Origin of the sequence: Arthrobacter sp. ES3-54, from assembly GCF_029504395.1 — a bacterium.
Classification (GTDB): Bacteria; Actinomycetota; Actinomycetes; order Actinomycetales; family Micrococcaceae; genus Arthrobacter.
The window spans coordinates 1-56,832 of record NZ_JAQFIF010000017.1 but is presented as its reverse complement, the minus strand read 5'-3'; the positions used below and the strand labels follow the sequence as shown (position 1 = coordinate 56,832).

Annotated in this window: 54 protein-coding genes (1 of these 54 only partly in view); 18 read left to right on the top strand and 36 right to left on the bottom strand. The window is 67.3% G+C overall.

Features of this window, described 5'->3' with window-relative positions; translation table 11 throughout:
• Positions 1-1,509 carry the 5' portion of an amidophosphoribosyltransferase gene (purF, locus tag M2428_RS19750; protein WP_277527666.1) on the bottom strand. The gene continues 165 nt to the left of window position 1, outside the view, so the window shows 1,509 of its 1,674 coding nt (coding positions 1-1,509); its start codon is at positions 1,507-1,509; its stop codon lies beyond the left edge, outside the window.
• Positions 1,510-1,597: 88 nt separating this feature from the next.
• On the bottom strand, positions 1,598-1,981 hold the full coding sequence (locus M2428_RS19745) for a hypothetical protein (protein ID WP_277527665.1): 384 nt from the start codon (positions 1,979-1,981) through the stop codon (positions 1,598-1,600).
• 89 nt (positions 1,982-2,070) lie between these two features.
• Between M2428_RS19745 and M2428_RS19740 the strand changes: the two genes are divergently transcribed.
• Positions 2,071-2,919 (top strand): methyltransferase domain-containing protein, encoded by an 849-nt coding sequence (locus M2428_RS19740; RefSeq protein ID WP_277527664.1) that lies wholly within the window; start codon positions 2,071-2,073, stop codon positions 2,917-2,919.
• A 1-nt stretch (position 2,920) separates the two neighbouring features.
• Here the strand turns inward: M2428_RS19740 and M2428_RS19735 are convergent, their stop codons facing one another.
• Complete coding sequence (locus M2428_RS19735; protein WP_277527663.1) at positions 2,921-3,355, bottom strand: DUF6855 family protein; 435 nt, start codon at positions 3,353-3,355, stop codon at positions 2,921-2,923.
• Between the two features lie 106 nt (positions 3,356-3,461).
• On the bottom strand, positions 3,462-3,941 hold the full coding sequence (bcp, locus tag M2428_RS19730; RefSeq protein WP_277527662.1) for a thioredoxin-dependent thiol peroxidase: 480 nt from the start codon (positions 3,939-3,941) through the stop codon (positions 3,462-3,464).
• A 268-nt stretch (positions 3,942-4,209) separates the two neighbouring features.
• Between bcp and M2428_RS19725 the strand changes: the two genes are divergently transcribed.
• Complete coding sequence (locus tag M2428_RS19725; RefSeq protein ID WP_277527661.1) at positions 4,210-5,085, top strand: serine hydrolase; 876 nt, start codon at positions 4,210-4,212, stop codon at positions 5,083-5,085.
• Positions 5,086-5,125: 40 nt separating this feature from the next.
• Here the strand turns inward: M2428_RS19725 and allB are convergent, their stop codons facing one another.
• From allB to pucL, 6 genes are all read right to left on the bottom strand, one after another.
• On the bottom strand, positions 5,126-6,469 hold the full coding sequence (gene allB, locus M2428_RS19720; RefSeq protein WP_277527660.1) for an allantoinase AllB: 1,344 nt from the start codon (positions 6,467-6,469) through the stop codon (positions 5,126-5,128).
• Entirely contained in the window at positions 6,462-7,250 is a 789-nt protein-coding gene (locus M2428_RS19715) for a TIM barrel protein (protein ID WP_277527659.1), read from the bottom strand. Before M2428_RS19715 ends, allB begins: the two co-directional genes overlap by 8 nt.
• A 62-nt stretch (positions 7,251-7,312) precedes the next feature.
• Entirely contained in the window at positions 7,313-8,125 is an 813-nt protein-coding gene (locus tag M2428_RS19710; protein ID WP_277527658.1) for a bifunctional allantoicase/(S)-ureidoglycine aminohydrolase, read from the bottom strand.
• A complete protein-coding gene (locus M2428_RS19705) occupies positions 8,122-9,408 on the bottom strand; it encodes an aldolase (RefSeq protein WP_277527657.1) in 1,287 nt (428 codons plus the stop codon). The genes M2428_RS19710 and M2428_RS19705 overlap by 4 nt, the downstream gene beginning before the upstream one ends.
• A gap of 81 nt (positions 9,409-9,489) precedes the next feature.
• The gene (gene aceB, locus M2428_RS19700; RefSeq protein ID WP_277527656.1) at positions 9,490-11,088 is read right to left on the bottom strand and encodes a malate synthase A; all 1,599 of its coding nucleotides are present in this window, start codon (positions 11,086-11,088) and stop codon (positions 9,490-9,492) included.
• 134 nt (positions 11,089-11,222) lie between these two features.
• The gene (pucL, locus tag M2428_RS19695; protein WP_277527655.1) at positions 11,223-12,131 is read right to left on the bottom strand and encodes a factor-independent urate hydroxylase; all 909 of its coding nucleotides are present in this window, start codon (positions 12,129-12,131) and stop codon (positions 11,223-11,225) included.
• A gap of 494 nt (positions 12,132-12,625) precedes the next feature.
• On the opposite strand from pucL, the gene M2428_RS19690 reads away from it, so the two are divergent.
• The 5 genes from M2428_RS19690 to M2428_RS19670 are packed head-to-tail and all read left to right on the top strand — an operon-like array spanning position 12,626 to position 19,349.
• Positions 12,626-13,120, top strand: coding sequence for a nucleoside deaminase (locus tag M2428_RS19690; protein WP_277527654.1), 495 nt, complete (start codon positions 12,626-12,628; stop codon positions 13,118-13,120).
• Positions 13,121-13,137: 17 nt separating this feature from the next.
• Positions 13,138-14,433 carry an XdhC/CoxI family protein gene (locus tag M2428_RS19685; protein WP_277527653.1) on the top strand — a complete coding sequence of 432 codons (1,296 nt, stop codon included), beginning with the start codon at positions 13,138-13,140 and terminating at the stop codon, positions 14,431-14,433.
• Positions 14,424-15,422, top strand: a complete 999-nt coding sequence (locus tag M2428_RS19680; RefSeq protein WP_277527652.1) for an FAD binding domain-containing protein — start codon at positions 14,424-14,426, stop codon at positions 15,420-15,422. The genes M2428_RS19685 and M2428_RS19680 overlap by 10 nt, the downstream gene beginning before the upstream one ends.
• A gap of 2 nt (positions 15,423-15,424) precedes the next feature.
• Complete coding sequence (locus tag M2428_RS19675; protein ID WP_277527651.1) at positions 15,425-18,358, top strand: molybdopterin cofactor-binding domain-containing protein; 2,934 nt, start codon at positions 15,425-15,427, stop codon at positions 18,356-18,358.
• A 7-nt stretch (positions 18,359-18,365) separates the two neighbouring features.
• Positions 18,366-19,349 carry an aldo/keto reductase gene (locus M2428_RS19670; RefSeq protein ID WP_277527650.1) on the top strand — a complete coding sequence of 328 codons (984 nt, stop codon included), beginning with the start codon at positions 18,366-18,368 and terminating at the stop codon, positions 19,347-19,349.
• Positions 19,350-19,441: 92 nt separating this feature from the next.
• On the opposite strand, the gene M2428_RS19665 is transcribed toward M2428_RS19670, so the two are convergent.
• On the bottom strand, positions 19,442-19,966 hold the full coding sequence (locus tag M2428_RS19665; protein ID WP_277527649.1) for a DUF488 domain-containing protein: 525 nt from the start codon (positions 19,964-19,966) through the stop codon (positions 19,442-19,444).
• Between the two features lie 95 nt (positions 19,967-20,061).
• Between M2428_RS19665 and M2428_RS19660 the strand changes: the two genes are divergently transcribed.
• A complete protein-coding gene (locus M2428_RS19660; protein ID WP_277527648.1) occupies positions 20,062-20,697 on the top strand; it encodes a uracil-DNA glycosylase in 636 nt (211 codons plus the stop codon).
• 38 nt (positions 20,698-20,735) lie between these two features.
• Here M2428_RS19660 and nboR read toward each other — a convergent pair whose 3' ends face one another.
• From nboR to M2428_RS19590, 14 genes are all read right to left on the bottom strand, one after another.
• Complete coding sequence (gene nboR, locus M2428_RS19655) at positions 20,736-21,344, bottom strand: nicotine blue oxidoreductase (RefSeq protein ID WP_277527647.1); 609 nt, start codon at positions 21,342-21,344, stop codon at positions 20,736-20,738.
• Between the two features lie 6 nt (positions 21,345-21,350).
• Positions 21,351-21,692: a hydroxyisourate hydrolase gene (gene uraH, locus M2428_RS19650; protein WP_277527646.1), complete on the bottom strand. Its 342-nt coding sequence runs from the start codon at positions 21,690-21,692 to the stop codon at positions 21,351-21,353.
• A complete protein-coding gene (uraD, locus tag M2428_RS19645; RefSeq protein ID WP_277527645.1) occupies positions 21,689-22,186 on the bottom strand; it encodes a 2-oxo-4-hydroxy-4-carboxy-5-ureidoimidazoline decarboxylase in 498 nt (165 codons plus the stop codon). Before uraD ends, uraH begins: the two co-directional genes overlap by 4 nt.
• Positions 22,187-22,212: 26 nt before the next feature.
• A complete protein-coding gene (locus M2428_RS19640) occupies positions 22,213-23,049 on the bottom strand; it encodes an alpha/beta hydrolase (RefSeq protein ID WP_277527644.1) in 837 nt (278 codons plus the stop codon).
• A 91-nt stretch (positions 23,050-23,140) separates the two neighbouring features.
• Entirely contained in the window at positions 23,141-24,268 is a 1,128-nt protein-coding gene (locus tag M2428_RS19635; RefSeq protein WP_277527643.1) for a phosphotransferase, read from the bottom strand.
• 1 nt (position 24,269) lies between these two features.
• Positions 24,270-25,424, bottom strand: a complete 1,155-nt coding sequence (locus M2428_RS19630; protein ID WP_277527642.1) for a phosphotransferase — start codon at positions 25,422-25,424, stop codon at positions 24,270-24,272.
• The gene (locus tag M2428_RS19625) at positions 25,421-26,698 is read right to left on the bottom strand and encodes an aminoglycoside phosphotransferase family protein (protein WP_277527641.1); all 1,278 of its coding nucleotides are present in this window, start codon (positions 26,696-26,698) and stop codon (positions 25,421-25,423) included. The genes M2428_RS19630 and M2428_RS19625 overlap by 4 nt, the downstream gene beginning before the upstream one ends.
• A gap of 30 nt (positions 26,699-26,728) precedes the next feature.
• Positions 26,729-28,615 carry an ABC transporter ATP-binding protein gene (locus M2428_RS19620; protein WP_277527640.1) on the bottom strand — a complete coding sequence of 629 codons (1,887 nt, stop codon included), beginning with the start codon at positions 28,613-28,615 and terminating at the stop codon, positions 26,729-26,731.
• Positions 28,612-29,787 carry a glycosyltransferase family 4 protein gene (locus M2428_RS19615; RefSeq protein ID WP_277527639.1) on the bottom strand — a complete coding sequence of 392 codons (1,176 nt, stop codon included), beginning with the start codon at positions 29,785-29,787 and terminating at the stop codon, positions 28,612-28,614. The genes M2428_RS19620 and M2428_RS19615 overlap by 4 nt, the downstream gene beginning before the upstream one ends.
• Positions 29,784-31,004 carry a glycosyltransferase gene (locus M2428_RS19610; RefSeq protein WP_277527638.1) on the bottom strand — a complete coding sequence of 407 codons (1,221 nt, stop codon included), beginning with the start codon at positions 31,002-31,004 and terminating at the stop codon, positions 29,784-29,786. The genes M2428_RS19615 and M2428_RS19610 overlap by 4 nt, the downstream gene beginning before the upstream one ends.
• A complete protein-coding gene (locus M2428_RS19605; protein ID WP_277527637.1) occupies positions 30,991-32,241 on the bottom strand; it encodes a glycosyltransferase in 1,251 nt (416 codons plus the stop codon). The genes M2428_RS19610 and M2428_RS19605 overlap by 14 nt, the downstream gene beginning before the upstream one ends.
• 273 nt (positions 32,242-32,514) lie before the next feature.
• Positions 32,515-34,053, bottom strand: a complete 1,539-nt coding sequence (locus tag M2428_RS19600) for a HAMP domain-containing sensor histidine kinase (protein WP_277527636.1) — start codon at positions 34,051-34,053, stop codon at positions 32,515-32,517.
• Between the two features lie 66 nt (positions 34,054-34,119).
• Positions 34,120-34,785: a response regulator transcription factor gene (locus M2428_RS19595; protein ID WP_277527635.1), complete on the bottom strand. Its 666-nt coding sequence runs from the start codon at positions 34,783-34,785 to the stop codon at positions 34,120-34,122.
• A 475-nt stretch (positions 34,786-35,260) separates the two neighbouring features.
• Positions 35,261-36,169, bottom strand: a complete 909-nt coding sequence (locus M2428_RS19590) for a serine hydrolase (protein ID WP_277527634.1) — start codon at positions 36,167-36,169, stop codon at positions 35,261-35,263.
• Between the two features lie 135 nt (positions 36,170-36,304).
• Here M2428_RS19590 and M2428_RS19585 point away from each other — a divergent pair, with 135 nt between their 5' ends.
• Positions 36,305-37,225, top strand: coding sequence for a 2-hydroxyacid dehydrogenase (locus M2428_RS19585; protein ID WP_277527633.1), 921 nt, complete (start codon positions 36,305-36,307; stop codon positions 37,223-37,225).
• A gap of 39 nt (positions 37,226-37,264) precedes the next feature.
• Here M2428_RS19585 and M2428_RS19580 read toward each other — a convergent pair whose 3' ends face one another.
• On the bottom strand, positions 37,265-37,645 hold the full coding sequence (locus M2428_RS19580; RefSeq protein WP_277527632.1) for a VOC family protein: 381 nt from the start codon (positions 37,643-37,645) through the stop codon (positions 37,265-37,267).
• Between the two features lie 154 nt (positions 37,646-37,799).
• Here M2428_RS19580 and M2428_RS19575 point away from each other — a divergent pair, with 154 nt between their 5' ends.
• Positions 37,800-39,542 (top strand): ABC transporter ATP-binding protein, encoded by a 1,743-nt coding sequence (locus M2428_RS19575; protein ID WP_277527630.1) that lies wholly within the window; start codon positions 37,800-37,802, stop codon positions 39,540-39,542.
• 86 nt (positions 39,543-39,628) lie between these two features.
• Positions 39,629-41,575 (top strand): ABC transporter ATP-binding protein, encoded by a 1,947-nt coding sequence (locus M2428_RS19570; RefSeq protein ID WP_277527678.1) that lies wholly within the window; start codon positions 39,629-39,631, stop codon positions 41,573-41,575.
• 418 nt (positions 41,576-41,993) lie between these two features.
• Here M2428_RS19570 and M2428_RS19565 read toward each other — a convergent pair whose 3' ends face one another.
• Both M2428_RS19565 and M2428_RS19560 read right to left on the bottom strand, forming a co-directional pair.
• Positions 41,994-42,335 carry a hypothetical protein gene (locus M2428_RS19565; RefSeq protein ID WP_277527629.1) on the bottom strand — a complete coding sequence of 114 codons (342 nt, stop codon included), beginning with the start codon at positions 42,333-42,335 and terminating at the stop codon, positions 41,994-41,996.
• A gap of 315 nt (positions 42,336-42,650) precedes the next feature.
• Entirely contained in the window at positions 42,651-43,256 is a 606-nt protein-coding gene (locus M2428_RS19560; protein ID WP_277527628.1) for a TetR family transcriptional regulator, read from the bottom strand.
• An 82-nt stretch (positions 43,257-43,338) separates the two neighbouring features.
• On the opposite strand from M2428_RS19560, the gene M2428_RS19555 reads away from it, so the two are divergent.
• Positions 43,339-44,118 (top strand): SDR family NAD(P)-dependent oxidoreductase, encoded by a 780-nt coding sequence (locus M2428_RS19555; RefSeq protein WP_277527627.1) that lies wholly within the window; start codon positions 43,339-43,341, stop codon positions 44,116-44,118.
• A 307-nt stretch (positions 44,119-44,425) separates the two neighbouring features.
• Here the strand turns inward: M2428_RS19555 and M2428_RS19550 are convergent, their stop codons facing one another.
• The 6 genes from M2428_RS19550 to M2428_RS19525 all read right to left on the bottom strand — a co-directional run bounded on the left by M2428_RS19550 (position 44,426) and on the right by M2428_RS19525 (position 48,471).
• The gene (locus M2428_RS19550) at positions 44,426-45,847 is read right to left on the bottom strand and encodes an MFS transporter (protein WP_277527626.1); all 1,422 of its coding nucleotides are present in this window, start codon (positions 45,845-45,847) and stop codon (positions 44,426-44,428) included.
• A 182-nt stretch (positions 45,848-46,029) separates the two neighbouring features.
• Entirely contained in the window at positions 46,030-46,692 is a 663-nt protein-coding gene (locus M2428_RS19545) for a nucleoside/nucleotide kinase family protein (protein WP_277527625.1), read from the bottom strand.
• Positions 46,689-46,841 carry a hypothetical protein gene (locus M2428_RS19540; RefSeq protein ID WP_277527624.1) on the bottom strand — a complete coding sequence of 51 codons (153 nt, stop codon included), beginning with the start codon at positions 46,839-46,841 and terminating at the stop codon, positions 46,689-46,691. The genes M2428_RS19545 and M2428_RS19540 overlap by 4 nt, the downstream gene beginning before the upstream one ends.
• A 154-nt stretch (positions 46,842-46,995) precedes the next feature.
• A complete protein-coding gene (locus M2428_RS19535; RefSeq protein ID WP_277527623.1) occupies positions 46,996-47,601 on the bottom strand; it encodes a hypothetical protein in 606 nt (201 codons plus the stop codon).
• The gene (locus M2428_RS19530) at positions 47,598-47,996 is read right to left on the bottom strand and encodes a PEP-utilizing enzyme (RefSeq protein ID WP_277527622.1); all 399 of its coding nucleotides are present in this window, start codon (positions 47,994-47,996) and stop codon (positions 47,598-47,600) included. Before M2428_RS19530 ends, M2428_RS19535 begins: the two co-directional genes overlap by 4 nt.
• 1 nt (position 47,997) lies before the next feature.
• Positions 47,998-48,471: a hypothetical protein gene (locus M2428_RS19525; protein WP_346780762.1), complete on the bottom strand. Its 474-nt coding sequence runs from the start codon at positions 48,469-48,471 to the stop codon at positions 47,998-48,000.
• A 50-nt stretch (positions 48,472-48,521) separates the two neighbouring features.
• Here M2428_RS19525 and M2428_RS22275 point away from each other — a divergent pair, with 50 nt between their 5' ends.
• Entirely contained in the window at positions 48,522-48,695 is a 174-nt protein-coding gene (locus M2428_RS22275) for a DM13 domain-containing protein (RefSeq protein ID WP_346780763.1), read from the top strand.
• A gap of 49 nt (positions 48,696-48,744) precedes the next feature.
• Here M2428_RS22275 and M2428_RS19515 read toward each other — a convergent pair whose 3' ends face one another.
• Entirely contained in the window at positions 48,745-50,001 is a 1,257-nt protein-coding gene (locus M2428_RS19515) for a D-arabinono-1,4-lactone oxidase (RefSeq protein ID WP_277527621.1), read from the bottom strand.
• A 178-nt stretch (positions 50,002-50,179) separates the two neighbouring features.
• On the opposite strand from M2428_RS19515, the gene M2428_RS19510 reads away from it, so the two are divergent.
• The 5 genes from M2428_RS19510 (at position 50,180) to M2428_RS19490 (ending at position 56,191) form a co-directional block, all read left to right on the top strand.
• On the top strand, positions 50,180-51,181 hold the full coding sequence (locus tag M2428_RS19510; RefSeq protein WP_277527620.1) for a LacI family DNA-binding transcriptional regulator: 1,002 nt from the start codon (positions 50,180-50,182) through the stop codon (positions 51,179-51,181).
• Positions 51,182-51,376: 195 nt separating this feature from the next.
• Entirely contained in the window at positions 51,377-52,711 is a 1,335-nt protein-coding gene (locus tag M2428_RS19505) for an extracellular solute-binding protein (protein ID WP_277527619.1), read from the top strand.
• 27 nt (positions 52,712-52,738) lie between these two features.
• Positions 52,739-53,698 (top strand): sugar ABC transporter permease, encoded by a 960-nt coding sequence (locus tag M2428_RS19500; protein WP_277527618.1) that lies wholly within the window; start codon positions 52,739-52,741, stop codon positions 53,696-53,698.
• A 2-nt stretch (positions 53,699-53,700) separates the two neighbouring features.
• Positions 53,701-54,597, top strand: coding sequence for a carbohydrate ABC transporter permease (locus M2428_RS19495; protein WP_277527617.1), 897 nt, complete (start codon positions 53,701-53,703; stop codon positions 54,595-54,597).
• Positions 54,598-54,652: 55 nt separating this feature from the next.
• Positions 54,653-56,191, top strand: a complete 1,539-nt coding sequence (locus M2428_RS19490; RefSeq protein WP_277527616.1) for an alpha-N-arabinofuranosidase — start codon at positions 54,653-54,655, stop codon at positions 56,189-56,191.
• Between the two features lie 82 nt (positions 56,192-56,273).
• On the opposite strand, the gene M2428_RS19485 is transcribed toward M2428_RS19490, so the two are convergent.
• Positions 56,274-56,832, bottom strand: a 559-nt coding sequence (locus M2428_RS19485) for an IS30 family transposase (RefSeq protein WP_277527615.1), incomplete at its 5' end; no start/stop codon positions are given.

The window sequence follows — 56,832 nt, the reverse complement described above, 5'->3', positions numbered from 1 at the left end:
GGCCGCGCCTAGGGCGGCATCACCGGCGGCGGGCAGGCCACCGAGATCCGTGCGTTCCAGCAGGTTCTTGCCGAGCTTGTCCGCACCCGGGAGCTCGATGGGGTACTTGCCGGTGAAGCAGGCGGTGCAGAGGCGTTCGCGGGGCTGCTGGGTGGCGCCGATCATGCCGTCTTCGGAGATGTAGGCGAGCGAGTCGGCGCCGATGGCCTGGGTGATCTCTTCGACGGTGGCGCCGTTGGCGATCAGTTCCGCCCGGGAGGCGAAGTCGATGCCGTAGAAACAGGGCCACTTGACCGGCGGGGAGGAAATCTTGACGTGGACGCTGGCGGCGCCGGCTTCCCGGAGCATCCGCACAATGGCGCGCTGGGTGTTGCCGCGGACGATCGAGTCATCCACCACCACAACACGCTTGCCGCGAATCACGGATTCGAGGGCGTTGAGCTTGAGCCGGATGCCGAGCTGGCGCAGCGTCTGCGAGGGCTGGATGAACGTGCGGCCCACGTAGGAGTTCTTGACGAAGCCGTGCGCGAAGGGGATGCCGGATTCCTCGGCGTAGCCAACCGCCGCGGGGGTGCCCGATTCCGGCACCGGGATGACGATGTCCGCTTCCTGGGTGTTTTCGCGGGCCAACTGGCGGCCCATTTCCACGCGGGATTCGTACACCGAGCGGCCCGCAATAGACGCGTCCGGGCGGGCGAGGTAAACGTATTCGAAGACGCAGCCGGCCGGCGTCGCCTCGGCGAAGCGCTGCGAGCGGACGCCGTCCTCGTCGATCGCGATGAACTCGCCGGGTTCGATTTCGCGGATGAAGCTGGCGCCGACGGTGGCGAGGGCGGACTGCTCGGAGGCCACCACCCAGCCGCGTTCCAGCCGGCCCAGGCAGAGCGGGCGGATGCCGTAGGTGTCGCGGGCCGCGTAGAGGGTGCCCTCATCCATGAAGACGAAGCAGAAGCCGCCCTTGATCTTGGGCAGCAGCTCCATGGCGGTCTGCTCAAGGGACTTGCCCTCTTCGCCCTCCAGGAGGGCGGTGACCAGGGCCGTGTCCGAGGTGTTGCCCTGCTTCATCTCGCCGCTGAGGTTTCCGCCGTTGCGGTCCTCGATCATCGCCTTGAGCTCGGCCGTGTTGGTCAGGTTGCCGTTGTGGGCGAGGGCCACGGTGCCCGTGGCGGTCGCGCCAAGGGTGGGCTGGGCGTTGGCCCAGTGGCTCGCACCGGTAGTGGAATAGCGGCAGTGGCCGACGGCCAGGTGCCCGGTCAGGGTGTTCAGCGTCGTCTCGTCGAAGACCTGGGAAACGAGGCCCATGTCCTTGTAGACGTTAATCCGCTTGCCGTCGCTGGTTGCAATACCAGCCGACTCCTGGCCGCGGTGCTGCAGTGCATACAGCCCGTAGTAGGTGAGTTTTGCTACTTCTTCACCGGGTGCCCAGACCCCGAAGACGCCACATGCGTCCTGAGGGCCTTTTTCGCCTGGGAGAAGATCATGAGAAAGTTTTCCATCGCCGCGTGCCACTGGTCGATTATCTCACGATGTGCGCTAAGACTTTTCCGGCGGCCGTTTTATGACCTGCCGCCCTGTCGAGGCGGGGCTGAGGCGCGGTTCAGGCACGGTCCCCGTCGTCGTCGGCGTCCGGTGCGGACTCGACGACGGCGCGCTCGGCGCGGCGGACGCTCATCCGGTCCAGGATCAGGGCGGCCAAGGCACCCAGGATGACGCCGCCGGCCGCGCAAAGGACCATAAAGAAGCCGAACACCGAGCTGGCGTCATAGCCCACATCACCGGGAAGTGCGTAGGCGATGATGGCCGCGGCGGCCACGCCCACCAGCCCGCCCAGGATCAGGAAGGGTACATACTTCGGTGCCCGGCGGACGGTGACCTCGCGGCGCTCCGGAACGCTCTCCGGAACGTTGCCTGGAACGCTGCCCGGGGCAGGTTCCCGCTGGGGGTCGTTGCCTGCTGTGCCGGGGGTTTCGTGGGAAGACATGCCATTAACCCTACTGCCCTTGGACTCATTGCCGGGGCCCGGTTCCCGGAGCAGACTAGGGCTACGTACAGACGAGCTAAGGATCCGCCATGTTAGCCTCAGCCGCCCGCATTCGCGACCAGCAGCGCAAGATTTGGGATGAGTTCTCGGCGGGCTGGAACAAGTGGGACGCTGAACTGCTCGGCTGGCAGGGGCCGTTCGGGGACGCATTGCTCGAGGAGCTGCGGCTGCGCCCCGACTCCCGGGTGCTGGATGTTGCGGCGGGCGTGGGGGAACCCGGACTCACGGTGGCCGAGCGAGTGCCGGAGGGCAGGGTGGTCCTGGCCGACATCTCGGCGGGGATGCTCCGCGTGGCCGGGGAGAAGGCATCGGCCCGGGGCCTGACCAACCTGGACTTTGAGGTTTGCGACGCTGCCGCATTGCCCTTCGGGGACGGCACGTTCGACGCCGTGTACTGCAGCTTCGGCCTGATGTTCTTTCCCGTCATGTCCGCGGCCATGGCGGAGATGGCGCGCACCGCCAAGCCGGGGGCCCGCGTTGGCGCCGTCGTCTGGGGACGCGCGGCGGCAAACCCCTGGGCCAGCCTAATTCTGGGCACGATTGCCCGGCACCGGGAACTGCCCATTCCGCCCGCAGGCACTCCGGGCCTGTTCCGCTGCGCACCAACCGGCTTCATGACCCGCATGTTCAAGGATGCCGGGCTGGCAGAGGTGACCGAGCGCCAGGTCAGCACCGATCTGGTGCACGAATCCCCCCAGAGCTACTGGGAGTTCATGACCGACATCGCGACCACCGTGGCCATGGGGCTGGCCAAGGCGGACGAGGCGTCGCGGGACCTGATCCGTCAGGACGTGTTCGCGCTGCTGGGCCGCTACGAGCACGACGGCGCGATCCGGCTCCGGTCCACCGCCACGGTGGTGGCGGGGACCAAGGTGTAGCTTAGGCGGGCGACGCCGGGCCGGACGCGTCCGCGATGATCGCCCGCACGCTGTTGTTGCGCTTGTCGTGGGTCAGCTCCACGAGGCCCAGGGCCTCGAGCAGGGGCGGCAGGTACATCCCGAACCGTCCCCGGTAGCCCTTGCGCAGTCCATACCACCCGCCCACAGGATTCTCCGGGTCGCGGCCCCAGGCTTCCACCGTCCCCTCCGCCGCCGGCTTGTTTTCGTCGGTAGCGCCCAGCGGCACCCAGTCCACCTTCTCCATCAGCCAGAGGTGCAAGTCATCCAGTGCCCGGAGGTGGTACTTGAGGGTGGTGGAACCGACCTGGCACACCAGCGCCGGGGGATCGGACTCCTCGTCGCGGTACATCAAATACTCCGAAGTCCCCGGGGCCGTCTTGAGCTGCCAGGGATCCTGCTTGGTGCCGTTTGCCACGCTGTACCCGCCTTCTGATCGGCCGGATGCCCGGCGCCGATCGTCCGAGCCTACCGAGCCATCCGGCGCGGGGCGAGGCCTGCGGCGGGGAGGGAGCAGTGCCCTGTTAGACGCCCAGCGCTTCCTTCAGCGCCGCCACGTGGCCTTGGGCCTTGACCTGGTACTGCGCCAGCTTCACCTTGCCCTCGGGGTCCAGCACCACGGTGGAGCGGACGATGCCCTCCGTGACCTCGCCCTGGATCAGCTTCTCGCCCCAGGCGCCGTAGGCCAGGGCGACGGCGTGGTCCTCGTCGGCCAGGAGCGGGAAGGTCAGGGCGAAGTCGCCGGTGAAGTGGGCCAGGGCCTCGGGTGCGTCGGGGGAGATGCCCAGGACTTCGTAGCCTGAGCCCTGCAGGGACGCGAGGTTGTCGCGGAAATCGCAGGCCTCGGTGGTGCACCCCGGGGTCGCGGCTTGCGGGTAGAAGTACACAATGACGTTCTTGCCGCGGTAATCGGCAAGGGCAACCGGCTTACCTTCGGCGTCCGCCAGCGTGAAATCCGGGGCCGGTGTGCCGGGCTGAAGCTTGACGGTCATGTTTGCGCTCATGATGATCCTTCGGGGAGTGGACAACGGGTCTGTGATGGACAACATCGTGGCCCGGGACTGTATTCCGCCGCCTGAGAGTATCAAGGACCCGTCCGGGAAGGCTTGGCAGACTCGGGCCCTGACAGCTCTTTCATAGCTGCCGCATAGCTGCCGTGATTAACTTGGAGCCATTATGGAACAGCAAACTCCACGACAGCCACGTTTCGGATCCCGACGCACGGCCACGGGACGGCAGCCAACGCCTGCCCGGTTCCGGGCCAGGATTCAGGTGGCCTGTGCCGCGCTGCTGGCCCTCGTCCTGGCCGTGGGTATCCATACCTTCGCGGACCGCTCGACGGCGGCAAATCTCACGAAGACGTCTGCCGCGACGACTGCGGAGGCCAGTGCCTCGCCCTCAGCCAGCCCCAATGCCTCGACCCCCGCCTCGGCCCCGGCTGCCCGAGTGGTCGACGCGGCACTGGGCGCGCGCATCCAGGCCATTCTCGACGCCAACAGCCAATACCAGATCGGCGTGGCGGTGGTCGACCTCTCCCAGGGCGCCGGCTCCGCGGACGTCAGCGAATACGGGGTCCGGGAGAAGTTCGTGGCCGCGAGCACCGCCAAAGTCCTGGCCGCGGCGGCCTACTACCACCTGGTCGAAACCGGAGCGGCCACCCTCGATGACCCCTTGGGGAGCTACACCGCCGGATTCCAGCTCCGGGAGATGATCCAGCAGAGCGACAACGACTCGTGGTCGCTGATCATGGATGCCGTGGGCCACGAGGAACTGACGGCGTACGCGGCGACGCTGGGCGTGAGCTACGACCCGAAAACCAACACGCTGACCCCGGCGGAAATGGCGACGATCGTCTCCCGCCTCTACTCCGGGACGCTCCTGAATGCCGGGAACACCGCCCAGCTGCTGTCCTATATGCAGGACACCAACTACGAAACGCTCATTCCAGCCGCAGTGCCGGCAGGGATCACGGTCTTCCACAAGTACGGACTCCTGGGCGGTGAACTGCACGACGCCGCCATCCTCACGCAAGGCAACGCCGCCTACGCCCTGGTCATCTACACCAAGGGCCAGGACCTGAGCGACGTCCCCGAACGCACCGAGGTGATTCATCAGCTGACGCAGGCGGTGGCGGGCGTCCTCTTCTAGGCCGCTTTTTACGCCGCTTCCAGCCCGGGTGGGCCCGGGTTCATGCGCCGGCGCGGCGGATTAGCTTGCCGGTCGGAGTCCGGCCGTCGATCAACGTGCCGCGGAGGTAGGTCTGCCGGACGACGCCGGAAAGCGCCTTGCCGTCATACGGGGTGATGGGGTTCTTGTGCTTGAGCTTGGAGGCGTCCACGACGTACGTCTCATCCGGGGCAAACACGGTGAGGTCGGCGTCGTACCCCAGCGCCAGCCGGCCCTTGTTGGCCAGGCCGGCGAGCTGTGCGGGCTTGGCCGCCATCCACCAGAGAATCTGCTCCAGCGGGATGCCGCGGTGCCGGGCCTCGGTCCAGATCAGCGACAGGCCCAGCTGCAACGAGGAAACGCCGCCCCAGGCCACGGCGAAGTCCCCATTTTCCAGGTCCTTCAAATCCAGGGTGGACGGGGAATGGTCCGAAACGATGCAGTCGATGGTGCCGTCCTGCAGCCCGGCCCACAGCAGTTCGCGGTTGGAGGCTTCGCGGATCGGCGGGCAGCACTTGTAGGCCGTGGCACCGTCCGGGATTTCCTCGGCCGTCAGCGTCAGGTAGTGCGGGCAGGTTTCGACGGTGAGGCGGACGCCGTCGCGCTTGGCGGTGGCGATCATGGGGAGCGCGTCGGAGGAGGACAGGTGCACGATGTGGGCGCGGGCGCCGGTACGGCGGGCCCGTTCGATGACCTCGGCGATGGCCTTGTTCTCGGCCCCGCGCGGGCGCGAGGCCAGGAACGACGCGTAGCGGTCGCCGCCCGGGTGGGGCGCGTGCTCGATCGTGTGCGGGTCCTCGGCGTGGACGATCATGAGCGAGTCGAAGGACCTCAGCGCGGCCATGTCCGCTTCCATCTCGTCCGCTTCCAGCTGCGGGAACTCGTCCACGCCGGAGTGCAGCAGGAAGCATTTGAAGCCGAAGACTCCTTCGTCGTGCAGCGGCCGCAGTTCGTGCCTGTTGCCCGGGACGGCTCCGCCCCAGAAGCCGACGTCCACGAACACCTGGTCCTCGGCCACCTCGCGTTTGAGCATCAGGGCAGCGACGGTGGTGGTGGGCGGGATGCTGTTCAGCGGCATGTCGATGATCGTGGTGACGCCGCCGGCCGCCGCCGCCCGGGTGGCGGACGCGAAGCCCTCCCACTCCGTGCGGCCGGGCTCGTTGACGTGCACGTGGGTGTCCACAAGGCCTGGCAGGAGGACCTCGGCGTCGGCGAGTTCGATGAGTCTACGGCCGGAAAGGCCGTTGCCCAGCGGCGCGATCGCGGCAATCACGCCGTCGCGGATGCCGACTTCCCGCGCGGCGATGCCGGCCGTGGTCAGCACCTGCCGCCCGCGGAAGACGACGTCGTAGGTTTCGTCAGGCACGGATGGCCCAGCTGAACGCGGTCTCCGCCGGTTCCTTGTATTCGAGGCCGATGTAGCCCTCGTAGCCAAGTGCGCGGCTGCGGGCGATCCATTCGCCGAGGGGAAGCTGCCCGGTTCCGGGAGCCCCGCGGCCGGGGCTGTCGGCGATCTGGATGTGGCCGAAGTCCTGGGCGTGCTTTTCGATGACGGCGGCGATGTCCTCCCCGTTCACGGCCAGGTGGTAGAAGTCGGCGAGGAACCTGATGTTCTCCGCGCCGGATTCCGTCCTGACCCGGGCGATGACGTCCAGGGCGTCCCGGGCCTTGAGCAGCGGGTAGTTGGGGGCGCCGCTGACGGATTCCAGGAGGACCGTGCCGCCGATGCGGGCGACGCCGGCCGCAGCCTTCGCGAGGTTCTCGGCGCCAAGGGCGTCCTGCCGCTCAGCCGATTCACCGTCAATGCGGTTGCCGTAGAGGGCGTTGAAAGCTTTGCAGCCGAGGCGCTCACCGATGCCGGCGACGACGTCGATGTTGTCCTGGAATTCGGTGGAGTGTGCCGGCCAGGAGAGCAAGCCGCGGTCGCCGCCGGGCATGTCGCCCGCGTTGAAGTTCAGCCCCGTGAGCTGCACGCCGGCGTCGGCGATGGCGTTCTCAAACCGGGCAACCTCGACGTCGGTGGGGACGGAGGTCTCGAAGGGCCACCAAAATTCCACGGCGTCAAAACCGGCGGTCTTCGCCGCGGCCGGGCGTTCCAGCAGAGGGAGCTCCGTCAGGAGGATGGAGCAGTTCACGGTGTACGTCATTTGTGGTGGATTCCTCCGGTGGCGGGAACTGGATCGGGCGGCCTGATTCGCGTGGGCCGGTCTCAGGTCAGGCGGATCTGGCGGTTGACGTCCTTGTACAGCAGGTACCGGAACTTGCCCGGGCCGCCGGCATAGCAGGCCTGCGGGCAGAAGGCGCGCAGCCACATGAAGTCGCCGGCCTCCACCTCCACCCAGTCGTCGTTGAGCCGGTAGACGGCTTTGCCTTCCAGGACGAAGAGCCCGTGTTCCATGACGTGGGTTTCGGCGAAGGGGATGGAGGCCCCGGGCTTGAAGGTGACGATGTTGACGTGCATGTCGTGGGCGAGGTCCTCCGGGTCCACGAAGCGGGTGGTGGCCCAGGCGCCGTCGGTGCCGGGCATGGCCCGCGGTTCGACGTCCTGGTCCCGTGTCACAAAGGATTTTGCCGTGAACCCTTCCAGCGGCTCATACGCCTTCCGGATCCACTGGAAGCTGGCGATCTCCCCGGACTCGTTCGCCACCGACCACTGGGCTCCGGCGGCGAGATAGGCGTAGCCGCCTTCTCCCAGCTTGTAGGTTTCCCCCTCGAGGGTCAGTACCAGGGCGCCCTTGGTCAGGAAGATGACGCCTTCGACGCCGGTCTCCGGCTCGGGCTTTTCCGCTCCGCCGCCCGGTCCCACCTCGACAATCAGCTGCGAGAACGTCGTGGCAAAGCCGGCGATGGGCCGGGCAAGGATCCAGGACCGGGTGTTGGTCCAGCCCGGCAGCTTGCTCGTGACGATGTCTCGGAGCACGCCCTTCGGAATGACGGTGTAGGCCTCCTTGACCACAGCCCGGTCAGTGAGGAGCTGGGTCTGCGGCGGAAGCCCGCCCTCAGGGTAGAAATAGTTGCTCATGGGTGCGTCCCTTTTGCTAAGCGGGTGGGGGTGTTGGCCAGCCGGGGATGGGCCAGCACAGTGAGTTGCGGGAGCCCGACGCCGGCCAGCGCCAGGACTTCTTCGGCACCGACGGCGCCGCACTGGACGCCGCGCAGCACGAAGGCCGCCAGGGCGCGGGCCGTGGCGGGTTCATCCAGAACGCCGCCGGCGGTTTGCTCCACGTAATTGCGGAGCCGGGCAGCGGTGGCGGGAAGACCCTGCCGGTAGAAGGCATAGGTTGCGGCGAACCGGCTGGGCAGCTGGGCCGGGTGGAGGTCCCAGCCCTGGTAGAAGCCGCGTTCCAGTGAGCGGCGGACCAGCCGGCCGTGGAGCTGCCAGGCCTGCTCCACGTGCCCGCCCACCGGGATGATGTTGGTGGAGCCGTCGGAGAGCCGGATCCCGGTGCCGGCCACGGCAAGCTGCATGACTTCCTTGGCAAAGTCCGCCACGGGATGTTCCATGGACTGGTATTCGGCGGAGATCTGCAGCGAGGCCGAGTAGTCGTAGGTGCCGTAGTGCAGCGCGCTGATCCGGCCGGGCACCGCGTGCGGCAGGCGCGCCACCGGCGAGGTTCCGTCCGGCCCCAGGATCAGCTGCGGAGTTTCCACCTGCACCTCAAAGCGGAGCCGGCCCGCGGGGAGCGAATGGACTTCCTCGAGGCGGGACACGGCGAAGACCATGGCCTCAACCTGCGCCACCGTGGTGACCTTGGGCAGGGTAAGGATGAGCCCGTCCGGCAGTTCGCCTGTCGCGGCCAGCTGCGACACGAAGAGATCCAGGGTCCGCAGGCCCCGGGCGCGGGTAGCGGCCTCGAAACATTTGAAGCGGATCCCGATGAAGGGCGGCGCGGTGCCGGCGGCGACGGCGGTGGCCACGGCGGACGCCGCGGCGACAGCGACGGCGTCCTCGGCGTCGTCGCCCCGGTCCCCGAACCCATCCTCAAAATCCAGGCGAAGGTCCTCGATCGGCTCGCGGAAGAGCTTGTCCCGGACCCGCGGCGCGACGGCGGCGGCGAGCTCGGGGTCCTGGCCGAGCAGGGTGCCGAGCCGTTCCAGCCCGCCGTGGGCCTCGGCCGCGGCCAGGGCCTGGGCGCCCCAGTCCGCGGCTAACTCCGGACTGAAACGGTCGGCCTGAACGTAGACGGTGTGCACCGGCTGGCGGGAGCCGTCGTCGCCCGGGTAGCTGCGCTCCAGCAGCCGGTCGGTGTCGGCGAGCTGCGCATCGATCCGGGCGAGGTCGGCGCCGGAGAGGGCCGGCGTCACAGGGCCCTGGCTCCGCGGGTGGCCCGGTGGATGGCCCGGCGGATGGTTCCGTGGCTGCGGCCTGGCGCCGGCTGCCATGCCTCAGCCCACCAGCTCGTACGCCGGCGTGGTGAGGAAGTCGGTGTAGTCCTCGGACAGGCAGATATCGCCGATGAGCTTGCTGGCGGGCAGGTAGTGCTTCGCGAAGGCGTCCTCGCCCACCTCGCCGCGGAGCTTCTCGGTCTCCTCGGCCAGGATGGCGGCCACCAGCTCACGGGTGACAGTCCGGCCGGTGTCGGCCAGCGCCGAGCGGTTGCGGATCTGCTGCCAGACCTGGGACCGGGAAATTTCCGCGGTCGCGGCGTCCTCCATCAGGTTGTGGATGGCCACCGCGCCGTTGCCGGAGATCCACACCGCTGTGTAGGCCACGGCCACGTAGAGGTTCAGCCGCAGACCTGCCTCGGTCACCTGGCCCTGGGCGGAACTGATGTCCAGGAGCTGGTCCGCGGTGACCGAGACCTCCGGACGCTGCCTGTCCAGCTGGTTGGGCCGGTCGCCCAGAACGGCGTCGAACACCTCGCGGCAGACCGGCACCAGATCCGGGTGCGCCACCCAGGAGCCGTCAAAGCCGTCGTTCGCCTCGCGGGTCTTGTCCGCACGCACTTTCTCGAACGCCTGGGCCGTCACCTCGGGTTCGCGCCGGTTGGGAATGACGGCCGCCATGCCGCCCATGGCAAAGGCGCCGCGGCGGTGGCAGGTCTTGACCAGAAGTTCTGTGTAGGCCCGCATGAAGGGCGCCGTCATGGCGATTGTGGCGCGGTCGGGGAGCACAAAGCGCGGGCCGGCGTCGCGGAAGTACTTGATGATGCTGAACAGGTAGTCCCAGCGGCCGGCGTTCAGGCCGGAGGCGTGGTGGCGGAGTTCGTAGAGGATCTCGTCCATTTCGAAGGCTGCGGGGATGGTCTCGATCAGGACGGTGGCGCGGATGCTGCCTTGCGGAATGCCGAGGTAGTCCTGGGCGAAGACGAAGATCTCGTTCCACAGCCGGGCCTCGAGATGGCTCTCCATCTTGGGCAGGTAGTAGTACGGGCCATGGCCGTTCTCCAGCAGCAGCCTGGCGGTGTGGAAGAAGTGCAGGCCGAAGTCCACCAGGGCGCCCACGGTGTGTTCGCCGTCGATCAACAGATGGCGCTCGCCCATGTGCCAGCCGCGCGGGCGGGCGACAACGACGGCCAGCGGGGCATCGGTCCGGAGCGTATATTCCTTGCCCTCGGGCGAGGTGAATTTCAGGGTGCCCGCCGCGGCGTCGCGGAGGTTGAGAATCGATTCGACCACGTTGGACCAGGTGGGGGTGCTGGCGTCCTCGAGGTCCGCGAGCCAGACCTTGGCCCCGGAATTCAGGGCGTTGATCGCCATCTTGGCCGGTGCGGCCGGGCCCGTCATTTCCACCCGGCGGTCCTGCAGGGCGGCGGGGGCCGGGGCCACGCGCCAGCCGGCGTCGCGGATCTCCTGGGTCTCCGGCAGGAAGTCCAGGCGGCCGGTCAGGGCCACGTGCTCGCGCTTGAGGGCGCGGGCCTTGAGCAGCTCCGCGCGGGTTCCGGCAAAGCGGACGTGAAGTTCTTCGACGAAGGCGAGAGCCTCCGGGGTCAGGATTTCTCCGGCCCGGTCGACGGGTTGGGGATCGGTGACGCTGAGAGTCATTTCTGGTCCTTTCCGGGCCGCTCACACTTCTGAAGAGTGTTTTCGTATTATCACCCTCAGCGAGCCACCCAACTCCACTGATCTGCGCTTTTCCCACCATTCACCGGGGGCCGCGGCCCGGGCGATGCCTCGCGTTAGCAGAAGCCGGCGATCCCGTGCCAGGCGATTTCTGCGGGGCTGGTGTCTTCACGCTGCACCGTGGCCTCAATCAGGCCGTAGGGGCGGTCGGCGGCAAAGAAAACCTCGTTGGGGTTGTCGAGGCCAAAGGGTGAGAGGTCAACCAAGAAGTGGTGCTTGTTGGGCATGGAGAACTTGATCTCGTCGATCTCGGGGTGCGCTGCCAGCACCTTGGCGCCCATGTCGAAGAGGGTCTGTTGCAGGGCGTGGGAGTACTTTTCGCTGAAAGCCTCCAGCAGCAGGCCCTTGACGTCCTCGTAGCTCTTGTTGAAGTCGAAGGTGCCGAAGTCGGTGCCGGTCCTGAAACGCCAACGGGCCGATACGTCCGTGGCGAGGATACGGTCGGCCGTTTCCGGGAGGGTGGTGTACTCGTCCCGCGGGAAGCCGCTGAACCCGGACTGGGTCGACTTCAGCACGGTGAGGTCTTTCAACCCGGCGATGAGGTGCTCAGTAACGCCGTCGCGGACAAGGACAGCCGTGCGGACCTCCTGGCCGTTGCGGACGAAGGAGTGGTGGTGCCCGGATCCGTGGGCCTGGATCCGGTCCCATTTGTAGGATTCGGCCGCCCAGCGGCCGCCGGTGACCCAATCAAAGCTTGAGGTGAAGTGCCTGCCCAGCCGCAGCAGGAAGGCTTCCGGGGAGCCGATGCCGTCCCGGGCGAAGGCATAGATCGTGTTCTTTTGGGTGTCCGTGGCCACCACATGGCTGTTGTCGCCTGCGAGGTGCGCCGCGGCGAAGTCCCCGCGCAGCTGCGAGGTGACGTTCAGGTCTTCGATCTCATGGCGCTTGGTGTCCCTGGTGATCTTGACCACCCGGACTTCGGCTTTTCCGTACTGGTTGTCACCGAGGACGATTCTGTTGCTCATGGTCTGATTCCCAACTTCAGGTATGTGGCACCAAAGTCCCACATAGAAATTAAGCGCTTGTTTCCCGCGCGTTTCTCGTTCCGCCGGTCCACAAAAAAGAGCCGACATCAGTTGATGCCAGCTCATTACGACCCTGCCTGCTGCTCCCAGGTTGCGTGACCTGGGCCACGAATTGGGACTAAGCGTAGCCCGGTCCCGGCCAGGTGTACATCACTTTTCGGAAAATCGAGTGGGGCCCGGACGGCCCGGCATTGGGCGTGAAGACCCGGAAATAGAGATTTCACATAACGAATCTTGGCTTCCACCAAAATAGGGCGCGCCGTGCTGAGGTCCCGGTGCTACTCTCGATCTTGCCAACGGCGGGCATCCCGGGATCCGGGAAGCTATCTACCAGGCGCAACCTTCAAGGCACATGCTGAAGACTGGTCACCGTCGCATCCGGCCCTTGCGTTCCCGCCGGGGTGTACCGGCTTCCGCAGGTAGGGAGTGGCAGCATGACTACAACCGATACGGCCCAGAAGTTCCTGGCGAGATCCATCGAGTTGGCCACGGCCAACGTCCTGAACGGCGGCGGCCCGTTCGGTGCCGTGGTGGTCACAGCGGACGGGCACGCGTTCGACGGCGTCAACCGCGTCACCGCTACCAACGATCCCACGGCGCACGCCGAGGTCACTGCCATCCGGCGGGCCTGCAGCGAACTTGGCACCTTCGATCTCAGCGGAGCCACGCTCTACTGCAGCTGCGAACCGTGTCCCATGTGCCTGGCGTCCGCGCTGTGGGCGCGCGTCTCACGCGTGGTGTTTGCCGCGGACCGGCACGATGCCGCCTCCGCGGGGTTCGACGACGCCCTCTTCTACGAATACTTCGAAAACGAACAGCGCGACGCGCTCATGCCGGTGGGCAGGCTGGACCTGACAGACCCGGAAGCCCCCGCGGCCCTGGATCCCTTCAAGGCCTGGAACTCGCTCGAGTCCAGGACCGACTATTAGCGCCGGGGACTGCGGCCATGTTGGATCTGCTCCCGCACTTGGGCACATGGCGGCCTGCCGCGTCCGGGCAGCGCTGCGCGGTGGCCACCGTGGTGGGCACCGCCGGCTCGGTGCCGAGGCCCCTGGGCACGTCCATGCTGGTCTCGGAGGCCGGCGAGGTGCTGGGCAGCCTGTCCGGCGGCTGCGTTGAAGGGGCCGTGGTGGAGGCGGCCCTGGAGGCACTGCGCGACGGCGGGACGCGCCGGGAGTTCTTCGGCTACAGCGCCGACGACGCGTTTGCCGCCGGACTGACCTGTGGCGGCGGGCTGGAAATCCACATCGAACCCCTGGGCACCGGACCCGGCCGGCTGCGGCTGGAGACCCTGTACGCCCTGGCCGGGAGGCCCCCGGCCGGCGGGGCGGCGCTGATCCGCAGGGTGGATGCCGGCGGAGGCGGCGCCGTCGTGGTTCCTGACCCGGCTGCCTTCCAAGTGCTGCAGTCGGCCGGGCTCGCTGCGCTGCTGGGAGCGGGTTCCACCGGTGCCGGGCCGGTGATGCTGGCGGCGGCGGCCCAGCTGGAACCCCTGCTGAGGGGAGGGCGTACCGGGCTGGTCCGGATCGCCCCCGCGGGTGAGTGCCTGCCGGAACCGGTGAGCCTGCTGGTGGAGAGCCGGCTGCCCGCGGCGCGCCTGCTGATCTTCGGCGCCAATGACTTTGGTGCGGCCCTGGTGCCGGCGGCGAAACTCCTGGGCTTCCACGTGACGGTGTGCGATGCGCGCCCGGCGTTCGCGCAGCAGGACAGGTTCAGCGCCGCGGACGAGGTGGCCACGGCCTGGCCGCACCGGTATCTGGCGGACCAGGCGCGGGCCGGCCGCACCGACGCCCGGACGGCCATCTGCGTGCTCACGCATGATCCCAAATTCGATGTCCCTCTCCTGCAGGCCGCGCTCCGCCTGGACGTGGCGTACGTCGGCGCGATGGGGTCCAGGCGCAGCCACCGCGGGCGGATCGATGCCCTGCGGCAGGCCGGCGTGGCCGATGAGGACCTGGCCCGGCTGCACTCACCCATCGGCCTAGACCTCGGGGCCGTCACGCCCGGGGAGGTCGCGGTGTCCATCGCGGCAGAACTCGTGGCAAGCCGGAGCAAGGCCGCCGGGCTGGCCCAGGGCAGCGTGTCCCTGAAGGATGCCAGCGGCCCCATTCACCATTACGCCGCAACTCATCAGAACAGCAGTCTTCACGCCAGTGACCATCACGACAGCAATCTTCACGCCAGTGACCATCACGACAACAGCGCCGGCATGCCCGAACCTCAGGAGGCCCAGTGGACCTGAACACCATCGAGGCCGTGGTCCGCACCGCGGATCCGGCGCAGTGGCGCCAAGGCGATGCCTGGCTCGCTGGGGGAACGGTGCTTTTCTCCGCCGGGAGCCCCGAACACGGACAGGAACCGCTCCGGCGTCTCCTGGACCTCGGCTCCACGGACTGGACACCCCTGGCTGTCTCGGCGGCGGGCATCGAGCTGGCGGCAACCTGCACCATCGCGCAACTGTATGCGTTCCCTGATTCGAACGCCGGCCGGGGACTGGCCGGGGGCTGGCCCGGCGTGGAGCTCGTCCGCCCCTGCTGCGAGTCCTTTGTGGCCTCCTTCAAGGTCTGGACCATGTCCACGGTGGGCGGCAACCTGTGCACCTCCCTGCCGGCCGGGCCCATGATCTCGCTCTGCGCGGCGCTGGACGGCACGGCCACCATTCTGGGTCCCGGCGGCGCAAGCCGTACGGTTCCCGTGCTGGAGTTCGTCACGGGCGACGGGACCAACGCCCTCGCTCCCGGAGAGCTCCTGCGCAGCGTGAGCCTGCCGGCGGCAGCCCTGTCCTCCCGGGTGGCCTTCCGCCGGCTGTCGCTGAGCAACCTGGGCAGGTCCGCGGTGCTGCTGATCGGAAGGCTCGACGCCCGCGGCGCCCTGGTCCTGACCGTCACCGCAGCCACCGAACGCCCCGTGCAGCTGCGCTTGAAGCCCTCCGCGGCGGCGCTCGCCGACACCCTTTCCGAGTCACTTGATGCCGCCATCCCCGATGAGCTCTACCACGACGACGTCCACGGCCTGCCCGCCTGGCGCAGGGACATGACGTACCGGCTGGCCGAGGAAATCCGGGCCGAACTCACCGCCCCGGCGGGCCGCGATCCGCTGCGAGTATCCGGTGACTTCTGGCCGCCGAGGGCCCGGCCCCTGCGGACAGATTCCCTGCGCGCAGAGTCCCTGCACACAGACTCCCCGAGCGCCGGGACCCCGAGTGCCGGGTCCCGGACGGAAGGGGCCTGAGCATGTCAATCGAGGTCAACGGCCTAATTGAAATCAACGGTGTCCCGGCCCAGGCCGAACCCCGTCCCGGCCAGTGCCTGCGGACGTTCCTTCGCGAACAGGGGAACCTGGGCGTGAAGAAGGGCTGCGACGCCGGCGACTGCGGCGCGTGCACGGTGCATGTGGACGGCGTGCCGGTGCACAGCTGCATTTATCCCGCCGTCCGCGCCCAGGGCCGCGCCGTCACCACGGTGGAAGGACTGGCTGCCACGTGCGCCTCCGGCGGACCCGCTGACCCCGACGGTGTGACACTCCATCCGATGCAGCAGCACTTCCTGGACCGGCAGGGCTTCCAGTGCGGTTTTTGCACGGCCGGCATGGTGATGACGGCGGCCACCTTCAATGACGAGCAGAAGGCGGACCTGCCGCGGAACCTCAAGGGCAACTTGTGCCGGTGCACTGGGTACTCGGCCATCGAGGACGCCGTCTGCGGGAGGGGGAGCCACCCGGACACCCCTGGCCCGGACACCTCTGGTCCGGACACCACTCGCCCAGACACCCCTCGCCCGGGCATCCCCAGCCCGGACCCGGCAACCGCGGGGCACGGCCGGCCGGAGCCTGGCCCCGGACAACTGGGCGACGACGTTCCCGCACCCGCCGGCCTCGCCATCGTCACTGGGCAGGCCCGTTACACCCTGGACGTCCCGGCCGAAGAACTGCCCGGGCTGCTGCACGTGAAGCTGCTGCGCTCCCCGCATGCCCACGCCCGGATCCGCTCCATCGACGCGGCGGCCGCGCTGGCGATTCGCGGCGTCGCGGCGGTCTTCACCCACGAGGACTCCCCGGCGCAGCTGTTTTCGACCGCGCAGCACGAGCTCTACACCGACGATCCTGACGATACCCGCGTGTTCGACGACGTCGTCCGGTTTATCGGCCAGCGGGTGGCCGCCGTCGTCGCCGACACAGTGGCGGCGGCCGAGGCGGGCGTGCGGGCCCTGACGGTCGACTACGAGGCACTGGACGCCGTCTTCACCCCGGAGCGCGCCATGCTCCCCGGGGCCCCCGCCCTCCACGGGGACAAGGACGCGGCCATAGCCCGCATCAGCCGGCCGGAGCGGAACGTCGTGGCGGAACTGCATTCCGAGCTCGGCGATGTGGCGGCCGGTTTCGCCGCGGCGGACTTCATCCACGAACACACCTACCGGACTCAACGGGTGCAGCACGCGGCGCTCGAAACCCATGGCTCCATCGCCTCCTTCGGCAGTGACGGGCGGTTGCTGATCCGCACGTCCAGCCAGGTCCCGTTCCTGGTCCGGCGGACCCTGGGCCGGGTATTCGGCCTGCCGGAAGAGCAGATCCGGGTGGTGGCTGGACGGGTGGGCGGCGGCTTTGGCGGCAAACAGGAGGTGCTCACCGAGGACGTCGTGGCGTTGGCAGCCCTGAAGCTCAACCGCCCGGTGCAGCTTGAATTCACCCGGACCGAACAGTTCACCGCCGCCACCACCAAGCATCCCTTCACCATCCATCTCAAGGCCGGCGCCAGCCAAGACGGCAGGCTGACCGCACTCCAGCTGGAGGTGCTCACCAACACGGGCGCCTACGGCAACCACGCCACCGGGGTGATGTTCCACGGCTGCGGCGAGTCGCTGGCGGTGTACAAGTGCGCTAACAAGAAAGTGGACGCCCACGCCGTGTATACCAACACCGTGCCGTCCGGTGCCTTCCGCGGCTATGGGCTCAGCCAGATGATCTTCGCGATCGAATCCGGCATCGACGAGCTCGCGACAGGGATCGGAATGGACCCCCTGGAGTTCCGCCGCAGAAACATGGTCCGCGAAGGCGACGACATGCTGTCCATCCGCGACGAGCCCCAGGAGGACGTCCGCTACGGCAGCTACGGCCTGGACCAGTGCACAAAGCTGGTGGAGGACGCCCTGGCCCGTGGACGGGAACGCTTCCGGGCGGCCGGCACCGACAGCCTGGGCCCGGACTGGATGGTCGGGGAGGGGACGGCCCTGTCCATGATCGATACCGTCCCGCCTCGCGGCCACTTTGCCCACTCCAGGCTCCGGCTCCTGCAAGGCGGGACGTACGCCGTCGACGTCGGGACGGCAGAATTCGGCAACGGCACCACCACTGTGCACGCCCAGCTGGCGGCCACCGCGCTGTCCACCTCCGCTGCCCGCGTCAGCGTGCGGCAGTCCGACACGGACCTCGTGGACCACGATTCCGGTGCGTTCGGATCCGCCGGCACCGTGGTGGCGGGCAAAGCGACGCTGGCCGCCGCGGAGGAGCTCGCCCTCCGCATCCGCGCCTTCGCCGCCGGCATCCGCCGGGTTCCGTCCTCCGGCTGCGTGCTGGACGGGGACGCCGTGCTCTGCGAGGGAACCCCGGTGCCCCTGACCGAAATCTACGCCGCCGCGGAGCAGGCCGGCGTCCTGCTCGCCGCGGAGGGGCGGTGGGGCGGGACGCCGCGTTCGGTGGCGTTCAACGTCCAGGGCTTTCGGGTGGCCGTGAACACCGGGACAGGGGAGTTGCGGATCCTGCAAAGCGTGCAGGCGGCCGATGCCGGCGTGGTGGTCAATCCGCGCCAGTGCCGCGGCCAGATCGAAGGCGGGATCGCCCAGGCCCTCGGCTCTGCGCTCTACGAGGAGGTCAATGTGGACGACGCCGGCCGCGTCACCACCGACGTCCTGCGGCAGTACCACGTCCCCTCTTTCGCGGACGTGCCGCGCAGCGAGGTCTACTTCGCCGACACCAGCGACAAGCTGGGCCCGCTGGGCGCGAAGTCCATGAGCGAGAGCCCGTTCAACCCGGTGGCGCCGGCGCTCGCGAACGCCATCCGGAACGCCACCGGCGTGAGGTTCTCCCAGCTGCCCATCTCCCGGGACAAGATCTACCTGGGCCTGAAGGAAGCAGGGCTGGTCCCTCACGTTGAGTCCGCTAACGGCCTATAGTCGGACGATGGAAAAGCGAATCTTGGGCAAAACCGGACGGAACGTCTCCACCGTTGGCTTGGGGACCTGGCAGCTGGGCGCGGACTGGGGCGACGTGGACCCCGCGCAGGCGCAGGCCATCCTGGCGGCCTCCGTCGAAGCGGGTGTCACGTTCTTCGACACCGCGGACGTCTATGGCGATGGCCGCAGCGAGCATGCCATCGGAGCGTTCCTGGCAGACAACCCCGGCCTGGACATCACGGTGGCGACCAAGATGGGCCGCCGGATGGAGCAGCGCCCGGAGAACTACAACCTCACCAACTTCCGCGCATGGACGGACCGGTCGCGGCGCAACCTGGGCGTCGAGCAGCTGGATCTGGTCCAGCTGCACTGCCCGCCCACGGCCGTGTACAGCAACGCCGAGGTCTACGACGCGCTGGACACCCTCGTGGCCGAGGGCGCCATCCGCAACTACGGCGTCAGCGTGGAGCGGACCGAGGAAGCCCTCGAGGCCATCCGCCATGAGGGCACCGCCACGGTGCAGATCATCCTCAACGCCTTTCGGCTCAAGCCGCTGGACAAGGTGCTGCCCGCGGCTGAGGCCGCCGGGGTGGGCATCATCGCCCGTGTCCCGCTCGCCTCCGGGCTGCTCTCCGGCAAATACACCGCGGAGACCTCCTTCGCGGCGGACGACCACCGGAACTACAACCGCACCGGATCAGCGTTCGACGTCGGGGAAACCTTCTCCGGCGTGGACTTCGGGCAAGGCCTCAAAGCGGTGGCTGAGTTCGAGGAACTGGTGCCCGACGGCGTCAGCACCGCCCAGGCGGCCATCGCCTGGATCGCGGCGCAGGACGGCGTCAGCACGGTGATTCCGGGCGCGCGGAACGTGGACCAGGCGCGCGCCAACGCCGCCGCGGCGGATGTCAGCGGCATTGACGCCACGTTCGACGTCGGCGTCCGCGAAATCTATGACCGCTACTTCCGCGAATCGATCCATCCCCGCTGGTAGCCCTGTGAAACCAACGCGGGGTCAGATCCGGCCCAGGGAGGGCGGTTCCTCGGGCCGTCGCTGACCCGGCGTTGTGGTTGGTGTACCTGCCGTTAGGCCGCCGGATACCACACCCGCTTTCCCTCAACCCGTGCGAAGGAAGTCAGGGTGTGGGGTTTCACGGACTTTTCCGTCATGATGTCCAGCACCCCGACATTCCGGACCAGGAGCGCGTCACCGATCAGCGAGCGGTGACAGCGCCACGGGACGGCTTCCGCGCACATGATTGCGGAATCGTTGGTCCGCCCGCGTTCCAGCAGCTGGTCGATGGCCGTGGAGAATTCTTCGGTCTGCATGTAGTCCGCGTATCCCCGGAACGACGGGTTGCGCCAGGCGCCGTTGGGGCTGTCCTTTCGGGCGTGCCGCAGGCCGCCGAGGGATTCCATTCGCCGGTAGGTGATTCCGCTGGCCCGCACGCTCGCCGCCAGCGCGTCCCCGTTGAACTGTGGATTGTGGCGCGACTTCGGGACGGTGCGCACGTCGATCAGCTTCTTGACGCCGTGGGCCTGCAGAATGCCGATGAATTCGCCGATGGGATGAGTGGAGTGCCCCACCGTGAAGATGGTCATGTCCGTCATGCCCCCATGCTAAGGCGGCAAGGACGCCTGTGCCGGCGGTGGAGCGGCCCGGATATTCTGGGTGACCTACCGGCTGTCAACGAAACGGGCACGGAATGACTTCATCCTCCATCGACGGCTTTGTTGACCGTCTTGCGGCCGTGGCAACAGGGCCGGGGTGCAACAACTTCTTCGATCACACTGCGCCTGGCAATGCGCAGCGCCGCCGGAACCTGGCCATCTACCTGCGGGAGATGCAGGACCGCGCGCCAAAGGTCCTGCTGGTGGGGGAAGCGCCGGGATTCCGGGGAATGAGGATCACCGGAGTGCCCTTCACCAACCGCACCATGTTCGAGGGCCCCGCCAACGAGTTTGGGCTGTTCGGGCCGGGGAAGGGGTACGTGCTGCCGGCAGATGCTGCCGGAATCGCGGCGGAACCGACGGCCACGGTGATGTGGCAGGTCCTGGCGGAGCTGGAATTCCTTCCCCTGCTGTGGAGCGCCTGCCCGTGGCACACCCACGTGCCCGGGCAGCCGCTGTCCAACCGCACGCCAAAGGCTTCCGAGGCTGCGCTGGGAACTCCGTTTTGGCAGGCGCTGGCTGAGGCGTTCCGTATCGACACCGTAGTGGCTGTGGGCAATGTGGCCCACCGCAGCCTGCAGCGCAGCGGCCTGGACGTGCCGAAAATCAGGCATCCGGCCCACGGCGGACGGTCCGGTTTCAAGCGTGGCCTGGAGGAGCTGCTGGCCTAATCAAGGGGCGTTAATCGAGGGGCTTTACTCAAGGGGCATTAATCGAGCAGGCGCAGCTGCTCGGGGGCGTCGAGGTCCTCGCCGCCGGAGAGGTCGCTGCAGTCCACCAGATCAACCAGGTCCGGGTGGGCTTGCAGGAAGACGCGTGCTCCGGCGTCGCCCGTTGCTGTTTCCGCGGCCTCAGCGCGAAGTCTGGCGTCGAGCAGCAGCGGATGTCCCCGCTGCAGCTTCCCCTCCGCGTCGCGGTAGGCGGCGGCCGTGACCCGGCCGGGCCGGTGGGCGGCCAGCAGCCGGGACACAGTGTCCGGGGCCAGGCCGGGCTGGTCCACCAGGGCGATGAGCACGTGGTCCTCCGGGGCCGCCGCGGCAACTCCAGCCCGGAATGAACTGCCCATCCCGGTGGCCCAGCCAGGGTTGTCGATGACCCGGTGCCGGCTGAGGTCGGTGGCGGCGCGGACCGTTGCCGCGTCCGCGCCGAGCACCGTCACCACTTCCCGGCAGCCGCCCGCGAGCAGCACGTCAGCGAGCACTTCGACCAGCGTGCGGCCGCGGAAGGGGAGCAGCGCCTTGGGCCCGAGCCCCAGGCGCGTCCCGGCTCCGGCGGCCAGCAGCACCGCCGTCGTGCCCGGCACTCCGCTATCGCCCATCTGCCACTAGCTGCCCCGGTAGGTGGAGTAGGCGAAGGGGCTGAGCAGCAGGGGGACGTGGTAGTGGGACTGCGTTTGGGAGACGGCGAAGATCAACGTGACTTCGGGGAAGAAGGTCTCGGTCCCGGCGGCAGCGTAATAGGCTCCGGTGTCGAAGCCCAGCCGGTACGTGCCCGAGCCCAGGCTGTCGGGGCCCAGCGACGTGACGCGCCCGTCGTCGTCCGTCGCGCCGGCCGCGATCCTGACCCAGCGTTCGCCGTCGAGCATGTCCAAGGTGACGGCGACGCCCGCGGCGGGCGTGCCGGAGCCGGTGTCCAGGACGTGCGTGGTGATGTGGGATGTGCTCATGCGCGGATCAGTCCTTCGAGTCGGAGTACCGCGATTTCGCGCAGTTGCTGGCCGATGACTTCTATTTCCTCTGCGGGAGTATGGGCGAGCCTGGTGTTGAGTGCGGCCAGGATCTCCTCCCGGCTGCGGCCGGCCGCCCGGATCAGGAAGACCTGGCCGAATTTTTGTTCATAGCTCCGGTTCCCTTCGGCGATGGCTGCCGCGACGGCCGGATCCGGGGCGCCAAGAGCGGCCTGCTCCGACTGGGAGAGCCGGGCCTCCGTGCTGTTTCCGGCGACCCGTTCGCCGATGCGCGGATGGTGGGCCAGGGCGCCCTTCACCTCCGCGTCGGTGAAGGGTTCCGCCGCGCGGCGGGCGGCGTCGAGGAGGCTTCCGGTGCTGAGGAAGGGCCGGGAATCGACGATCTCCTCAATCCACCGCTCAATGTCCAGGCAGGGACGCAGGGCGGCGGCGGCCTCCGTGCGACCGGCAGCGTTAAAGTCCTCCAGCAGCATGTGCCAGTTCTCCGATGTAATTCCGGCTAGCTCGCCAGGAACCGCAGCAGAACCTCGTTGACCTCCGCCGCATGGGTCCACAACAGGCCGTGCGGGGCGCCGTCGATCTCCACGTACTCGGCACTGGGCAGCGCCTTGGCGAACTGGCGGCCCGCGACGTCGATCGGCAGGATGTTGTCCGCCGTGCCGTGCACGATCAGGGACGGGACATCGATCTTGGGGATGTCGGCACGGAAGTCCGTGAGCCAGGTGGGCGGCGCTGCCACCGACGCCGTGCGCCCGCCACTGGTGGCGAGGTTCCAGCCGGCGTTCATCACCTCCTGGCTGAGCCGGGGGGTGCCGAGATAGGTATCGCTGTTGTAGAAGTTCTTGAAGAATTCCGTGAAGAAGGCGTACCGGTCCGCCGTCACAGCTTCCAGCAACCCGTCGAACACCGCCTGCGGGACGCCGCCCGGGTTGTCCTCGGCCTGCAGCAGGTAGGGCTCAAGCGAGCTCAGGAACACGGCCTTGGCCACCCGGGCAGAGCCGTAGGTGCCGAGGTACCGGCCCACCTCGCCGGTGCCCATCGAGAAGCCCACCAGCACGGCGTCGTTCAGGTCGAGGTCGGTCAGGAGCGTGTTCAGGTCCGCCGCGAACGTGTCGTAGTCGTAGCCGTCGGTGGGCTTGCTGGACTTGCCGGAGCCGCGGCGATCGTAGGTGATAACGCGGTAGCCCGCGCCCAGCAGCGCCGTGGTCTGCTTTTCCCAGGACGAGCCATCCAGGGGGTAGCCGTGGATCAGGACCACGGCCTGACCGGATCCGTGGTCCTCGTAGTAGAGCTCGACGTCTGTGCTGTTTTCGGTTCCAACCTTGATGTAAGCCATGCCAGCGGTCCTCCCGGTTGAATGCGGTTCGGTTTGGTGGTGTGGTTCGGTGCAGGGTGGTTCGATATTGGGCGGTCGATATGGGGTGCAGTCAGTACGTGGGCTCCACTCTAGCGGCCGGGACCCCCGCCGCCAGGGCCTGTTCACCATCCGGAAGGAGGAACTCTTCCGCGAGGGCCGCCCACTGCGGCCGGAAGGAATAGAGGCAGCCGAGCCGCAGCCGGGTGGCACTGGCGTAGGCGTCGAAGCGCGCAGGCGCGACCCGCAGTTCTTCGGCCGTGGCGATGACGTGGCGGCGCGCGGTTTGGTACCTTTCGGCGCCCAGCCGGTGTTGGCGCAGGCGCAGCTGAAGGTGCACGGCAAGGTTTGCGAGGTCGGCGGCGGCCTCGGCCCGGCAGGCTTCGTCGAAGTCCAACAGCCCCAGTGGAGCGCCGGGATCCGCGGTGAAGATCTGCTTGTCGTGGAGGTCGCCGTGGGACCACACCAGAGGATCCGGATCGGTCCGGAGCAGCTTCCGGGCGGTCTGCCCTGCGGCCACCCGTACGGCGGTGCGCTCGGGCTGCGCTGCCGGAATGTCCTGGGCGTGCAACAGCCACAGGCTCACGGTGCGTTGCAGGCTCGCCAGTTCGACGGCGGCCGTCCGGGGCGGGAGCGCCTCGAGGCTCGAGCGGTGCGCCGGAGTCTGCACCAGGGAGTGCTGCCGAACCCAGGCCCGGGACCACTTTTGCCAGGCTTTTTCAAACTGCGCATCGCTGGCCGCGCGGTCGTTTCCCAGCTCGAACAGGGAACGGCCGGGCAGCGTCATGATCGTGAGGCAGCCCGGGGCGCTGGACACAATTTCCGGGGTGAGGAAATCCTCTGCGCCGAGGAGTTCGTTCATCCGGGCGTGCCTGCCCACTGCTTCGTCGGACTGGCGGGCCCGGAAGATCTTCAGGTAGTGCTCCCCGGCCCTGACCACGGCACGCTTGTGGGCCCGGTGCACCACCACCTCACCCAGCGGCGACGCGTGCTTCAGGGCCGGGAGGCGCCGGTCGCGGCCATCCCGCAGGAGCTCCAACTGCCCCGCCCGGAGATGGGCTGCCCGGACCCCTGCCCGGCCGGGAGCCCCCAGTTCCAGGACATAGTCCTCGGCGGAGTCGTCGGGCCAGGACCGTATGACCTGCCATTCGGTGTTGTCCGCATCCAGGATGACGGCCGGGACGGGCGGATGCCAGCCCATGTCAGCGGCCCCCGGTCTCCATCGTCGCGCTTGCGAAGCCGGACTGGGCGCCGGACTCGTAGCCGGATACATAGTCGGACCCAAGGGGAGTGTGCGCAGCACGTTCGTCGAGCACAGCCAGGGCCATGGACGATGGCTTGGGCAGTGGGGAACAGGCCAGCCGCAGCCAATCGCCGTCGGAATAGGCATGGAACCGGTCAGGGCTGACGTGCAGCTCCTCTGCGGCGGCCAGGATCCGGGTGTGGGCCGCCAGATACCGGTCCAACGAAATGCAGTATCGGCGGGCATGCAGTTCCAAATGAACGTCCAGGTTGGCCAGATCCAGGGCGGCCTCGGCCTGAGCGGTGTCGTCGAAATCCAGCAGTCCAAGCGGCGAGCGGCCGCCGGCGGCGAGGATTTGCTTGTCGTGGAGGTCTCCGTGCGCCCAGACCAGGGGATCCGGTGCGGCCCGGAGCAGGTTCCGGGTCACCTTGTCGGCCCGGGCACTCAGGGCGGCGGCTTGGGATGCGGCTTCCGGGATGTCGTGGTGGTGCCGCAGCCAGCGGTTCACCCACCGCTGCAGATCGGCGACCTCCACTTCCGGGGAATGGAGGGGCAGGGCAGCCAGGGCTGCGAGCGCGGCGGAGCTACGCACCTGGGCGGTCCAGGCGTGCTGCCATCTCTCCCACAGCCGGTCGAACCCTTCATCGCTGAGACCCGCAGTGTCGTCGCCCAAATCCCCCAGGGGCCGGCCGGGAACCGCGCTGAAGACGATAACGTCCGGAGAGCTCCGCAGCACCCTGGGTGCGGTGAAGGTCCCGGGGTCCAGGAGGATTTCGGTTTGCGTGCAGCGTTCGGCGGGCACAATTGCACCGCCCGGCATGAAGACCTTGATGTAGCCAGCATCGGTCCGGATGACGGCGCGCATGTGCGGCCGGTAGGACACGAGTTCCCCGTGCCGGGCTTCCGCCCGCAGTGAGGGAAGCGCCGGATCGTCCTCGGGCAACAGCTCGAACGCTCCGGCACGCAACACGCCTCCCCGGACGCCGGCCTGCCCCGCCGCAGTGACCTCCAGGACGTAGTCGCGGACTGTTTTGTCAGGCCAAGCCCGCCGGATCTGCCAGGTTTGACCGGAAGAGTCGACGGCGGACTCCGGGACCGGCGAGCGCCAGTTCATGCGATCAACTCCAAGGCTCGGCGGATATGCCAGTCCGTCTCGGCTGGCCAGTCGCTGGCCCGGTTCCGGAACGGGTCGACGCTGTTCAGGAACAACCGGAAGGCAGCCCAGGCCTCCACCCTGGCCTGCGACACGTGCCCGCCAGCCTCGCGGTAACCGTCGATCAGCTGGGCCGTCTGGCGGCCACCGGCCACGGGCACGGCACCGGCGGCGTCTGCGATGTCCTCCACCGCGGCAAAAGACCCAAGGTCCCTCGCCGGGTCGGAGGTCCGGGCGCGGTCGAAATCGATGATCCGGATGGCCGGGCCGTCAACCAGTACCTGGTCCGCCGAGAAGTCGCCATGGACCAGCACATGCCGCGGGCCGTGGGGGTCGCCGGCGCCGAGACTTGCCAGAAGCCGGCCGGTGAGCCGGGTCACCGGAGCCTCAAGCCCCGGCAGGAGGCAGGTGATCATGGACCGCGTGGCGGCGAGCTGGCGCACCAGGTCCTCCACGTCCGCCGTCGGATCCGTGGATGCTTCCGCGTCCATTCCATGGAGCGCCGCCAGGGCTTGGCCGGCCCGGTAGGCGGCCGGATCGTTGTCGCCGCAGCTCAGGTCTCCGTGGCCCCAGTCCGGGGAGGCGCTGATGCCGTGCGCGGCGCATTCCGGGTCGGCGAGTTCGGGCAGGACCGGGATGCCGTGGCTCGCCAGCCGCTGCCGCAGCCGGCGGCCCGCGGCAGCTTCGCCAGCGTGGGCGGCGGTCTTGACGACGACGGGCAGCGTCGCCGAGGGGACCCTGATAACGAGCCTGCGCTCCGGGTTGTATCGCAGCACGCTGACCGGGGGTTCCAGGAAGCGCCCTGCCGCGGGGAGTGCTCCGAGCCGTCCGAGTCCGTGGTCCCGGAGCCACCCCAGGTTGGGGCGCAGCGGCCAGTCTTCGTCGATGGGGCCGACCGCCACGAGGACGTCGGCGTGGAGATCATCGGGCTGGAGAAGCCGGATGCCGCCGCCGCGCTTGCGCGAACTGTCCGCACGCCGCTGCAGTTTCCCGGCGTGCTCCGGTGCTGTGGTCGATGCCCAGCCGTAGCTGCCGGCCCCGTCGCCGGCCCGGCGGAAGGCGACCAGGGCCGAGGTGTGCGGTTTGTAGCGGGTCCTGGTGATCCGGACGCTTTCGCCCAGGAGCTCGGAGAGCAGCCCGTCGTCGAGGACCCAGTTCAGGCCCGGGATCCGGGCGTCCCGGGCCGCCAGGGCACGGTCAGCTTCGCGCCGCTGCGCCTGCAGGGCGGTGCTCATGTCGGCACCCTACTCATGACGGCACCTTGCTCATGACTGCACCTTGAACAGTTCGCCCGCTTCTCCGCTCTGCTGCCGATGGACCCAGCCGGCGAAGCGGGAATCCGGATCGGCCAGCAACGACTGCGGCGGCCCGTCTTCGAGGATTTCGCCGTCTTCGAGCCAGATCACCCGGTCGCACGATTGGGCCGAGTTGACGTCGTGGGTAATCGTGATGGAGGTCCGGCCCTCGGTGAGTGTGTCCAGGGCGTCGAGGACCGAATCCCGCGATGCCGGATCAAGCCCGGCCGTCGCCTCGTCCAGGATCACGATGGGCGCTTTGCGGAGCATGGCGCGGGCGACGGCCAGCCGTTGACGCTGGCCCCCGGAAAGATCATTGGCCGCCTCGCCGAGGACAGTTTCGTAGCCCTCGGGCAGTGCGCGGATGAAACCGTCGGCCTGGGCAAGGGCGGCCACGGCTTCAATCTCCTCATCGGTGGCATCGAGGCGGCCGAACCTGATGTTCTCCCGGACCGAGGTTCCGAACAGCACGGAGTCCTGGAGCAGGATTGAGACATGGGCGCGCACGGAAGCGATCGTCAGGGCCCGCAGGTCCTCCCCTCCGAGGCTGACACTCCCCTCCCAGGGGTCCACCATCCGAAGGATCATGGAGGCCAGCGTGGACTTCCCGGCCCCGGAGGGCCCCAGCACGGCGCAGTGCTGACCCGCCGGTATGGTCAGGGTGACCCCCTTGAGCACCGCGGCTCCGTCGAAGTGCCCGGCCCAGACGTGGTCGAAGACGATGTCCGGGTGCGGGCTCTTGAGGGCGACGGCGTGCGGTGCCTCGGGCACGTCACTTTGGGCCTCGAGCAGGTCTGCCACCCGTTCCCCGGAGGCCGTCGCGCGGGCGATGCGGCTCGTGTACCTGGCCACATCCTTGAGCGGCCTCAGGCCGGTTTTCAGGTAAAACAGGAAAACGACCAGATCTCCGGGGGTCATCGCATGTTGCATCACCCTCCAGCCACCGGCAGCCAGGACCACCCCCGTCGCGATTCCCGTCAGGACGTCGGTTTTCCGTTGCAGGCTGGCGGACAGCCGCAGCGTGACCACCCCGGAGCCAAGTGCTGCCTGGTTGCTCTTGCCGAAACCCGAGCTGATGGTGTCCTCGAGTCCATACGCCTGCACTTCGCGCATTGCCCCCAGCGTCTGTGCGGCAGTGGTGGCCAGGGCGCTTTCGCCCTTGCGTGACTTGCGGGCCGCGGTGGTAATCGATCCCGAGCTCTTGCGGGACAACAAGATGAAGATCCCGATGGACAGGAACGTCACCAGCGCGATCAATGGATCGAGCCAGAGCATGATGATCATCATTGCGATCAGGGACACGAAATTGCCGATGAGCGGGAGCCCCGCGGTGATGGCCACGTCCTGCAGCCGGGACACGTCCCCGACGAGCCGCTGGACCGTGTCACCGGTGGAGGCGCGGCTGTGGTGGCGCATCGACAGGCCCTGGAGGTGGCGGAAGGTGCGGGCGCGCAATTCGGAGGAAACGCGGGTACCCACGAGGGCAAACGAGATCGCGGACACGTAGCTTGCCACGGCCCGGATCAGGCTGATGACAATCACCGCGCCGGCGCAGAGAAGCAGCACGTCGGCGCTTGCCTCGACGCTGAGCGGGGACCGGCGCAGATTGGCGCCGAGTGAGTGTGAGACGGAGTCGAGGACGATTTTCACTGGCCACGGTTCAAGGAGCCGGAAGAGGATTTCCGTGGCCATGGCAATGAATCCCCAGGTGATGAGCAGCCTGTGCCCGCGCAAATGCGGGCGGACGCACCGCAAGGTCCGCCGCAGCGCTGAGGGTTCAGCCGGAGCGTCGGCGCGGGTCTTGCGCCACAGGGTCCGCCAGCTACGGGGGTGCGTATGCCTGGAGCCGGCGGTCATTGCGTTGCCAGTCTGCGTGCAGGCGGCAGTGCCCCGGTGATCCGGGACAGCACACCGCTCCAGCTGAACCTTTGCACGGCGTCGCTCCGGGCCTCGCGCCCCAGCCTGTCCCGCAGATTCGGGTCTTCGCCGAGCCGGATGAGGGCGACCGCGAGAGCGGCGGTGTCCCCGGGCGGGACGAGGATTCCGGTGCGGCCGTCCTGGATGATGGACGGGATCTGGCCCACGGCGCTCGCGACCACGGGCAGCGCGGCCGCCATGTACTCAAAGACCTTCAGCGGCGAGAAGTAGTCGTCCTGGCCGGGTTCGTCCGGGGGATAAGGGGCGGCGGCGGCGTCGAACTCTGCCAGGAGGCCGGGCACGGCAGCCGGCGGAACGGCGCCGGTGAACACCGTTGGCACGCCGAGGGACTCAGCCAGGCGTTCAAGGTCCACCCTGCCGGGGCCGTTACCCACCACGTGGACCTGCCAGCGCAGGGCCGGGTCGACGGTCTGCTGGTTGGCCAGGGCCACACCGTGCAGCAGGGCGGGGACACCGTGCCACGGCTTCAAGGTTCCGACAAACCCGACCGTGAGGTGGTCCGGATTCCGGCGGCCGGGGCGGCGGCCCGGGATCCGCTCGACGTTCACGCCGTTTGGTGCCAGCACCGTCCTGGCGGTCGGCACCCGCGCCCGCACCCAGCGCACCACGGGATCCGAGACGCAAGCGACGACGTCGGCCGTTGCGGCGTTGCGGCGGAACACCGTCTCAGCCTTCTTCACATCCAGCAACTGACGGTACCGCTGCTGCTCCTCGATGAGCGGGGCATTGACCTCAAGCACCGACGGCACGTCCAGGATGCGGGCCACCACGGACAGTGCCGGGCTGAACAGCGAATAGCGCTCGTAGAACAGCCCGCAGCCGTTGCGCAGGACCTCGTCGGCCAGGCCCAGCGCCGCGTCCTGGACCGCCCGTTCCCGCGCGGGGCCGGGGACGGATTCCGGCTTGACTTCGACGACATCGAGATCGGCAAGATCCACGGGCCGCTCGGTGCCGAGCTGGGTGCAGTAAACCGTGACGGCGGCGCCGGTCCCGCGCCACGCACGGACGATTTCCTGGACATGCACCGAGGAACCCTTGGTGCCGAAAACAGGCACGCCGGGGTCGGCGCAGAGGTAAGCCACACGTGTCATGCAACTCTCCTTTCCGAACGGGAGAGGGACCTCAGGAGCCCGGCCTGGCGGTGGACGTCGTAGTCCTCCTCGATCAGGGCGCGGGCATTGCGGGACACAGCAACCCTGTCCGTGGCGGGGGAGCCGAGCGTGCGGATGCCGCGGGCCAGGACGTGCGGGTTGCCGGGCCGGACCAGGACCCCGGTGGAGCCGTTCCGGACCACTTCGGGGATGCCGGTGACGGACGTGCTGACGCAGGGGACGCCCGTGGCCATGGCCTCGAGCAGGACTGTGGGCATGCCGTCCGCGTTGCCGTCGGCGCCGATCACGCAGGGCGCCACGAAGATATCGGCGGAGTCGAGCAGCTCGTGGACCTGGTCCTGGGTCTGGGGGCCAAGGAGGCGGACGTGCTCGCGGAGCCGGAGCTGACCGATGCTGGCCTCCAACTCCTCGGCCATGATCCCGGTCCCGGCGATCCGGAGGTCCATTTTGACCCCCTGGTCCAGCAGCTCGGCGGCCGCCGGCAACAGATGCTGGAAGCCCTTCTTCTCCACTAGGCGACCGACGGCGGCGATCCGCACGGTGGTGCCGAGCGGGCGGGGCTCCCGGTAGGGAAAGCGCTCCAGCTCCAGGCCGTTGCGCACCAGATGGAGCCGGGACGTCGCGCCCGGGAAGCGGCGGCGCAGGTAGCGCATGTTGTACTGGCTGATGGTTACGGCGTGGTGGGCCTGCTCCAGCTTGAGCCGCAGATCCTCGTCCTGGACCGAATCATGGAAGATATCCACCGCGTGCGCGGTGAACGAGAACGGGATCCCGGTAATCAGGGACGCCAGCCGCGCCACAGTGGTGGCGCCCGAGGCGAAGTGGACGTGCATGTGCTGGATGTTCCGGTCCTGCATGGCAGTGGCCAGGCTGATGGCCTGGACGGCGTCGTCCGCCGTGGCTGCGGTGAGTTCGCCCAGATTCCGGCCGACGGCGGCCGTGAGCCCGGCCGCGTCGGCCATCCGGAGGCTCTGCCACAGGAGCGATGCCTTGATGGGGCGGTCAATGTACGTCACCGGTGCCTGGACCCGGGCGAGCTCCGGATGGAACCGGGGGTCGTCGGTGGGCCGGAGCGAGAAGATCTCGATCCGGTCCCCCGCCGCCTCGCGGGCCAGGATCTCAGAGACGATGAACGTTTCGGAGAAACGCGGATACACCTTCAGGACGTACGCCGTCCCGGGTTCAAACGGCGACACGGCTGGCACCGTCCTTCGTGCGGGCTGCGGCCACGCTTTCGTCCGCCCGGAACTGATCTGCACTGATCAGATCGGAATTGGCCAGATCGGAATTGGCCAGTTCGGAATTGGCCTGATCGGGACTGAACTGATCGGAATCGGCCAGCGGCCGCAGCAGCTCGGCGGCCAGCTGCGGAACCCGGATCAGGCCGTCCAGCACCGCTCGACGGCGGTCCACAGTGGTGCCGAGCCGGGCGGCCAGCCAGCCGGCCAGGATCTCGGGCGTCAGCGTGCCAATGTCGTGTTGTTCCAAATACCCTGCCGCGGCCAGGGACGCGGCCCGGATCCGCTGCTCGGCGCGCGACTGCGTGCGGGGCACGATCAGCGCGGGGACAGTGGTGCTCATGATCTCGCACACCGTGTTGTAGCCGCCCATGGCGACGACGGCGCCGGCGTGCCGGATGTGAAACACGATGTCTTCCACTGTGGACACCACTCTTACGCCCGGGCGGGCTTGCTGCCGGAGGTCGTTGAGCTGCTCGGCGGGCATCTGCGGTCCGGCGACCACCAGGTGTCCCAGCCCGTCCGGGACCGGCGCGGCGACGGCGACACGGGCCAGGGCAAAGCCGTCCGAGCCCCCGCCGACGGTCGTCATGCAGTACTGGCCGGGCATGCAGCTAGTTCCAGACACCGAAGGGCGCCCCTCGGCGAGGTAGCCCGTGTACCGGATGAGCTTCCGGAGGGCGAACGGTATTTCGCCGGAGGCCACGGGATCGTGGACGGCGGGATCGCCGTAGACCCAGATGGCATCGAACAGGGCCTTGACCACGCGGGGTCCGCCCACCTTGGCCCATTCGCTGAGGGCCGCGGCGGGCGAGTCAAGGACCTCGCGGAGGCCGAGGACCACGCGCACGGGCCCGGCGGTGCGTGCGCGCCGCAAGGCTATTTCTAGTTCGCCGTGGACGCCCGTGGCGTGCCGGTCCACCACCACCAGGTGGGGGGAGAATCCGGCCAGCGTTGCCTGCAGCAGCCTGGCCCGCAATGGGACGAGCTCATGCATGGGCAACGCCAGGTTCCGGGGCAGGTAGCCCGCGGACCCCTTCGCGACGCCGGGAAGAAGCACCCAGTCCCAGCCGTCGGGCAACTGGAACGCCGGGGCCAGGGCTGTGCCGGTGATGAGGATTCCGGTGACGGGGCGGCCGATCAAGCCGGGAAGCTGATTGTTCAGTGCGTGGGCCAGTGCCAGATTCCGACGCACATGTCCCAGGCCCACTGAATCATGTGAGTACAGCACTATCCGCAGTGGCTCCACAGCAAATCCTCCCCCGCCCCCTGGTGCCCCGGGCTTGGCCGCGATCGCAGCTGTGCCCGGTGCCGGCGCTGTCCGATGATAGACACCAGCCTGCACCCCAAGAGTGAGGGTGGGATGAGGAGAAGATGAAGGATTTCTCATCCAAGGCCCGGCGTCTGCGGCCCCGCGCTTAGGCGGGCGACCGGTTGGGTGCGGGCGTGAGTCAGCCGGCAGCCCAGTTCAGACGCGGACGCCGGTGGACTGCAGGGGGATCCGGATCAAGAACGTGGCCCCATGGCCGTATTCGGACTCCACTGTGGCGACGCCGCCGTGCGCCTGGGCGATTGCCGAAACGATTGCCAGGCCCAGTCCCGAGCCCTGCTCGCCGCGGCCCGTGTGCGCCCGGCCGAAGCGTTCGAAGATCCGTTGCTGGTCCTCGGCTGCGATGCCGATCCCGTCATCGCGCACCCACAGCAGGAGGGTGTCCTGCGGGGGCAGCGAGGTGCCGTCGTCCGCCGTCGGGCGCTCAATCCGGGAACCCAGCGCGATCGTGGAGGACGGCCCGGTGTATTTGACGGCGTTGGCAGCGAGTTGGACCAGGGCCTGGGTGAGACGCTGCGGATCCGCCTCCACCACGTAGTCGGCTCTTTCATCGATCTGCCAGTTGCGGTCGGCGAGGACGTGCACTTTCTCCATGACTTGGTCCAGGAGCTCCGTGATCCGGACGGGTTCACGCCGGATGAAGCCGGGGTCGCCGGAGTTGGCGAGCAGCAGGAGGTCGTCCACCAGGCGCTGCATCCGGTCCACCTCGTCCAGCAGCACGTCCCTGGTGGCAATGACATCTTCCGGATCATCGACTGTCACGAGCTCGAGGTGCCCGCGGAGAATGGTCAGCGGGGTCCGCAGCTCATGGCCGGCGTCGTCCAGGAACTGCTGTTGCTGCTGGGCGCCCTCATCCAGCCTTTCCAGCATGGTGTTGAAGGTCTTGGCAAGCAGAGTGACGTCGTCCTCACCCTTGCGCACCTCCACCCGCTGCGTAAGGTCCTCCGGGCCCACCGCCCTGGAAGTCTCGCGCATACGGCGGAGCGGATCGAGCAGCCGCCCGGCGACGATGCCGCCGATCACCGCGGCCGCTGAGAGCATGCCGAGGGCCACCAGAGAATACGTCTGGACGGAGCTGGCATTGTGCTCGCGCTGGTCGCCCGCGTCCCGACCGACCATGAGGAACGCCCCGGTGACGCCCCTCATGGGCAGCACCACAGTCCTGAGCGGGCGGCCGTCCGAGTTCAGCTCGCCGAAGGATGCGCCGGCCGGATTCCTGAGCTGGGCGGCGTCGGCGAACATGCCTTGGTTCAGGAGGTCGGTGTCCCCGCTGCCCTCAACGGTCCACGCCACGCGCCCATCCACAATCCCGGCCATGACTTCGTTGCTGCGCGGCTCGAGATCTTCCGCGGCCTCGTGAAGGGCACTGATGTACGTCTTGTCGGCGTAGTCCCCGGACGTTTTCTTGGTCTGGACCAGCTTGACCACGGCGTTGGCCTTGTCCAGAAGCGCCTGGTCGAGCCTGGCGTCGGACTCCTGGAACTGGACCACGAACGTGACCAACCCCGCAGTGATGAGCCCGGCGAGCATCATGCCCAGCATGGCCGCGACCACCCGGAAACGCACCGAGTGGATCTTGGCGCCCCAGCCGGACGGGTCCTGGGTTTCCGACTCAGGAGAGGCAGCCGCCGGCCCGGCCTGGGCGTCCCCGCTGGGACGTTCATCCAAGGTGGCCACTCTGTTCCCTTCCTGGGACGACCAGCTGGCATTGCAGCGGTTTACGTAGTTCTGACTAGCTTGGGCCTAGCTGAGGCGGTACCCGGCGCCCCGGGTGGTGAGGATGCGGTCGGCGCCGAGTTTCATCCGCAACTGGCGCACGTACACGTCCACCACGTTGGACGTGCCGTCGAAGTCGTAGCCCCAGACGTGGCTGAGCAGCTGCTGCCGGCTCAGGACCTGCCCAGGGTGCAGCAGGAACATTTCCACCAAGGCGAATTCGCGGGCGGAGAGCTCCACCATCCGGCCGTCCACGCTGACCGTGCGGGTGAGCAGGTTCAGCTCCAGGGGTCCGTAGCGCATGACGCTTCCCGCCAGCACATCACCGGTGTCCCCTTTGCGGATCCGGGCCCGGATGCGCGCCACGAGTTCTTCGAAGTGGAACGGCTTGACGATGTAGTCGTCGGCGCCGCCCTCCAGCGCTGCGACGGTGTCGGTGGATGACCCGCGGGCCGTGAGGAAGATGACCGGGATGCCCACCTGGCTGCGGCGCAGGGCCGCCAGGACGGCGTAACCGTCCAGGCGGGGGAGCCCGATGTCGAGGAGCAGGAGATCGAATTCGCCGCTGGAGGCGTAGTCCACGGCCGTGACGCCGTCGGCCACCACGGTGGGCGCGTAGCCAGCCGCGCGCAGGCCCTTTTCGATGAACCGGGAGATGCGTTCTTCGTCTTCTGCAATGAGGATGCGGATCAAGGTGACTCCCTGGAAAAAGCCCGGATCCGCGAGTACCCTCTGGGCCGCGCGTCGGCGCGGGCCTAATTCACGGGATCCTGGCTTGCCCCAATACTGCGGCGTCTCCTGCTCACGAGTCGGGAGGAATCCGAGGCCCCAGCAGCCTCGATCTGCCCGGAGTGCGGGCGGTTCCGGGCCCCAATGGTGCGGGGCTCGCGGTTTGGGCGGCGCGGGCCCGGTCAGGGTGGCGCGGCGGGCCGTGGGGGACCGGGGGTCCCGGCTTCGGCGGGACGGCAGGTTCGCGATTCAGAAGGAATGGACATCTGGTGCTCCTCCAGAGGGCGGCCCATGATCGTGGGATTCCATCGGGCAGTTGCGGCTGAGACTATTCCCGCTTCTTTCATCCTGCCCCCGTAATGGAGCGTGCGCCACCTCTGATCGGTTGATTTTCAGACTGTTAACAGGTCCCACGCAGGTGCACGTCAATACTGTCGTGCTACTGCCCGAACAGGGCACCCGTGACCTGGTGAGTCAGGTCGTGGATGAGGTCCAGACGGTCCGCGCTGTCGGCGTCGTTCGGGCCCCACGTGTAGATGACCACCGCATAGGAGCGGTCGCCGGCGCTGAGCAGCGCGGCGTCGTGGACGTAGCCCAGCACCACGCCGTACTTGTGGTGCACCGTGATGCCGGGGGCGAGCGCCGCCGGGATGAGGTCCTCGTCATTGGTGTGCTGCATGTAGCCCAGCAGTTCCGCGGTGTGATCGGCGTTGAGCAGCTTGCCCGTGGCGAGCTGCGTCAGGAGCCGCGCCATGTCCGGCGGGGCAATGAGGTTCTTCTCGGGATCGTAGGTGATGCCGAGCGTGGCGGCGTAGGCGGTGAGGTTGGGGTAGCCGATATCTTGCATCAGCAGCAGCCACGAGTCGTCGCTGCTGGTGTTGATCATGGCCTTGAGCTGGAACGCGGCATTGAACGCGCCCAGGGGAGTATCGAGGGACTTATCGCCGGTTTCCACGAGGTGGTAGTACGCGGCGGCGGTCAGGACTTTCGCGGTGCTCGCCGCCGTGTACGGTGCCACGTCGCCATAGCTCTGCAGCTGACCGTCGCGGGTGTCCATCACGGCGACGCCGATCCTGTGATCGGGGTGTTCGCCGATGATCCGCTGGATCTCCGCGGCGAGGTCGACGGCGGGTGACGCGGGCGCCGGGGCGGCCGCTGACGGGCTCGGCGCTTGCTGGTGGGCGGCGGTCCGGAAGTCACTAGACAGAAAGTCTCTGTGCGTTGGCGGGACGGAGCGGATGCCGCCGAGAATCACGACGGCGGCCAGCAGGAGCGCGGCGGCGGCCCAGACCAAGAGCGTTTTCCTGCGGTGGGTGGGAGCGGCCGGCCGGGGGCCCGGTTTCGTCATGTGCGTGGGCCTTCCGGACTCGACTGGATGCTGCCTTCGACGTTAGGCGCGGCCGGGGGCGAAGTCCACGCAGCGCGCGGGGCGGGGCCAAAGTCGGACAAAACTCCCGCATCCTGGTCCACTACGCTGGCACTCATGAGCCGGAAAATTACTGTCAGCCTGCCGGACGCCGCGTTGCGCGAATACCTTCAGCCGCACCCGGACGTCACCATCCTGGAGTGGGACCTGGCCGGTGAGCCGCCCCTGCCGCGGATCGACATCGTCGTTCCGCCCTACATGGGTGGCCCGCAGGTCCTGCAGGGCCTGGAATCCGTGGAGACGGCCTTGGTGCAGAGCCAGTCGATCGGATATGACGGCGTGGCGGAGTTCCTGCCGGCCGGACGGGTCTTCGCCAACGCGTCTGGCGTGCACGAGACCTCCACCGCGGAGCTGGCACTCGCCTTGATCCTCGCCAGCCAGCGCGAGTTGCCCCGTCTGATCCAGAACCAGCAGGAAGGCCGGTGGGAGGCCAGGCCCACAGCCAGCCTGGCAGACCGCCGCGTCCTGATTGTCGGCTACGGCGGGGTGGGCAGGTCCATCGAGGACCGGCTCATTCCGTTCGAGACCAGCGTGACCAGGGTGGCCAGCAGGGAACGCATGGATGAGCGCGGCCGGATCCACGGCATTGCGGAGCTCCCGGCACTGCTGCCCGTGCACGACATCGTGGTGGTGGGCGTTCCGCTCAGCGACTCCACCCGGCACCTGATTGATGATGCCTTCCTCTCGGCCATGCCGGACGGCGCCCTGGTGGTGAACGTGGCCCGCGGCCCGGTGGCGGACACTGATGCCCTGGTCCGGCACACCGCCTCCGGCCGGATCCGCGCCGCCTTGGACGTCACCGATCCAGAGCCCCTGCCCCAGGACCACCCGCTGTGGCGGACGCCGGGTGTCATCATCAGCCCGCACGTGGGCGGCGCGAGCTCGGCGATGCGCCCCCGGATGGGCCGGCTGTTGCAGATCCAGATCGATCTCATGCTGGCCGGCGAGGACCCGGCCAACGTGGTGCTGGGCGGCTGAGTTAAGGCCGGACGGCTGGCGGGGAGGGTAGCCAGGCGGCTAGGCGGGCGCGGGCGAATTGCCCGTCCCGGCGGTGTCCACCACGCAGAACCTGTTGCCTTCCGGATCGGCGAGAATCACGTAGTCGGCGTCCGCCGGCAGCTTGCTCCATTCCACCCGGGTGGCGCCCAGGGCCAGGAGCCGCTGCACTTCGGCGTCCTGTTGGTCCGTGTACAGGTCCAGATGCAGGCGCGGGGGAATCTGGACGGCCGCCGGGACGCGGTCCAGGGAGATGCACGTGCCTTTACCGCCCGGCGGCTGCAGGATCACGAAGTCGCCGTCGGGCGCGTACCGCGGTTCGTAGCCCAGGGCGGCCTGCCAGAAACTCATCTGGCGTTCGAGGTTGTCCACCCGGATCACGATCGAGCCAATGCTCAGCATCCGGTCAAGCTACACCGTTGGCGGAGTGCCGGGCAAGCAAAAACATCGCCGCAGGCCCGCCCCCGATTCGCCCTGAGAGGAACCCAGCTATCTCCCGGCGGCCGGACGTAGACTGACCCACACAAGTGCCTGTGACGCGTGAAGTGGAGACCGGATGCTCTGGAAACTGCTCGTCGAATACCTGCGGCCGCAGCGCCGGCTGCTGCTCGCCGTCGTCGTCTTCCAGCTGGCGGCGTCCATCGCCTCGCTGTACCTGCCCACCCTGAATGCGGACATCATCGATAACGGCGTGGCGACGGGGAACACGGAGTACATCCTGCGCATCGGCGGCCTGATGCTCCTGGTTACCCTGCTGCAGATCGTCTGCACCGTCGTGGCCGTGTACTTCGGCGCGAAGGCAGCGATGGCGCTGGGCCGGGACCTCCGGGGTGCCATCTTCGGCCAGGTGGCGGCGTTTTCCGAGCAGGAAGTCACCCGGTTCGGGCCGCCCAGCCTGATCACCCGCTCCACCAACGATGTCCAGCAGGTCCAGCAGCTGGTCCTGATGTCCGCCACGCTCATGGTCACGGCGCCCATGCTCTGCATCGGCGGGGTGATCATGGCCATCCGGCAGGACGTACAGCTGTCCTGGCTGATCGCGGTCAGTGTGCCCGTGCTCCTGGTTGGGGTGGGGTCGATCATTTTCCGGATGGTGCCGCTGTTCCGGCTCATGCAGACCCGGATCGACACCGTCAACCGGGTGCTGCGCGAACAGCTCACCGGCATCCGCGTGGTGCGGGCCTTCGTCCGGGAGGACGTGGAGACCGCGCGCTTTGCCCGCGCTAACGAGGACGTCACGGACACTGCGCTGCGCGCCGGCCGGCTGATGGCGCTCGCGTTCCCCACCGTGATGCTGGTGCTCAACGTCTCCAGCGCGGCCGTCATCTGGTTCGGCGCGTTCCGGATCGAGGACGGGTCCATGCAGGTTGGCACCCTCATCGCGTTCCTGAGCTACCTCATGCAGATCCTGATGTCCGTCATGATGGCCACGTTCATGGCGATCATGATCCCGCGCGCGGCCGTGTCCGGGGACCGGATTGGCGAGGTGCTCGGGACCGAGTCCAGCGTCCGGCCGCCGCTGCACCCGGTTTCGCGCGCGGCCGGGCGGGCGGCCCGCGGCGAGCTGGAGATGCGCGACGTCGGGTTCGCCTACCCGGGGGCCGAGCAGCCGGTGCTCCAGGACGTGAGCTTTACCGCCCGGGCGGGGCAGACGACGGCGATCATCGGCAGTACCGGCGCCGGCAAGACCACCCTGGTGAACCTGATGCCGCGGCTGTTCGACGCGACCTCCGGCTCGGTGCGGATCGACGGTGTGGACGTGCGCGAGCTCCACCCTGACCTGCTGTGGGGGCACATCGGCCTGGTCCCGCAGAAACCCTTCCTGTTCTCCGGCACGGTGCGCAGCAACCTGCTCTACGGCAAACCCGACGCCACCGAGGCCGAGCTCTGGCGGGCGCTGAGCATTGCGCAGGCGCAGGACTTCGTGGAGGAGCTCGAAGGCGGGCTGGACGCGCCGATCTCGCAGGGCGGCACCAACGTCTCCGGCGGCCAGCGGCAGCGGCTCGCGATCGCCCGGGCACTCGTGAAACGGCCCGAGCTCTACATCTTTGACGACTCCTTCTCCTCACTGGACACCGCCACGGACGCCCGGCTGCGGCAGGCGCTCAAGCAGCACACCGCCGGGGCCACCCTGGTGATCATCGCGCAGCGGGTCTCCAGCATTGTGGACGCGGACCAGATCCTGGTGCTGGACCGCGGCAGGATCGTCGCGCACGGCACGCACGAGGAGCTGCTCCAGACGTCCGAAACGTACCAGGAGATTGTCAACTCGCAGCTCGCGGCGGAGGAGGCGGCATGAGCCGGACCGACAAGGCGCCGACGCCGGCCCCCGCCGCCGCTCCCGGGACTTCCGGAGCACCTGCCGCGCCCGCCGCGCAGGCGCCCATGCGGATTCCCCGCCCGGCGGGCGGACCAGGCCGCGGCGGCCCGTTTGCCGGGATGAACATCCCGGTCGAGAAGGCCATGAACTTCGGCCCGTCCGCCCGGCGGCTGCTGGGCGAGCTGCGGCCCGAACGACTGTGGCTGACGCTGGTCCTGCTGCTCGCCGTCGTGAGCGTGACGTTCTCAGTGATCGGGCCGCGGCTGCTGGGCGAGGGCACCAACCTGATCTTCGCCGGCGTCGTGTCCAAGCAGCTGCCCGCAGGGGAGACCCAAGCGCAGGTGATCGCGCAGCTGCGCGCCGCGGGGGAGACCCAGCAGGCGGACATGCTCAGCGCCATGACGCTCACGCCCGGCACCGGGATCGACTTTGCCGCGCTGGCCACCGTGCTGCTGTGGGCGGTTGCCCTGTACGTGCTGGCCTCGGCGTTCGGCTGGATGCAGGCGTATATCCTCAACGGCGTCGTGCAGCGCACGGTGTTCCGGCTGCGCGAACGGATCGAGGCGAAGATCAACGGGCTGCCGCTGCGCTACTTCGATTCCGTTCAGCGCGGCGAGCTGCTCAGCCGGGTGACCAACGACGTCGACAACATCTCGCAGAGCCTGCAGCAGTCCATCAGCCAGGCCGTGACCTCGCTGCTGACCGTGGTGGGGGTGCTGGTGATGATGCTCCTGCTCTCGCCCACGCTGGCGCTGATTGCGCTGGTGACCATTCCGCTGACGCTGGTGACGACGGCGATGATCGCCAAGCGCTCCCAGAAGCTGTTCGTCGCGCAGTGGAAGCACACCGGTGAGCTCAACGGGCAGATCGAGGAGACCTACACCGGTCACGCCCTGGTGAAGGTCTTCGGCCGGCAGCACGAGGTGGAGGAGCGGTTCCGGCAGAAGAACGTGGAGCTGTACCAGGCGAGCTTCGGCGCGCAGTTCATTTCCGGGCTGATCATGCCGGCCATGACGTTCATCGGGAACCTGGTTTACGTGGGGATCGCCGTGGTGGGCGGCCTGCAGGTAGCCTCGGGGGCCATGCAGCTGGGCGACGTGCAGGCGTTCATCCAGTACTCCCGGCAGTTCACCCAGCCGCTGGCCCAGCTGGGGTCCATGGCCAACCTGCTGCAGTCCGGGGTGGCCTCGGCCGAGCGGGTGTTTGAGCTGCTGGACACAGAAGAGCAATCGGCGGATCCTTCTCCTTCCGTGGCGCCTAACGGCGGCCGCGGCCGGCTGGTGTTCGAGGACGCCTCCTTCTCCTACTCCCCGGACAAGCCGCTGATCACGGACCTGACCCTCGTGGCCGAGCCGGGCCAGACCGTCGCCATTGTGGGGCACACCGGGGCGGGCAAGACCACCCTGGTTAACCTGATGATGCGCTTCTACGAGCTCGACGCCGGGCGGATCACGCTCGACGGCGTGGACGTCACCGCGATGACCCGCAACGATCTGCGCTCGCGGATGGGCATGGTGCTGCAGGACACGTGGCTGTTCGGCGGGACCATCCGGGACAACATCGCCTACGGCCGGCCTGGCGCTTCGGAGGCCGAGATCCTGGAGGCGGCGCGGGCGACGTACGTGGACCGGTTTGTCCGGTCCCTGCCGGAGGGCTACGACACCGTGCTCGACGACGAGGGCTCCAACGTCTCCGCCGGTGAGAAGCAGCTGCTCACCATCGCCCGGGCGTTCCTGGCCCGGCCGTCCGTGCTGATCCTGGACGAGGCCACGAGCTCGGTGGACACCCGCACCGAGGTGCTGGTGCAGAAGGCCATGGGCGCACTGCGGTCCGACCGGACCAGCTTCGTGATCGCGCACCGCCTCTCCACCATCCGCGACGCCGACCTCATCCTGGTGATGGAGTCCGGGCAGATCGTGGAGCAGGGGACGCATGCGGAGTTGCTGGCCGCTGGTGGGGCCTATGCGGCGCTTTATGCGGCGCAGTTCGCGGCCCCGGTGGCGGAGGTCTAGGGGGAATACAACAATTCGTCTGTCGGCCTCGAGACGGAGAAGGATGGTTCGTCTCTCTGCGGATCAACTTGACGTAATATCCGCTATCAGCAGTCTCGGCCGGCGGTGGAGTGGCGCTCTCCAGATGCCGGGAAGCACCAGCAAACCTCAACAGCGTGACTTAATCCGCCAGGTCATCCCGTCTTCCAAGGCAGGGAAGTCAGGGAACCGTTCTGCGGTTTCCAGAGGATCTGAATCAAAGTGCGCGTCGGGTCAGCGCTGGCCAGCTTGTTGAGATCCCGCCCGAACTTGGGGCTGCTCCGCTAACCACGCCAGCCAAAGCCCCGGATGTTACGGCCGCCGCGCATGTGGCCGGTCTGGGTCGGAAGCTTATTTGTTCCTGGCCTCGATGAGCCCTCTCAGGCTGGGCGGACTTGGATCAGCCTTCCGCGGGCGCCGGTTCCCGGTCTTCGACTAATTCGGTCGGTGCCGACGCCAGTTCTCCTGCCGCCGCCACGAGCTTTTCAGCCGGCACTCCGGCGGCCAGGGCGGCAGCAACATGCACGTCGCACGCGGTTTTTGCCTGGTCAAGGGCCCATTCAGCGGCCTCGACCTCGCCGACACGGGTGATCACCGCGGCTAGCAGCGTCTCTTGCAGGACCAACAGGTCAGCGGCCGTCCTTTTGGACCCGGGTGGCACCGGCTCGCGTTCTCCGTAGAGGGTCCAATCGACCTGGGCGATGGACAGAGGGGGACTGTTTGAATAGGTGAACGGTTCCACGGGGGCGGCCTTCCACTACTGGCGAAGCAATGCTCCCGGTCGCTGAGCGGAATAAGGCCTCTGAGGACCACCAGACTGAACAAGTCTGTCTACTAAGGCAGAGACTACACAGCAAACTTCGGAAGAAGAAGTATCGCCGTCCGCATGGCAGTTAAAGACCCAACAATGGGTACTGAGTTCGCGGAAAAGGCGCCCCGGAAAACACGGCCACGTAGCCCTCTCTGAGCCCCAGCTTGACGTGAGATCCAATATCGGCGTTTGCAAGTTTTCGGGTTGCATGTGCAAGTCCTGAGAGGTTGACCTGTTTCGCCATCACTACGAGGCCGGCACCCGCAGCACCCCCACAGCCGCCACCAGATACGGCACCGGATCCGGATCCGTCCCGGCGGCCCACTGCATCCAGGCCTCGAACGTCGCGCCGATCAGCGCGGCGCACAGATACCCCGCCACGTCTTCGGAGACGCCGGCCGAGACCAGATATGCCCGGGTCCGCTCCCGCTGGGGCGCCAGGGACTCGTAGCTCCGGCTCGCCAGCTCGGGGTGTTCAGCGATCAGCCGCAGCCGGCCGCGCGTGACCCCGAGGTCAGGCAGAACGGCAACCCCGGCGACCGCCGCCTCCCGCAGCCCCGCGAGGATGTCGCCGTCGGACCCGCCGGCGACGCGGGCCGAATCCAGCACGAGACGGGACGCCTCGACCACCGGTTCCATGCCGCCCCAGACGAGCTCGGCCTTGCTGGAGAAGTAGCGGTACAGGCTCTTGCGCCCGATCCCGGCCTCGCGCGCGATGTCCTCCATGGAGGTCTGCTCGTAGCCGCGCTCGGCGAACAGCCGCAGCGCGATCGCGGCCACGGCGTCGGGATCAATCGTCACCGGCCGCCCGGCGGAGCGCGGAACGGCGGTCTCTAAAGCATCCGAAGGCATCCCACCAGTATTCACCCTTACATAATGACACAGAGTGTCATAAGCTGGCGGCATCACCGTCAGCAACGTCTGGAAGGACATCATGGGCAACGAAGCTACATGGCAGGAAGCCACCACCACCGGCCGGTTCGCCGGCAAGACCGTCATCGTCACCGGCGCAGCCTCCGGCATCGGCCAGGCCACCGCCCTGCGCATCGCCAAGGAAGGCGGCCGCGTCATCGCCGCCGACATCAGCAAGGAACGCCTGGACGACCTCGTGGCCGAGAACGCCGGGCTGGACCTCGTCCCCGTGGCCGGCGACATCTCCACCGAAGAGACCGTGGCCGCCGTCGTCACTGCCGCCGGCGGACGGGTCGACGCCCTGGCGAACGTCGCCGGCATCATGGACAACTTCGCCCCGATCCATGAGGTGGACGATGACCTCTGGGACCGCGTCTTCCGGATCAACGTCACCGCCCTGATGCGCCTGACCCGCGCCGTGGTGCCGCTGATGCTGGACGCCGGCACCGGCTCCGTGGTCAACGTCGCCTCCGAGGCCGGCCTGCGCGGGTCCGCCGCCGGCGCCGCCTACACCGCGTCCAAGCACGCCGTCGTCGGCCTGACCAAGAACTCGGCCGTAATGTACGGGCCCAAGGGCCTGCGCTTCAACGCCGTGGCCCCCGGCCCCACCATCACCAACATCGTGGCCACCTGGGGATCCCAGCTCGCGGCCGAACGCCTCGGCCCGCTGATGCAGGCCACCGTCCCCACACCCGCCACCGCGGCGCAGCTCGCCGCCTCCATCACCTTCCTGCTCAGCAACGACGGCACCAACATCAACGGCGCCATCCTCGCCTCCGACGGCGGCTGGTCGGCACTGTAGGGGAGCGGCACCAAACAGAAGCGGGGGGGGGGGGGGGGGGGCCCCCCCCCCCCCCCCCCGGGGGGGGGGGCCCCCCCCCCCCCCCCCCACCCCCCCCCCCCCCCCCCACCCCAAAAACCCCGCCACCCCGCCACAGCACCCCCCCCCCCGCCCCCCCCGCCCCCCCCCCCCCCCCGGGGGGGGGGGGGGGGGCGGGGGGGGGGCCCCCCCCCCCCCCCCCGGGGGGGGGGGGGGGGGCGCCCCCCCGCCCCCCGCTTCTGTGAAGGCGAGCACCGGCTCAGTCAGCCAGTCCCCGCTCCGCAGGCGATCAAGAGTCCGCGGTCTCCGGCTCCTCTGCAGCCGCCTGCGCATACGACGCCGAGACGCGGCGGTAGACCGGGGTCAGGAAGGCCAGCAGCGCGGCTGCGATCATGATGATGCCGGCCACCAGGAAGATCAGGGCAATGCCGCGGGAGGTGCCCTCGCCCAGCAGCGGTGCCAGCTGGGCGGCGCCCTCAGCGGACCGCGCATAGGGGATGAGCCAGAACTGGGCGATCGGGGCAATGAGGAAGGCGGTGATCGGCGCTGCCGCCGACTCGAAGGCCATGGCGAACCCGAACACCCGGCCCTGCCGGGGCAGCGACACCACCTGCTGGATGACCGTCTGCTCGGCGGCCTCCACAAAAGGAATCAGCACCAGGTACAGCCAGATACCCGCGATGTACAGCCATGCCCACTCCCGCAGCGTGAACACAGCGCCGAGGACCCCCATGATCATGACAGCGATGAGCATGGTGCGCAGCGGATTGGATCCGAGTCCGAACTTGCCGATCAACGCGCCGCCGACTATGAACCCGGTGGATCCCAGGGCGAACACGGCTCCCCACAGCTCCACGGGGAACATCTCCAGTCCATAGGGATCCATGAGCGCCATATAGACGCCGCCGATGAAGTTGTTAAACGTGGTGAAAAGGATCAGCGCGAACAGGCCTGAAATGGCCAGGACGGCGGCAACGGAGCCGCGCAGGTCGAATGCGCCGTGGGCGTCCGTGGTGGCCACCCGCACTTCCTCCGGCAGGCGCAGCGTGAGCAGGTGCGCGAAGGCAAGGGCAGTGAGCACCACTGCCACGACGACCGTCCAGCCCATGCCCAGCAGCCCGACCGACAGCCCGGAGAGCACCGAGGTGACGATAAACGCCAGACCCTGCACCATGCCCACCAGCCCGTTGGCGTTAGCCCGCCGGCCCGGCTCGATGAGGATGGTGACTATGGTGGAGAGGGCCACGTTGCGCATGTTCTCCACCACCGCGCCCACCAGGATGATCACGGCGAAGATCCAAAACCACGGCTGTGTCAGGTCCAGCAGGCTGGCAGTAGGTGTCAGCAGGAACATCACCCCGGCCAGCAGGAACATCACCAGCGTGAAACCAGCGGCGAAGCGCATCACGGCCAGCTTGCGGTAGCGGTCCACAAACGTGCCGAAGCTGATGCTGGAAAGGGCAATCAACAGCATGTATGCCCCGCCGATCACCCCGGTGGCGATCACGTTGCGCGTCTCCAGATAGACCCAAAACGTCAGGGCAAACCACAGATAGCTGGTGGTGATGTTGGCCAGGGCAGTGTTTACCAGGATCCCGGCGAACGTGCGGGACCGCTGTGCCGGACTGCGCAAGGACGTGTCGATGGCGTCAGGATCGGCCGGGCTTGGAGACTCAGCGACCCCGGCAGGTGCCGGTTCGTGCTCGGTCATGCGTCCCAGTTTACTGACAACCAATGAGCGCGCTACCGGCCACCGCGGGGTATTTCGGCTACCTGCTTAAGTGGTGGCCGCCGCGGCTGCCATACCCTGCCAGGGCTTCCCACGGGCGACGGCGAGAGGTCCCGCCGTCGTCCGCGCTGCAGTTCTCCTCACGGGTGGACGGGATGCTCGGATCAAACGGCATTCGAGGAAGCCTCCTCGAGCGTGACAACAAGATCGGCACTCGCCTTCGTTGCCTGGATCAGCCGGGCGTTTTTCTCGTCCACCGTGTGCACCCATGCCTCGGCCTCGGCTGGACTCTTGCCGAACTGGATGTGGCGCTGGATGAGGCGCTGTACGCGTAGATTGTTGTCCTGCTCGCAATACCAAATCTCCGTGCACTGGTTCCGCACAAGCTCCCAGCCCGGGCGGTCGAGCAGGAGGTAGTTTCCCTCGGTGATGATCGTCGTCGCCGTCGGGAAGACCGGGATGACCCCGGCGATGGGCTGTTCTATGGTGCGCTCGAACCCGGGCGCGTAAACCACAGCCTCCCGTGGGGATCGCAGGCGCTGCAACAAGGCCGCGTAGCCGTGCACGTCAAACGTCTCGGGGGCGCCCTTGCGATCCAGCACGCCCAGACGTGTCAGCTCGTGATCGGAGAGGTGAAAGCCGTCCATGGGCACATGGGCGTAGGCCTGCTGCTCCGGATCTGTGGTGTCCTTGTTCAGTTCGCCGACGAGGCTTTCGACGAGGGTCGTCTTTCCAGCTCCGGGCGCCCCGACGACGCCGATGACCACCGGCGTCGTACGGGAAGCATTCAGGTGCCTCACCCTTGTCAGGAGGCCCTCCAGTGTCATCGCGTTGCCCGTGTGGCGTGGAAGATGGCGGTGAAATTAAGGTGCCCTGATCCGAGGTAACCGCGGTGGTTCTCGCCGGTGTGGACATATCCGAGCCGGTCACCCACCTCGTAGGGGGGTGAAACGAGATCGTTTTTCTCGATGTTCATGCAGCAAGTGTCGAGGTGGATCAGGGCCTTGTCACGGCCGATGTCATCGGCGAGGTGGAGCGCATCGTGCTGACTGGTCGCAGCGGGACTATCGGCCAGATCGCAGCGTGGACGTGGCGGTTCTGCTGGGTCTCTTGGGGCTGGCATGGAGTGTTCATCTCCGGAGGCCGAGGGTGGCGATGAGGTCTTCGTGCAGCTCGAACCATATGCGGTGGAAGGAGTCGCGGTCTGTGGCGGTGAACCAAGCCGGCTCCGTGGCTGCATTTGTTACTGCTTGCTCGAGGCGTTGCGTGTATCCGTTGAACCGCGGTAACACCGCTGTCAGGCGGGCTTCCAGATCGCTGAGGGACGCCGTCGCCCGGGTGAAGGTTTGATGTGTATGCTCGTCGATCCTGTCGTTTGGCTGATTTCCGTCAGAGAGCCAGCGGAGTTGGAGTTTGCTGCAGGCGGCCACGACCTCTGCGTTCAGGGGTGCGAAGTTCGCGTGCACGGCGGTGACCTCTGCATGGCCGCCTGCGCTGGTGAGCTCCTCCGCCAGGAGCCGTTCGTTTTCAGTCCTGCCGGAGACTGTCAGGGACCAGCCCCGGATTCCCCCGAAGGAGGAGCGCACCGCCCATCCTTTTGCGCCGGCATCTATCAGGAGACGTTCGACGTGGTTCGGATCCTGGCCGAACCGTTCAGCAACTGACTTAGTGTCCGCGAAGCCGAGCAGCCTCATGGCGTGCAGGGGGAGCAGCATTGATGGCTGTTGCGGGCTCATCGTGGACCGGCTCCGGGGCCTGCGGGTTTCTCGTGGACGGTTCCATGAGTGCCGTCCACCGTGAGCGTCGTTCCGGTGGAGATACGGGTCAGGGCGTCGCGTATCCCCAGGACGGCGGGGATACCGTGTTCGCGGGCCACGATGGCGGCGTGCGAAAGCACTCCGCCCGTTTCCGTGATAACTGCAGCGACCATCCCGAACAGTGGTGTCCAGGCGGGGTCAGTGGTGCGGCAGACCAGGACGTCGCCAGGCATCACCGCGGAGAATTGGTCGAGGCTGTGAACGGTCCGCGCAGTCCCGCACGCGACACCCGGGCTTGCTCCGATTCCGTGGAGAACGGCGCCGGAGGGATCCATGCTTTCTGTTCCGGCCTTGGCCGCAGAGGTAAATTCCACGTCAGCCCACCGCACCCGTCTCGGGCCTGCCGAGCAGCCGGTCGAGTCGCTGTTGCGCGGCCTGCGCTGAGCGCAGACCAAGGCTCTGGGCAATCTGCGCCCAGGTCAGCCCCTCGGCCCGTGCCAGGAACAGGAGCGCGGTTTCCAGGCCATCCATCTCTGCCCGCGCGGCTGACATAAGGGTGAGGCCGGCCCGCACGTCCAGACCATCCACCGACTCTCCGCGACCGGTCCCGTTGGCCCGCCACAGGACGTGCTGGACGAGGTCGCTCGCGGAAGGGGGCTGTCGCTCACCCAGCCACGGCCGGGGCGGCAGTTCTGACGCGCCCCTGTCCAGCAAAATCCGCGCCGCCTGGCTTTGGCGGAGAGCCTCCGCAGCGTCGTCGGACCCGACGCCGGCTCCGTCGGTCTCGTTCATTCCAGCCTCCAGTTCCCGCCGGCCCTGCGCCCCGCCGACACCACAACCTTCTGGCATCAACATAGTGTTGTCAACAAACTGTTGACGAATCAGCGTCGGCGTGGGTTATAAGGCACCCTGAAATCCCTAGGCATGGGAGTTCTCGGTCTGCATGGACTCCAGGAGCCCGCCGCCCGATCTCGGATGAGGTTGATCTGTCCAAGTACAAGTCCGTCGATCTATGGTGCGTTCAATTCGCGGTGTCATTCGGGGCTGCTCAACTCACATCCCGAGGCCAATGAGGCAATGAATCCGGCCGGGCAGTGGAGTTTTCGTCCGTCCGCCAACCGCCTAGCGTGAGTTCACCGCCGGGACACCGAGGACGCTGTCCAGCAGTCCGTTGCGGAATTTGCCCTGCGGGTCGTGCATCGATGCCAGCGAGCGGAAGTCCGCAAAGCGGGGGTAGAGGGACTCCCAGTCGTGACCGCCGGGAGTGAAAAGCTTGCCCCAGTGCGGTCTGGCCCCGAACGGCTGAAGCAGGTCTTCGAGCTGTGGAAGAACGGCTTCCACCTGCGGCTGCAGCGGCTTCCATGTGAAGTGCAGGGCAACGCTCTGCTGCCGGTAGAAGGGACTGAGCCAGAATTCGTCGGCGGCGCCGGTCCGGATTTCCGAGACAAAAAGCAGAGGTGCAAGTTTGTCCGCCAGACTCCGCACTGCCTGGAGTGCAGCAGGGGCCTGCTCCAGCGGCAGGATGAATTCGCTCTGCAGTTCCTCACCCTTGCTGGGCGTGAACTCGTGGCGGAAGTGCGGCAGCCGGTCCAGCCATTGCCCGGGCTCATCCATCTGGACTGTGCAGTTCTCGGCGGACATCCCCGGCAGCGGGTGCCGCGGGCGGATGGCAGCCGTGGCGCCGAACAGGTCGCCGATGGGAGGCTCCGAGTCCAGCGCTTTGAGCCAGACCTGGCTGATGCAATCGCCTGCGTAATCGGTGAAAAGACTCACGCTGTAGGCGCTGGACACGAGCTGTGTGAAGTCCGGCAGCGCCCGTTCCCACGGCAGGTTTTCCAAAACACGCTGGCGCATGCTGAAACTTGGCCGGACGGCAAGCTGGAGGCCGGTGACGATGCCAAGGGCGCCCAGGCCCACCACGCTGCCCAGGAACTCCTCTCCGTCCGCGCGGGACAGCGATACCTGCTCGCCCGAGGGCCGGACCAGATCAAGGCCCTCCACCGCCCCGGCCAGGGAGGGGTTGTTCACCCCAGAGCCATGGGTGCCCGTCTGGACTGCCCCTGCCACGGAAATGTGGGGCAGTGACGCCAGATTGTGGATGGCCACGCCGGACTGTTCCAACGCGCGGCACAGCGCACCGTAGCTCACTCCGCCGCTGACGCGGACCGTCTGCCGTTCTGAGTCCAGTTCGATGTGCTGCGGCAGGGCGTCCAGCAGCACGTGCACGCCGTCGGTGTCCCCCACGCGGTTGAAGGAGTGCCGCGATCCGAGGGCCTTGACCCGGCCGGCGCGCGCCACTACCTGTGCGAGCTCAGCCACCGACTCCGGGCGCAAGACGTCCGCTGATGAGTAATTGAGATTTCCTGCCCAGTTCTTCATTTGGTCGGCTTTCCGGTGAAGGTACGTTTCGTTCTAACAACTGTGAGCGCTAACAATTTTCCTGTCAAGGCGCTTCCTCCGCCGCCCGCCGAGACGGGAGGTAACATCGTCAGCAGGTCATCCACAGCAGCAGCCATTGGCTGCGGGCTTTGGCCCAGGATGCTTTGAAAGGGGAGCAGTGCGCGCAACCGTCAAGGACGTCGCGCGTCGTGCCGGCGTTTCACCCAAGACCGTCTCGAACGTGATGAACGGAATCGTTCCGGTTAGTGGAGCCACCAAGTTCAAGGTGGAGCAGGCCATTCTCGAGCTGGATTATGTGCCCAACCTCTCCGCCCGCGGACTGCGCAACGGCAGGTCGGGTGTTATCGCCTTGGCGCTGCCGGACCTGGCGACTCCCTACTCGGCCGAGATTGCGCACAACGTGGTGGAAGTTGCCCACGAGCAGGGCTGGAGCGTTCAGATCGAGGAAACCGGGTCCGATCCCCGGCGCGAATACGAACTGATGTCCCGCGCGCGGTCCAACCTTATCGATGGCCTGATCCTCAACCCGGTGGTGCTGGACGAGAGTGCCGTCAAGGTGGGCGTCTCACTGCCCCCGGTCGTTCTGCTGGGTGAGGTGTCCCAAAAACTGGCCGACCGGGTGTGGGTGGACAGCGTTGCTGCCGCCCGTGACATGACCCTGGCGCTTGCCAGGACCGGCCGGCGTCGTATCGCCGTGCTCGGAACCGCGGAAGGCCGAGGCTCCGCCGCAGCAATCCTGCGGACCCGCGGCTACCACGCCGCGCTCGAAGAGCTCGGCATCGACCGCGACGACTCACTGCTCATCCCGTGCGAAAAGTGGACACCGCAGACGGCCGCCGCCGCGCTCGCCTCCTATCTGGACTCCCACCCGCTCCCAGAGGCGCTGTTCTGCTTCACCGACTCCATGGCCATCGGCGCTATGAGCGTGTTGTGGAACAGGGGAATCAGCGTCCCTGGCGACGTTGCCGTGGCGGGCTTTGACGACATCGCCGACGGGCAATACGCCGTGCCATCCCTCACCACAGTTTCCTTCGACAAGCGCCAGGTGGCCAGCGAAGCCCTCCGCCTGCTCACCGAGCGGATGGCAGACCGTACCGGCGAGCAGAGGGTGGTCACCCTCGACTACAGAATCGTCGAGCGGGACAGCACCCGCGGCTAAAGAGAGCGCACCAAAACGAGACTGCTGCATCACTTGTTCACGCTAACAATTTTCCCTTGTGGTGAGTTTTACATCGATGTAATGTGAGTTCCGCGTCACATCGCCCCTGCCGCTCCCGGGACTCAGTGCACCGGAACGGCAGTGTTTTGTGCCATCAGGATTATTTTTCAGCGGACCCATCCAAAGGAGTGACGGGTGAAGCAGATTGACTTTTTTGCCGGGAAACAAGTGACCCGGCGGCAATTACTGGCAGGTTCGGCGGCCTTCGGAAGCGTGTTCGCGGCGGCCGGCCTCACAGGCTGCGGAGGTCCCGCCTCGGCAGCGGGCGTGCGGGACATTGCGTTCTGGCACCTCCTGTCCGGCGGTGACGGCATCAAGATGCAGGCAATGATCAGTAAGGCGAACGAGGGCAATCCCGGATTCACCGTTCATCCGACCGTCCTGGCGTGGGGGCCGCCGTACTACACAAAGCTGGCGATGGCGTCAGCCGGAGGCCGTCCGCCGGAACTTGCCATCATGCACGCAAGCCGGGTTCCCGGCTACGCCCCCGGAGGACTCATCGACCCGTGGGACATGTCCTTGCTGGCAGAACACGGCGTGACGCCCCAGAGCTTCGCACCGAGGATCTGGGACAAGAGCCAGCAGAATGGCCAGGTTTTTTCCATTGCCCTGGACTCGCACCCTTTCGTCATGTTCTACAACACCGAGGTTGCCGGCAAGGCCGGGGTGCTGGCCCCCGACGGGCACCTGCAGGCTGCAAGTTCCCCGCAGGAGTTCCTCTCGATGGCCCGCGAAATGCAGAAGGTGACGCAGGCGCACGGCCTGTCCTTCGGCTACCTTGGCAGCGGATCCCAGATGTGGCGCCTTTTCTACACCCTCTACAAGCAGCACGGTGTGGACATGGAACTCACCCAGGGGCAACCGATGAAGGCTGACAGGGATGCGGCGATCGAGTCCCTGGAATTCATGGCGTCACTGTTCGACGACACAGTAGCTGCCAAGAGCGGGGACATCAGTACGGGCATCGCCGAATTTGCCCGTGGCGGTTCCGGCATGCTCTTCAGCGGTGTCTGGGAACTTCCCACTCTCAAGAAGGCCGGTCTGCCGGTCGACGCGGCAACCATCCCCACGCTCTACGGGACGCCGGCTGCCTATGCTGACTCTCATTCCTTTGTCCTGCCGCGGCAACTCAACGCCGACGACGAGAAGCGGCGCGACGTGTACAAGTTCGTGAGCGATGTCCTCAAGGGATCGCTGTCCTGGGCGGAAGCCGGACACATTCCGGCCTATCAGCCGATCGTGCAGTCACAGGCGTACCGGGAACTCACCCCCCAGATTCACTACGCCAACGCGGCGGACATTATCAACTACGACCCGGAATCCTGGTTCAGTGGCTCCGGCTCGGACTGGCAAACCTACTTTGCGGAAAACGTGCAGAACGTACTCCTCGGCCGCGACAAGGCCGCCGACGGTTGGGACGCCTTCGTGCACCGCACCAACACCCTTCTCTCCCGGCCCAATCCGGTCTGAGCCACCCGAGTGACAAAGGAGTCCCTGATGAGTTCGTTAGCAACGTCCGGCCGGACCGCTGAGCGTACGGCATCTTCCCGTCCAACCCGGAGCCGTCCCCAGCCGGGCCCGGCCCCGTCCCGTCAAGCCAGGGACAATCTGACCGGCTGGGGCTTCGCCGCCCCTTTCCTGGCGTTCTTCCTGGTCTTCCTGGTCTGGCCCATTCTTTACGGCCTCTTCATGAGCCTGACAGGCAAGTCCCTTACCGGCGCCAACGACAACCTGATTGGCCTGGCCAACTACGCCGAGGCCTTGGCCGATGCGGACATGTGGCGTTCCCTGGGCAACACGCTCTACTTCACGGTGATCAGCACGGTTCCCCTGGTGATCGTCGCCTTGGTCATGGCCGCCCTGCTTAACGTCGGGTTGCCTGCCCAATGGCTGTGGCGGCTCTCCTACTTTGCTCCGTACCTGCTCGCCTCGACCGTGGTCTCACTCTTCTTTACTTGGATGTACAACCCGCAGCTGGGGCTGATCAACGACTCCCTGGCGAAAATCGGGCTTCCAAAGGTGGCCTGGCTGAACGACCCGAATGTGGCGATGTGGGCCATCGTCATCGCCACGCTGTGGTGGACCGTGGGCTTCAACTTTCTGTTGTACCTGGCGGCCATGCAGAACATCCCCCACCAGCACTACGAGGCGGCATCCCTGGACGGGGCCGGAGCCTGGCGGCAGTTCTTCTCCATCACTCTGCCGCAGCTGGCGCCGACCACCGTGATGATCGTCCTCCTCCAGATCCTGGCATCACTGAAAATCTTTGATCAGGTGTACCAGATGACGGCCGGTGGCCCCAGCGGTTCCACCAGGCCGGTAGTTCAGTACATCTTCGAAACCGGCTTTACCGGCTACCGGCTGGGCTACTCCGCAGCCGTCTCCTACATTTTCTTCGGGCTGATCGTGATCGTCTCGGTCATGCAGTTCCTCATCACGCGCCGCAGGAGTGCATAACTATGGCAACCCAGACACTCACCCGCCCCGCCCCGCACATCGCCGGCGCTGCAGCGGCCCGAAAACCCCGCCGGAAGATCACGGCCGGCAAGGCCGCCGTCACCGCGGTCGCGGCGCTCCTGGCAGTCCTGTGGCTCATTCCCTTCGCCTGGGCTACGGTTACGGCCTTCAAGAGCGAAACCGACGCCGCAGCGCCGACGGTCAGCTGGATCCCGCCGTCGGGCTTTACGGCCGATGCTTTCGTCAAGGTGTTCCAAGACGGCAATATCCCGCTGTGGACGTGGAATTCCCTCTATACCTCGGCCGCCATCACGGTGATCACGCTGGTCATCTCCGCGCTGGTCGCCTACGCCTTGTCGCGCATCGATTTCCGGGGCAAAAAAGTCCTGATGACGGTGATCATCGCCTCCATCATCATCCCGCCACCGGTGCTGATGATTCCGCTGTTCTATCAAATGGTGGCGCTCCACATGATTGACACGGCCTGGGCCGTCATCCTGCCGCAGGTCATCCACCCCGCCATGGTGTTTGTGCTCAAAAAGTTCTTTGATCAGATCCCGCGTGAACTCGAGGAAGCTGCGGTGATGGATGGGGCCAGCCGGATGCGGATCTTCGTCCGGATCATCCTGCCGCTCTCACGCCCCATCCTCGCCGCCGTCGCGATCTTCGTTTTCATCAGCGCGTGGAACAACTTCCTCTGGCCCTTCATCTCCACGAACGACGGGTCCATCCTGACCCTTCCGGTGGGACTGCAGACCATCAAGAGTGCCTATGGCATTCAGTACGCACAAAACATGGCATCCGCGCTGCTCGCGGCCCTGCCGCTCATCCTGGTCTTCCTGTTCTTCCAGCGCCAGATCATCAAGGGCGTTGCGACCACCGGCCTCGCCGGCACCTGAACCCGAGCCCTGATTACTTCCAACGAACCTGTTCAACCAAAAGGAGATACCCCACATGTCCCGCGCACGAATCACCCTGGACCGAGACTTCACCATCGGGGAGGTGCCCCGCCGCCTTTTTGGCTCCTTCGTTGAGCACATGGGCCGCTGCGTCTACACCGGAATCTACGAACCGGGCCATCCGGAGGCCGACGAAAACGGCTTCCGCCAGGACGTGCTTAAGCTCGTCAAGGAACTCGGGGCCACTGTCATCCGCTACCCCGGCGGAAACTTCGTGTCCGGTTATAACTGGGAAGACGGAGTAGGCCCGCGGGAAAACCGCCCACGGCGGCTCGACGGCGCCTGGCACACCCTGGAGACGAACGCCTTCGGACTGCACGAGTTCGTGGACTGGTCCCGTCAGGCGGGGACCGAAATCATGGAAGCCATCAACCTGGGCACCAGAGGAGTGGATGCGGCGCGCGAGATCGTGGAGTACGCCAACCATCCCGGAGGCACCTATCTTTCGGACCTGCGCGCCAAGAACGGGCACAAGGACCCGTTCGACATCAAGCTTTGGTGCCTCGGCAATGAAATGGACGGGCCCTGGCAGATCGGCCACAAAACCGCGGAAGAGTACGGCCGGCTGGCCCAGGAAGCCGCCAAGGCGATGCGGTTCGTGGACCCGGACATCGAACTGGTGGCCTGCGGAAGCTCCAGCTCCGCCATGCCCACGTTCGGAGCCTGGGAACAGACAGTGCTCACCCACGCCTACGAGGAAGTGGATTACGTCTCGCTGCATGCCTACTACCAGGAGCATGAGGGCGACGTCGGCAGCTTCCTCGCCAGCGCAGTGGACACTGATTATTTCATCGAATCAGTGATCGCCACTGCCGATGCCGTCCGGGCGAAGGGAAAGCACAAGAAACACGTCAACCTGTCCTTCGACGAGTGGAACGTCTGGTACCAGCGCGGCCTCGATACCGAGGACCAGCCCAGCCAGGTGGCCAAGGCCGGCTGGCGCGAGCACCCAAGGGTCATTGAGGACAAGTACAACGTGACGGATGCCGTCGTCGTCGGCACCCTGCTCAACTCGCTGCTCCGCCACGGCGACCGGGTCAAGATCGCCAACCAGGCACAGCTGGTCAACGTCATCGCCCCGATCCTCAGCGAGGAAAACGGCCCGGCCTGGCGGCAGACCATCTTCCACCCCTTCGCGCGCATGGCCGAACTGGCGAAGGGCCAGATCCTGCGCCTGTCCGTTGACTCGGACAAGTACGAAAATACCCGCTTCGGCGACACAGACCTCGTGGATGTGAGTGCGACGTGGAACGAGGAAACGGGCCGCGTGGCGCTCTTCGTCGCAAACCGCGGCCTCGAGGAAGCGGCAGATGTTGAAGTCGCACTGCGCGGGTTTGATGCCCGCCGGGTGCTCCGCGCGGAGGTCCTGGAAATCCCCGAAGGTGGGAACCGTTTCACGGTCAATTCCCAAGGCAATCCGGACCAGGTGGGGCTCAAGCCGCTGGAGGGGGCGAAGGCGAGCGGCTCCGAACTCCGGGCAACGCTCCCGGCGCTGTCCTGGGCTGTGATTGAGCTGGACGTTGTCAAAAACTGACCACATGTCCGCAGCAGCTTTAAGAGGACGACGGCGGGAGCCCAAGGGCGGTTTCAAGGGGTCGTTGCAACACCGCTGGTGGCTAGGTGGTCATTAGTAGATCACGCAGACGCTCGGCTGGGGTATCCCAGTCGAGCGTTTTGCGTGGGCGGCCGTTGAGTTCCTGGGCGACGCGTTCGAGGTCCTCGGGGCCGTAGATAGACAGGTCGGTGCCCTTTTCGAAGTATTGGCGCAACAGCCCGTTGGTGTTTTCGTTGGAGCCCCGCTGCCAGGGGCTGCCCGGGTCGCAGAAGTAGACCTGCATGTCCGTGGCCAGGGTGAAGGATTTATGGGCGGCCATTTCCGCTCCCTGGTCCCAGGTCAGGGACCCGCGCAGGTGATCCGGCAGCGTGGACATCGTGGCGATCAGCCCGTCACGGACGGTTTCTGCGGTGTGGTCCCCGGACAGGTGGACCAGCATCACGTACCGGGTCGTGCGCTCGACCAGGGTCCCGATCGCGGACTGGTTGTTCGCCCCGGTGATCAAATCCCCCTCCCAATGCCCTGGCACGGCCCGGTCCTTGACCTCGGCTGGCCGCTCGGAGATCATCACCATCGGATCAACGAACCGTGACTGGCGCTGCTGCGGGTCTTTGTGAGGT

Coding starts and splice junctions, on each gene's coding strand:
- M2428_RS19575 (WP_277527630.1), top strand. CDS start 37,800: ATGCTCTGGAAACTGCTCGTCGAATACCTGCGGCCGCAGCGCCGGCTG.
- M2428_RS19740 (WP_277527664.1), top strand. CDS start 2,071: ATGTTAGCCTCAGCCGCCCGCATTCGCGACCAGCAGCGCAAGATTTGG.
- M2428_RS19540 (WP_277527624.1), bottom strand. CDS start 46,841: ATGAACATCGAGAAAAACGATCTCGTTTCACCCCCCTACGAGGTGGGT.
- M2428_RS19640 (WP_277527644.1), bottom strand. CDS start 23,049: ATGGCTTACATCAAGGTTGGAACCGAAAACAGCACAGACGTCGAGCTC.
- M2428_RS19665 (WP_277527649.1), bottom strand. CDS start 19,966: ATGACGGACATGACCATCTTCACGGTGGGGCACTCCACTCATCCCATC.
- M2428_RS19660 (WP_277527648.1), top strand. CDS start 20,062: ATGACTTCATCCTCCATCGACGGCTTTGTTGACCGTCTTGCGGCCGTG.
- M2428_RS19560 (WP_277527628.1), bottom strand. CDS start 43,256: ATGCCTTCGGATGCTTTAGAGACCGCCGTTCCGCGCTCCGCCGGGCGG.
- pucL (WP_277527655.1), bottom strand. CDS start 12,131: ATGAGCAACAGAATCGTCCTCGGTGACAACCAGTACGGAAAAGCCGAA.
- M2428_RS19710 (WP_277527658.1), bottom strand. CDS start 8,125: ATGAGCAACTATTTCTACCCTGAGGGCGGGCTTCCGCCGCAGACCCAG.
- M2428_RS19545 (WP_277527625.1), bottom strand. CDS start 46,692: ATGACACTGGAGGGCCTCCTGACAAGGGTGAGGCACCTGAATGCTTCC.
- M2428_RS19620 (WP_277527640.1), bottom strand. CDS start 28,615: ATGACCGCCGGCTCCAGGCATACGCACCCCCGTAGCTGGCGGACCCTG.
- M2428_RS19515 (WP_277527621.1), bottom strand. CDS start 50,001: ATGAAGAACTGGGCAGGAAATCTCAATTACTCATCAGCGGACGTCTTG.
- M2428_RS19495 (WP_277527617.1), top strand. CDS start 53,701: ATGGCAACCCAGACACTCACCCGCCCCGCCCCGCACATCGCCGGCGCT.
- M2428_RS19550 (WP_277527626.1), bottom strand. CDS start 45,847: ATGACCGAGCACGAACCGGCACCTGCCGGGGTCGCTGAGTCTCCAAGC.
- M2428_RS19685 (WP_277527653.1), top strand. CDS start 13,138: ATGTTGGATCTGCTCCCGCACTTGGGCACATGGCGGCCTGCCGCGTCC.
- M2428_RS19570 (WP_277527678.1), top strand. CDS start 39,629: ATGCGGATTCCCCGCCCGGCGGGCGGACCAGGCCGCGGCGGCCCGTTT.
- M2428_RS19500 (WP_277527618.1), top strand. CDS start 52,739: ATGAGTTCGTTAGCAACGTCCGGCCGGACCGCTGAGCGTACGGCATCT.
- M2428_RS19635 (WP_277527643.1), bottom strand. CDS start 24,268: ATGGGCTGGCATCCGCCCGTCCCGGCCGTCATCCTGGATGCGGACAAC.
- M2428_RS19690 (WP_277527654.1), top strand. CDS start 12,626: ATGACTACAACCGATACGGCCCAGAAGTTCCTGGCGAGATCCATCGAG.
- uraD (WP_277527645.1), bottom strand. CDS start 22,186: ATGCTGCTGGAGGACTTTAACGCTGCCGGTCGCACGGAGGCCGCCGCC.
- nboR (WP_277527647.1), bottom strand. CDS start 21,344: ATGGGCGATAGCGGAGTGCCGGGCACGACGGCGGTGCTGCTGGCCGCC.
- M2428_RS19745 (WP_277527665.1), bottom strand. CDS start 1,981: ATGTCTTCCCACGAAACCCCCGGCACAGCAGGCAACGACCCCCAGCGG.
- M2428_RS19625 (WP_277527641.1), bottom strand. CDS start 26,698: ATGAGCACCGCCCTGCAGGCGCAGCGGCGCGAAGCTGACCGTGCCCTG.
- M2428_RS19555 (WP_277527627.1), top strand. CDS start 43,339: ATGGGCAACGAAGCTACATGGCAGGAAGCCACCACCACCGGCCGGTTC.
- M2428_RS19715 (WP_277527659.1), bottom strand. CDS start 7,250: ATGACGTACACCGTGAACTGCTCCATCCTCCTGACGGAGCTCCCTCTG.
- M2428_RS19585 (WP_277527633.1), top strand. CDS start 36,305: ATGAGCCGGAAAATTACTGTCAGCCTGCCGGACGCCGCGTTGCGCGAA.
- M2428_RS19675 (WP_277527651.1), top strand. CDS start 15,425: ATGTCAATCGAGGTCAACGGCCTAATTGAAATCAACGGTGTCCCGGCC.
- M2428_RS19615 (WP_277527639.1), bottom strand. CDS start 29,787: ATGACACGTGTGGCTTACCTCTGCGCCGACCCCGGCGTGCCTGTTTTC.
- uraH (WP_277527646.1), bottom strand. CDS start 21,692: ATGAGCACATCCCACATCACCACGCACGTCCTGGACACCGGCTCCGGC.
- M2428_RS19590 (WP_277527634.1), bottom strand. CDS start 36,169: ATGACGAAACCGGGCCCCCGGCCGGCCGCTCCCACCCACCGCAGGAAA.
- M2428_RS19630 (WP_277527642.1), bottom strand. CDS start 25,424: ATGAACTGGCGCTCGCCGGTCCCGGAGTCCGCCGTCGACTCTTCCGGT.
- aceB (WP_277527656.1), bottom strand. CDS start 11,088: ATGACTCTCAGCGTCACCGATCCCCAACCCGTCGACCGGGCCGGAGAA.
- M2428_RS19580 (WP_277527632.1), bottom strand. CDS start 37,645: ATGCTGAGCATTGGCTCGATCGTGATCCGGGTGGACAACCTCGAACGC.
- M2428_RS19490 (WP_277527616.1), top strand. CDS start 54,653: ATGTCCCGCGCACGAATCACCCTGGACCGAGACTTCACCATCGGGGAG.
- M2428_RS19525 (WP_346780762.1), bottom strand. CDS start 48,471: ATGCCAGAAGGTTGTGGTGTCGGCGGGGCGCAGGGCCGGCGGGAACTG.
- bcp (WP_277527662.1), bottom strand. CDS start 3,941: ATGAGCGCAAACATGACCGTCAAGCTTCAGCCCGGCACACCGGCCCCG.
- M2428_RS19535 (WP_277527623.1), bottom strand. CDS start 47,601: ATGAGCCCGCAACAGCCATCAATGCTGCTCCCCCTGCACGCCATGAGG.
- M2428_RS19670 (WP_277527650.1), top strand. CDS start 18,366: ATGGAAAAGCGAATCTTGGGCAAAACCGGACGGAACGTCTCCACCGTT.